Below are 57,671 nucleotides of genomic sequence, written 5' to 3' on the forward strand. Positions count from 1 at the left end.
ATCCACCGCACCGGCATCCAGCGCATCGAGGGTGACACGGGCGCCCTCGTGGGTCAGCGACGAGAACATCAACACCGGCGTCGGGCAGCGCTGCATGATGTGCCGCACCGCGGTGATGCCGTCCATCATGGGCATTTCGTAGTCCATGGTGATGACATCGGGCTTCAATGCCAGCGCCTGGTCGATTGCTTCCTTGCCGTTGGTCGCGGTACCTACTACCTGGATCGTCGGGTCCGCCGAGAGGATTTCCGAGACGCGGCGGCGGAAGAAACCGGAATCATCCACCACCAGGACCTTGACTGCCATAAACACTCCATTAGGCGGCGCAACCCGCCAGGGTGCGCCACCGAAATCAAATACGCCGCGCGGCGTAACGCTTGAGCATGCTCGGGACGTCGAGAATCAACGCAATGCGACCGTCGCCAGTGATGGTGGCCCCGGACATGCCCGGTGTGCCCTGCAGCATCTTGCCCAGCGGCTTGATTACCACTTCTTCCTGGCCAACCAGTTGATCGACGACAAAGCCGATGCGCTGGGTGCCAACCGACAGGATCACCACGTGGCCCTCGTGCTGCTCTTCGTGCACCTGGCCCTGGACCAGCCAGCGCTTGAGGTAGAACAGCGGCAGCGCCTTGTCGCGCACGATCACCACTTCCTGGCCGTCGACCACGTTTGTGCGCGACAGGTCGAGGTGGAAGATCTCGTTGACGTTGACCAGCGGGAAGGCGAACGCCTGGTTGCCCAGCATCACCATCAGGGTGGGCATGATCGCCAGGGTCAGCGGCACCTTGATGACGATCTTCGAGCCCTGGCCCTTGGCCGAGAAGATATTGATCGAGCCATTGAGCTGGGAGATCTTGGTCTTCACCACGTCCATGCCCACACCGCGGCCGGACACGTCGGAAATCTCGGTCTTGGTCGAGAAGCCGGGGGCGAAGATCAGGTTGTAGCAGTCCGACTCGCTCAGGCGCTCGGCAGCGTCCTTGTCCATCAGGCCCTTTTCCACGGCCTTGGCGCGCAGGATGTTGGGGTCCATGCCCTTGCCGTCATCAGAGATCGACAGCAGGATGTGGTCGCCTTCCTGCTCGGCAGACAGCACCACGCGGCCGGTGCGCGCCTTGCCGGCGGCTTCACGCTCCTCGGGCATTTCCACGCCATGGTCGACTGCGTTGCGCACCAGGTGCACCAATGGGTCGGCCAGGGCTTCGACCAGGTTCTTGTCGAGGTCGGTCTCTTCGCCGACCAGCTCCAGGTTGATTTCTTTCTTGAGCTGGCGGGCCAGGTCGCGCACCAGGCGCGGGAAGCGGCCGAAGACTTTCTTGATCGGCTGCATGCGGGTTTTCATCACCGCGGTCTGCAGGTCTGCGGTGACCACGTCGAGGTTGGACACGGCCTTGGACATGGCCTCGTCGCCACTGTTCAGGCCCAGGCGCACCAGGCGGTTACGCACCAGTACCAGCTCGCCGACCATGTTCATGATCTCGTCCAGGCGCGCGGTATCGACCCGCACGGTGGTCTCCGCTTCGCTGGCGCCATGCTTTTCAGCGGTCGGGGCCGGGGCGCGGGGTGCTGCGGCAGGTTTGCTGGCAGGGGCCGGTGCCGGCGCCGGAGCAGCTGCTGGCTTGGCCACGGGCTGGCTGTCGGCCTTGGCCGCGACCGGCGCTTGCACCTTGGCTGCAGCCGGGGCTTCGACGGCGGCAACGTCGCCACCGAACTTGCCCTTGCCGTGCAACTGATCCAGCAGCGCCTCGAACTCGTGCTCGCTGATTTCGTCGCCGGCTGCGCTGCTATCGGTTGCGGCAGGCGTCGGCGCCTTGGCGCCGGGCAAGGCATCGGCCTGGAAGGTACCCTTGCCATGCAACTGGTCCAGCAGCGATTCGAATTCGGCGTCGGTAATTTCGTCGCTGGCCGCTTCCGGCGCACTGGCAACCGGCTGCGCGGCAACCTCGGCGCTGAACTGGCCTTTGCCGTGCAACTGGTCGAGCAGCGACTCGAACTCGGCGTCGGTGATTTCGTCACCTTCAGCGCTGACGGTCTCGCCCTGCATCTGCTCGTCGACCGCAGCTTGTGCCTTGACCGCATCGAGCGAATCGAGCAGCTGTTCGAACTCGCTGTCGGTGATGTCCTGCTCCTCGGCCGGAGCTTCGGCAACCGGCACCGGTGCCGCAGGGGCCGGCGCGGCAACGGCTTCGGCGCCCCCCGGCTCGGCCAGGCGCGACAGTGCCGCCAGCAGCTCGGGAGTAGCCGGGGTCACTTCGCTGCGCTCACGCACCTGGCCAAACATGCTGTTGACCGTATCCAGTGCCTCGAGCACCACATCCATCAGTTCCGCGTCGACCCGGCGCTCACCTTTGCGCAGGATGTCGAACACGTTCTCGGCGATATGGCAGCACTCCACCAGCTCGTTCAGCTGAAGGAAGCCGGCGCCCCCTTTTACAGTGTGGAAACCGCGAAAGATCGCATTGAGCAGGTCGGCATCGTCGGGCCGGCTTTCCAGCTCGACCAGTTGCTCGGACAGTTGCTCAAGAATTTCGCCGGCTTCTACCAGGAAATCCTGGAGGATTTCTTCATCGGCGCCGAAGCTCATCAAAGGTGCTCCTTAAAAACCCAGGCTGGACAGCAGATCATCGACATCGTCCTGACCGGACACGACGTCTTCACGCTTATCGGCATGAATCTGCGGACCTTCACCCCGAGTCGGATGTTTTTCTAGATCTTTTTCTGCGCGCAATTGATCGTGGTCATGCTGGATGCCCGCAAAGCGGTCCACCTGGCTGGCCATGAGCACCAGTTTGAGCAGGTTGCTTTCCACCTCGGTGACCAAGGTGGTGACGCGCTTGATCACCTGGCCGGTCAGGTCCTGATAGTCCTGGGCCAGCAGAATGTCGTTGAGGTGGCCGGCGACCTTGCGGTTACCTTCGGCGCTGTGCGTCAGGAAACTGTCGACGCGCTTGACCAGGTCGCGGAACTCCGGCGCAGCCACTTCGCGGCGCATGAAGCGCTGCCAGTCGGTGCTCAGGGCCGCGGCCTCGCTGGCCAGCTCGTTGAGCACCGGGGTGCTTTCCTCGACCAGGTCCATGGTGCGGTTGGCCGCGCCCTCGGTAAGCCTGACCACATACGACAGGCGCTCGGTGGCGTCGGTTATCTGCGAGACCTCCTCGGCCTGCGGCATGGTCGGGTCGATCTGGAAACTGACGATGGCACTGTGCAGCTCGCGGGTCAGCTTGCCGACTTCCTGGTACAGGCCGCGGTCGCGGGTCTGGTTCAGCTCGTGAATCAGCTGCACCGCCTCGCCGAAACGGCCCCGCTCCAGGCTTTCGACCAGCTCCTGGGCATGCTTCTTCAGGGTCGATTCGAACTCGCCCAAAGACGTTTGTGATGAATCCATGGCGCGCCCCCTGACGTGACTCAGCCGTTGACGCGTTCGAAGATCTTCTCGATCTTTTCTTTGAGCACCTGGGCGGTGAACGGCTTGACCACGTAGCCATTGACGCCGGCCTGGGCCGCTTCGATGATCTGGTCGCGCTTGGCTTCGGCGGTCACCATCAGCACCGGCATGGCTTTCAGGCGATCGTGGGCACGCACCTTGCGCAGCAGGTCGATACCGGACATGCCCGGCATGTTCCAGTCGGTCACCAGGAAGTCGAAGTGGCCGTTCTCCAGCATCGGCAGCGCCGTGGTGCCGTCATCGGCTTCTTCGGTGTTGGTGAAGCCCAGGTCACGCAACAGGTTCTTGATGATCCGCCGCATCGTCGAAAAGTCGTCAACGATGAGGATTTTCATGTCTTTGTTCAAGTAGACCTCCAAGCAGTCTCAAACGCGCTCGGCCCCGAGCGCGCATTTACAATTCGGTACAACGTAGAAAACGACTGCAACGACAGCGGGCTCAACGCGCCCGCCATTCCCCCAGGCGGCTGCGCAGGCGCGCGGCACACTGGCTGTGCAACTGGCTGACCCGCGACTCGCTGACCCCTAGCACCTCACCGATTTCCTTGAGGTTCAGCTCTTCGTCGTAGTACAGCGCCAGCACCAGGCGCTCACGCTCCGGCAGGTTGGCGATGGCCTCGGTCAGGGCAACCTGGAAGCGCTCGTCTTCCAGGCCACGCGCAGGTTCTACCTGGCCACTGGCGCCATCCTCATGCAGCCCTTCGTGCTCGCCGTCCTGCAACAGGTCGTCGAAGCTGAACAGGCGGCTGCCCAGGGTGTCGTTCAAGATCCCGTAGTAATCATCGAGACTCAATTGGAGTTCGGCAGCAACTTCATGATCTTTAGCGTCACGGCCGGTTCTGGCTTCAACCGCACGCATCGCGTCGCTGACCATGCGGGTGTTGCGGTGCACCGAACGCGGCGCCCAGTCGCCCTTGCGCACTTCATCGAGCATGGCCCCGCGAATGCGGATGCCGGCGTAGGTTTCAAAGCTCGCGCCCTTGCTGGCGTCATACTTGTTGGCCACTTCCAGCAGGCCGATCATGCCGGCCTGGATCAGGTCCTCGACCTGCACGTTGGCTGGCAGCCGCGCCAGCAGGTGGTAGGCGATGCGCTTGACCAGCGGGGCGTAGCGCTCGATCAGCTCGCACTGGGCGTCTTTCGACGCCCGGCTGTACATCTTGAAACCACTGGCGTTCATAACACAGGTCCCGCGCTGGTAGGTTGCACCAGACGCTCGACAAAGAACTCCAGGTGGCCGCGCGGGTTGGCCGGCAGCGGCCAGCTGTCGACCTTCTGGGCAATCGCCTTGAAGGCCAGCGCGCACTTGGAGCGTGGGAAGGCTTCGTACACGGCACGCTGCTTCTGTACCGCCTTGCGCACGCACTCGTCATACGGCACGGCGCCCACGTACTGCAAGGCAACGTCGAGGAAGCGGTCGGTGACCTTGGTCAGCTTGGCGAACAGGTTGCGGCCTTCCTGTGGGCTCTGCGCCATGTTGGCCAGCACGCGGAAACGGTTCATGCCGTAGTCGCGGTTGAGCAGCTTGATCAGGGCGTAGGCGTCGGTGATCGAGGTGGGTTCGTCGCATACCACCAGCAGCACTTCCTGGGCAGCGCGGACAAAGCTGACCACCGAATCACCGATACCGGCCGCAGTGTCGATCACCAGCACGTCGAGGTTGTCGCCGACTTCGCTGAACGCCTGGATCAGCCCGGCATGCTGGGCCGGGGCCAGGTGCACCATGCTCTGCGTGCCCGAGGCAGCCGGCACGATGCGCACACCACCGGGGCCCTGCAGCATCACGTCGCGCAGCTCGCAGCGCCCCTCGATGACATCGGCCAGGGTCCGCTTGGGGGTAAGGCCCAGCAGCACGTCGACATTGGCCAGGCCCAGGTCGGCGTCCAGCAGCATGACCCTGCGGCCAAGCTCGGCCAGCGCCAGGGACAGGTTCACTGAAACGTTAGTCTTGCCGACGCCACCTTTGCCACCGGTCACGGCGATCACCTGTACGGGATGCATGCTACCCATGTCTGTTCTTTACCTTGTCTCGCTGGGACTCAGGCCACACGTAGGGCAATTCTGCGTACCCCTTGGCATAGCTACCTTGCACACGCTTCATCATCAACCCGCTCGCCGTGGGTTGTGATAGAGATCAGCGAACATGTCGGCCATGGCCTCTTCGCTGGGCTCGTCCTGCTGCTGCACATTGACCGCGCGGGAGACCAACTGGTGCCCCCGAGGCAGGTGCAGGTCGTCAGGAATGCGCGGCCCATCGGTCAGGTAGGCCACCGGCAGTTCATGACTGATGGCAAGGCTCAGCACGTCGCCAAGGCTTGCCGTTTCATCGAGTTTGGTCAGGATGCAACCGGCCAGGCCGCAGCGCTTGTAGCTGTGGTAGGCGGCAGTCAGCACCTGCTTCTGGCTGGTAGTGGCCAGCACCAGGTAGTTCTTCGCGGCAATGCCACGCCCGGCCAGGGTGTCCAGCTGCATGCGCAGGGCCGGGTCGCTGGCCTGCAGGCCGGCGGTATCGATCAGCACCACGCGCTTGCGCAGCAGCGGCTCCAGCGCCGCAGCCAGCGACTGGCCCGGGTCGACGTAGGTCACCGGCACGTTGAGGATGCGGCCCAGGGTCTTGAGCTGCTCCTGGGCGCCGATGCGGAAGCTGTCCATGCTCACCAGTGCCAGGTTCTGCGCGCCGTACTTGAGCACGTAGCGGGCGGCCAGCTTGGCCAGGGTGGTGGTCTTGCCCATGCCGGCCGGGCCGACCATGGCGATCACACCCCCCTCTTCGATTGGCTCGACCTCAGGGATTTCGATCATCCGCGCCAGGTGCGCCAGCAACATGCGCCAGGCCTGGCGTGGCTCGTCGATCTCGGCAGTCAGGTCCAGCAGCTCACGGGCGATCGGCCCGGACAGGCCGATGCGCTGCAGCCGGCGCCAGACGGTGGCCTGCTGCGGCTTGCTGCCCTGCAGCTGATTCCAGGCCAGCGAGCCGAGCTGCACTTCCAGCAGCTCGCGCAGGCCCGACAGCTCGGAGCGCATGGCATCGAACAGACGCGGGTCGACCGGTGCCGATGCGGGGGCTGCAGCGGCGGCCTCGGGCGCATCGACGTGCGGTTCGATCAACGGCTCGGCGGCGGTCAGCGACTGCCCGGCGAACAATTGGCGGTTGTTGTCGCTGCTGTCCGGGCGGGGATCCAGCTCGGCGCGGGCAGTGGCGATGCGCGTATGGGTCTTGCGCAGCTCTTCTTCCAGCTCGGCGTTAGGCACACGCGGGGCCAGGGCGGACAGTTTGTAGTCCAGCGCAGCCGTCAGCTCGACACCGCCGGCGATGCGGCGGTTGCCGATGATGGCGGCATCGGCGCCCAGCTCATCACGGACCAGCTTCATGGCCTGACGCATATCGGCGGCGAAAAATCGCTTAACTTGCATTATCCCCTACCTCAGCCGTTAGGGCCCACGGTGGCAACGATGGTGACTTGCTTGTTGTCAGGTATTTCCTGATACGCCAGAACATGCAAATTCGGTACAGCCAGGCGACCGAAACGCGACAGCATGGCGCGGATCGGGCCGGCGACCAGAAGGATGGCCGGCTGGCCCTGCATTTCCTGGCGCTGGGCCGCCTCGATCAACGAACGCTGCAGCTTCTCGGCCATGCTCGGCTCCAGAAGAACACCGTCTTCCTGACCTTGCCCGGCCCTCTGCAGACTATTGAGCAAAATCTGTTCCAATCTTGGCTCCAGGGTAATCACTGGCAGCTCCGACTCAATGCCGACAATGCTTTGCACGATGGCGCGACACAATCCGACGCGCACCGCCGCCACCAGCGCGGCGGTATCTTGACTCTTGCCGGCGTTGTTCGCGATCGCCTCGGCGATACTGCGAATATCGCGCACCGGCACCTGCTCCGACAACAGCGCTTGCAGCACCTTGAGCAGACCCGACAATGAAATGACACCTGGCACAAGCTCTTCTGCAAGTTTAGGCGATGCCTTGGCTAGCACCTGCAGTAGTTGCTGGACCTCTTCATGGCCAATCAGCTCGTGGCAGTGCTTCTGCAGAATCTGGTTCAGGTGGGTGGCCACCACGGTGCTGGCGTCGACCACGGTGTAGCCCAGCGACTGTGCCTGGGAACGCTGGCCAACATCAATCCACACGGCCTCCAGGCCGAACGCCGGGTCGCGCGCGGCAATGCCGTTGAGGGTGCCAAACACCTGGCCCGGGTTGATTGCCAGTTCGCGGTCCGGATAGATCTCGGCCTCCGCCAGGATCACCCCCATCAAGGTCAGGCGATAGGCGCTGGGCTGCAGGTCGAGGTTGTCGCGGATGTGCACGGTGGGCATGAGGAAGCCCAGATCTTGCGACAGTTTCTTGCGCACGCCCTTGATCCGCGCCAGCAACTGGCCGCCCTGGTTGCGATCGACCAGCGGGATCAGCCGGTAGCCGACCTCCAGGCCAATCATGTCGATCGGCGTGACGTCGTCCCAGCCCAGTTCCTTGGTTTCCAGCGCGCGCTGTGGCGAGGGCAGCAGGTCCTGCTGGCGCTGCGCCTCCTGCAGCGCTTGCGCCTTGGCCTTCTGCTGCTTTTTCCATACCAGGTAGGCGCCACCACCGGCCAGCAGGCCAAGGCTGAGGAAGGCCACGTGCGGCATGCCCGGCACCAGGCCCATGACGATCATGAGCGCGCCGGACACCGCCAGGGCCTTGGGCGAATCGAACATCTGCCGGTTGATCAGCTTGCCCATGTCCTCGGAGCCCGAGGCGCGGGTAACCATGATTGCGGCAGCGGTGGACAGCAGCAGTGATGGCAATTGCGCCACCAAACCGTCACCGATGGTCAGCAAAGCGTACACCTTGCCGGCATCGCCAAAGCTCATGCCGTGCTGCAGCATGCCGATCAGCATGCCGCCGATCAGGTTGATGAACAGGATCAGCAGGCCGGCGATGGCGTCACCGCGGACGAACTTGCTGGCACCGTCCATCGAACCGTAGAACTCGGCTTCCTGCGCCACTTCGGCGCGGCGGTGCTTGGCCTGGGCCTGGTCGATCAGGCCGGCGTTGAGGTCGGCGTCGATCGCCATCTGCTTGCCGGGCATGGCGTCGAGGGTGAAACGCGCGCTCACTTCCGAGATACGCCCGGCGCCCTTGGTCACTACCACGAAGTTGATGATCATGAGGATGGCGAACACCACGGCACCGACCACGTAGTTACCGCCGATCACCACCTCGCCGAAGGCCTGGATCACCTTGCCGGCTGCGCCGTGGCCCTCCTGGCCATGCAGCATCACAACCCGGGTGGAGGCAACGTTCAGGGCCAGGCGCAACAGCGTGGCCACCAGCAGGATGGTGGGAAACGCGGCGAAGTCGAGCGGGCGCAGCGCATAGACGCAGACCAGCAGGACCACGATCGACAGGGCAATGTTGAAGGTGAAGAACACGTCGAGCAGGAACGGCGGTATCGGCAACATCATCATTGCCAACATCACCAGCAGCAACAGCGGCACACCCAGGTTGCCCCGACCGAGCCCGGCCAGGTTGTTACGGGCGTTGCTGATTAACTGAGTGCGATCCACCGCGAGTCCTCTTGATGCAAAACTTTGACGCACAGGGGGCGCCTGGCGCTGGCTTTGCAAGAAGCCTTCCAACTTTGCTCGACGGGGGATTTATCTTGCCTGTTCCGGCCTCTTCGCGGGTGAACCCGCTCCCACAGGGACCGCACAGTTTTCAAGCCCGCAGAGGACCTGTGGGAGCGGGTTCACCCGCGAAAGGGCCAGAAGCCCTGACACAAGGTCAACTGTCGCGACGCAGGTCCGGCGGAATCGGCAGGTCGTCTTTCAGCGGCTCTGGCCGCTTGCCCTTGCCGGCCCGGTACTGACGGATCTGGAACACATAGGCCAGCACCTGCGCCACCGCCAGGTACAAGCCGGCGGGGATTTCCTGCTCAAGCTCGGTGGAGTAATAGATCGCCCGCGCCAACGCCGGCGACTCGAGGATCTGGACCTTGTGCTCCACACCGATCTCGCGAATCTTCAAGGCAATGAAATCCGTGCCCTTGGCCAGCAGCAATGGCGCCGCCCCGCCCTTCTCCGGGTCGTATTGCAAGGCAACCGCGTAGTGCGTCGGGTTGGTGATGATCACGTCGGCTTCGGGCACGGCCGCCATCATGCGCCGCTGCGAAGCCTCACGCTGCAGCTGGCGAATACGCTGCTTGACCTCGGGCTTGCCTTCACTGTCCTTGTACTCGTCCTTGACTTCCTGCTTGGTCATCTTCAGCTTGTTGTGCGCCTGCCACAGCTGGAACGGCACGTCCGCCGCCGCAATCAACAGCAGCCCCGCCGACATCCACAACGCACTCCAGCCCACCACCTGCAGGCTATGGATGATCGCCTGCTCCAACGGCTCGTTGGCAATGGCCAGCAGCGCCTGACGGTCATTGACCAGCACCACTACCGCCACGACCAGAATCACGAGAAACTTGGCGAACGCTTTCAAGAGTTCGGTCAGGGCATTCATCGAGAACATGCGCTTGACCCCTGACAAGGGATTCATACGGCTGAATTTCGGCTGCAACAGGCTGCCGGAAAACAGGAAACCGCCCAGGGCGATCGGCGCGACGAAGGAAATCACGAACAACAGGATCAATATCGGCTGCACCGCCCAGATGGCCATCTTGCCCGAGGCCAGCAGGAAGGCACCCATGGCCCGCTCATCGGTGATGAAGTCGCGGGTCAGGCTGAAGTTCATGCGCATGATCGCCAGCAGCGTCTCGGCCAGGTGGCCGCCAAACGCCAACAGGCCACCGGCGCCGGCCAGGGTCACCGCCACCGTATTCAGTTCCTTGGAACGCGCGATCTCGCCTTTCTCGCGAGCATCGCGCTTGCGCTTGTCGGTGGGTTCTTCTGTCTTGTCCTGACCGCTTTCGCTTTCCGCCATGCTCAGCGCGCCCTCGCCAGTTCACGCAGCCATTGCAGCGCTTCGCTGGCCAATGCCTGGTAATGGGAAAGTATATCGGCCAGGCCAACCCAGAAAATGAACATGCCCATGACCAGGGTAAGCGGAAAACCGATGGAGAAAATGTTCAACTGCGGCGCGGCACGCGTCATTACGCCAAAGGCGATGTTCACCACCAGCAGCGCGGCGATAGCCGGCAGAATCAGCAGAAGGCCGGCACCGAACACCCAGCCCAGGCGCCCTGCCAGCTCCCAGAACTGATTGACCACCAGCGCATTGCCCACCGGCAAGGTGGTGAAACTTTCGGTCAGCACCTCGAACGCCACCAGATGGCCGTTCATCAGCAGGAACAGCACGCTCACCAGCATGGTCATGAACTGGCTGATCACCGCGACGTTGACGCCGTTCGCCGGGTCGACCATCGATGCGAAGGCCATGCCCATCTGCACCGCGACGACCTGGCCAGCGATCACGAACGCCTGGAACAACAACTGCAATGACAACCCGAACAGCGCCCCGACGATGACCTGCTCGGCACACAGCAGCAGGCCGCGCAGGCTCAACGGGTCGAACTCGGGCAAGGGCGGCAGGGCCGGGACGATCACCACGGTGATAGCCACGGCCACATACAGGCGCACCCGCGCCGGCAGCATGCGGGTGCCGAATATAGGCATGGTCATCAGCACTGCCGTCACCCGGAACAACGGCAGGATGAAGGTGGCAACCCAGGTGCCGATCTGCGTGTCGGTCAGCTCCAGCATCGGCGCGTCAACCGATCAAATGCGGGATGTTGGTGTAGAGGCTGATGAAGTACTCCATGAACTTCTGCACCAGCCACGGCCCGGCGACGATCAGCGTGACCAGCATCACCAGCAGGCGCGGCAGGAAACTCAGGGTCTGTTCGTTGATCTGCGTGGCGGCCTGGAACATCGCCACCACCAGGCCCACCAGCAGGCTCGGCACCACCAGTATGGCGACCATCAGGGTGGTCAGCCACAGGGCATCACGGAACAGGTCGACAGCGACTTCAGGTGTCATCGGCGGCTCTCCTTGACGGCGTCAGACGCCGCCGAAACTGCTGGCCAGGGTACCCATGATCAGCGCCCAGCCATCCACCAGCACGAACAGCATGATCTTGAACGGCAGCGAGATGATCAGCGGCGACAGCATCATCATGCCCATGGCCATCAGCACGCTGGCCACCACCATGTCGATGATCAGGAACGGGATGAAGATCATGAAACCGATCTGGAACGCGGTCTTCAGCTCTGAGGTGACGAACGCCGGTACCAGGATCGTCAGCGGCACCTGGTCCGGGCCGGCGATGTCGGTACGCTTGGACAGGCGCATGAACAGGTCGAGGTCGCTTTGCCGGGTTTGTGCCAGCATGAAGTCCTTGAGCGGCCCCTGGGCCTTGTCTATGGCCTGCTGGGCGGTCATCTGCTCCTTCAGGTACGGCTGCAGCGCGTCCTGGTTCACCCGGTCGAACACCGGCGCCATGATGAACATGGTCAGGAACAGCGCCATGCCAGTCAGCAACTGGTTCGACGGCGTCTGCTGCAGGCCCAGGGCCTGACGCAGGATCGAGAACACGATGATGATGCGGGTGAAGCTGGTCATCAGGATGACGAACGCCGGGATGAAGCTGAGCGCCGTCATGATCAGCAGGATCTGCAGGCTGACCGAGTATTCCTGCTGCCCGTCCGGGGTATTGGACAGGGTAATGGCCGGGATCGACAGCGGGTCGGCACCCAAGGCCAGCGGCGCAGCCAGCAGCAGCGCCAGAGTCAACAACACACGCAGCGCGCCACTCATCACTTCTTGTCCTTAGGGTCCTTGCCCATCAGCTCCATCAGCCGCTGGGCAAACTCCGGCGTCGCCTGACGGGCACTTTCCGGCACTTCCACGGGTTCGGCCAGCACATGCAGGGCCTCGATGCTGCCAGGGGTATGGCCGATCAGGATCTGCTGCTTGCCCACCTGCACCAGCAGCAGCCGATCACGCGGGCCGATGGCCCGGCTGCCGACGATCTCGATCACCTGCCCGCCCTTCACCGCCGTGCTTTGCATGCGCCGCAGCAACCAGGCCAGGAAGAAGATCAGGCCGACCACCAGCAACAGGCCGAAGACCATCTGCGCCAACTGCCCACCAAGGCTGCCAGGCGCGGTTGCCGGGGTTGCCGCCGGTGTGGCCGCGGCCAGGCAAGCCTGGCTGGCGAGCAGCGCGGCGAGCGCCGCGAAGGCGCGCATCGTACCCTTCACTCAGCGCAGCTTCTTGATACGTTCGCTGGGGCTGATCACGTCGGTCAGGCGGATGCCGAACTTTTCGTTGACCACCACCACTTCGCCATGGGCGATCAGCGTGCCGTTGACCAGCACGTCGAGCGGTTCGCCAGCCAGGCGGTCGAGCTCGATCACCGAGCCCTGGTTGAGCTGCAGCAGGTTGCGGATGTTGATCTCGGTGCTGCCCACTTCCATGGAGATGTTCACCGGGATATCCAGGATCACGTCCAGGTTCGGGCCTTCGAGGCTGACGTTTTCGTTCGGCTTCGGCGAGCTGGCGAACTCCTCCATCGGCAGGCGGCCCGGGCCGCCGGCGCTGCTGCCGGTGTCACCACCCAGCAGTGCATCGATGTCGGCCTGGCCGGCTGCACCGGTTTCTTCCAGGGCCGCAGCCCACTCATCGGCCAGCGCCTGGTCCTCTGCAGAGGTGATCTCGTTTTCGTTAGCCATGGTTTCCTCGACAGGCATTCAATTCGTTAGGAGTGACCGGCACGCCGTCAGCGGCGTTCGATCGGGTCGATGATCTGCAGCGCCAGGTTGCCCTTGTGCGAACCCAGGCGCGCCTTGAACGACGGCACGCCGTTGGCGCGCAGCACCAGGTGCTCGGGAAGCTCCACCGGGATCACGTCGCCAGGCTGCATGTGCAGGATGTCGCGCAGCTTCAGCTGGCGCCGGGCTACGGTGGCGGTCAGCGGCACGGCCACGTCCAGCACGTCCTCGCGCAGGGCCTTGACCCAGCGCTCGTCCTGGTCGTCCAGGTCGGACTGGAAACCGGCATCGAGCATTTCCCGCACCGGCTCGATCATCGAGTACGGCATGGTCACGTGCAGGTCACCGCCACCGCCATCCAGTTCGATGTGGAAGGTGGACACCACCACCGCCTCGCTGGGGCCGACGATGTTGGCCATGGCCGGGTTTACTTCGGAGTTCATGTATTCGAAGGTGACCGGCATGATTGCCTGCCAGGCTTCCTTGAGGTCGACGAAGCACTGGTCCAGCACCATGCGCACCACGCGCAGTTCGGTGGGGGTGAATTCGCGGCCTTCGATCTTGGCGTGGCGGCCGTCGCCGCCGAAGAAGTTGTCCACCAGCTTGAACACCAGCTTGGCATCGAGGATGAACAGCGAGGTGCCGCGCAACGGCTTGATCTTGACCAGGTTGAGGCTGGTCGGCACGTACAGCGAGTGCACGTACTCGCCGAACTTCATCACTTGCACGCCCCCCACCGCCACGTCGGCGGAACGGCGCAGCAGGTTGAACATGCTGATACGGGTGTAACGGGCGAAACGCTCGTTGATCATTTCCAGGGTCGGCATGCGGCCCCGCACGATACGGTCCTGGCTGGTCAGGTCGTAGCTTTTGATGCTGCCAGGCTCGGATGCACTCTCGGTCTGCACCAGCCCGTCGTCGACGCCATGCAACAGGGCATCGATTTCATCCTGGGACAGCAGGTCCTGTACGGCCATTGCGGACTCCTACTGCAATACGAAATTGGTGAACAGCAACTGGTCGACGACCGGCTTGCCGACTTCCTTCTGCGCCACTTCCTGGACCACTGCGGTGGCCTTCTGGCGCAGCATTTCCTGCCCTACCGGGCTGCCGGCCAGGGTGTCGAAGCCTTGCCCGGAGAACATCATCACCAGGTTGTTGCGGATCACCGGCATGTGCACCTTGAGCGCATCCAGGTCAGCCTGGCTGCGCGCTTGCAGGGTGATGCTCACCTGCATGTAGCGCTGGCGGCCGTTCTGGTTGAAGTTGACCACGAAGGCCGGGGCCAGCGCTTCGTAGATAGCCGCTGGCTTGACGTTGCTGGCTGCAGGATCGGCGGCCGGGGCCGGCTCGCTCTTGTGCATGATGAACCAGGTAGCGCCCACCGAAAGGCCGATCGCCAGCAACAGGCCCACTACTGCCAGCAGGATCAGCTTGAGTTTGCCTTTAGTGGCGGGGTCTTTGACTGCTTCGCTCTTCGCCATGCCAATAATCCGTCGTCCATCGGGGGTTCAAGGGAGAATGGCTTGGCTTGAGCAAGTGTTATGCCAGATTTTGCAGAAGGGCATTTTTCAGCAGGGACGACTGTGCTGGCTTCTTCGCAGGTGAACCCGCTCCCACAGGACCTGCACAGGTTGCGAATCCTGCATTGTACTTGTGGGAGCGGGTTTACCCGCGAAGAGGCCAGTACAGGCAATCGAGATCTACGCGTAATAATCGACCGCGCTGTCGCCAACAACCACCTGTTGCTCCACAGGCCGGGCGCTATCGACTGCCTCGCCGCCATCCTGCTCGGCCCGGCGCGCCGCCACCCCGGACAGGTTGCTGCCCTGCGCCTGCCCCTGCTGCTGCTGTTGCCCGCGCGACTGGTCGGCCACGTTGACATCCGGCTGTGCCAGCCCCTGCTGGGCGAACAGCTCGCGCAGGCGGTGCACCTGGCTGTCGAGGGCGTCACGCACACCGGCGTGGCCGCTGATGAAGGTGATCTGGGTCGACTGGTCCGTCGCAACATTGACGCGAATGTCCAGGCGCCCCAGCTCCGCCGGCTCCAACTGGATATCCGCCGACTTGAGGTTCTGGCTGGACAGGTACATGACCCGGTTGACCAGGCCCTCGGCCCAGGCGTTCTGGTTCATCGGCAGCGGTTGGTGCAATGGGCTGGCATTGGCCGGCACGGCATTGGCGGTCTTGGCCGTGGCGGCCTGGGTCAGGTTGGCCAGGCGGTTGGCGAAATCGTCGACGCGCGTATCGCTGCCAGCGCTCTTGGTGTCCTTCAGGCCATCTTCGAGCAAGCCAGCAAAGGCCTTGTCGCCAGGCTCGCCGGTTTCACCCTCGGCATTCTCGACCAGATTCGCCAAGGTATTGACGGCCATCTGCCCCTCCTCGCCCTGGGCCTGTGAAGGGTCCAGGGCATGCGCCGAAGTCGCCCCTTTGGCCTGGGCGCTTTGTTCCAGTGCCAGGCGCAAGGTCGGCAGGTTGGCCAAAGGGTCGGCGTCAGGGTCGAAGGCTTCCTCGGCGACTGGCTCCTCGGGCAGTGCGGCGGTGACCTGAGCCTGCGCCGTGGCGGCTTGCAACACAGGTGCCACCGCCTCGGCCTGGGCCTGAATCAGCTGTGCGCCAGGCTGAGCGTCGGTTACCTGGCCGGCCACAAGGCTGGCATCGCGCACGCCAGTGTCCGCCTGAGCCTGATCGTCGGCTGGCAATTGTTTGCCGTCATCGGCAACGGCGGGTTTTTCCGCAGCGTCTTTCTTGCCGCCTTGTGCCGCCTCGGATTTGTCCTTGGGCTTGGCCTGGTCGGCCTTGTCGTCCTGCGCGGCGGCCTTGTCGCGGCCCCGCCTGGCCATCACCTGGCCAAAGCTGTCACCCTTGTCGCCCGGCGCCTGCAGAGGTTTTTCAACCTGCGTGGTGGCCGACCGCGAGGTGGTGGCAATGGCGTTGCCTTGCAACAATGGGTTGGGTGCGACAGGCATCGAGCAGTCTCCGCGCCAGAAACAAAAAAATAATCCGGCCAGAGACACGCAAGACTCGCGCCAAGTTGTGGGTTAACCTGCCGAAATGCGTTGCTGCTCACCTCGGTAGAAGCGCTGCACCTCGACGAACTCCAAGTCGATGCGGCTGATCAGGTCCTCGATGCCATACAGTGGGGGCCGCTGCGCGCGCTCCTCCAGCTGCTGGCACAGACTGGCCAACACAACTGCGCCCATGTTGCTGCTGCTGCCCTTGAAACTGTGGGCTGCAGAACTGAGCTCTTCGGCACTTTTGGCCGCGTGCAGCTGATCAAGGCGCTGTTCGGAGTCGTCGAGAAAGGTTTGCACCAATTGCAGGTAGCCATCTTCCATGATCTCACGCAGGTCGCTGAGTACCTTGTGGTCAATATGCATGTCAGTCACTTGTTCACTCCTTGATCAAGCCAGATTATGCCCGAGCCAACCCGTGGCTCACCAGACGAACTCCACATGCGCGCAGCGCCCGCCATCACTCCAGTGCGCACTGCTGGCCAACCGCCGCACCAGGTTCAGGCCTCGCCCGCTCAGCTCCTGCGCCAGCGAGGGCCGCGACAGCACGCGCTGCACATCGAACCCGGCACCGCTGTCACGGACCTCGATCATCAGACGCCCGCCATCGGCCTGCGGTTCAACCTGGAAGTCGATGCGTACGTAACCGTCGGTCAGCACCCCAAGGCGCCGAGCGCGTTCCTGATAGTAGTCGGCAAAGCCCTGTACATCGCGTTTGAGCTGCGAGTCCAGGCCCAGCACGCCATGCTCCAGGGCGTTGGAATACAGCTCGCTGAGCACACTGTGCAGGTTGCCGGTACGTGCGCGCAGGCCGTGAATCTCCTGCAACAATTGCACCAGGTACGGCACCGGGTTGAAGCGTTTCAGGCTCTGGCCACGCACCTCGAACCCCAGCGACCAGTCCAGCGGGCTGGAGCGGCCGCTATCAGAGTAGATCATAGGCGCCGGCACCCGCTCCTCGGCGCTGAACATGCGAATGTCGCACAAGCTGATGTCATCGCGCGGGCGCCCGCCAAAGCGCTCCAGGGCCTGCATCACTTCGTCGAACAGCCGCACCGGGTCACGGTTGTCGGCCAGCACCCTGCGCAGGCGCTGCACGCCGAACAGGCGTTCCTGGTCGTCGGCAGTGTCCAGCACGCCGTCCGACAGCAGCAGCAGGCGCTCGCCTGGTGCCAACGGCAACACTTCGGTACTGTCATCGAAACGCTCGGCATCCAGGATGCCCAGTGGCAGGTGTCGCGAACTCAGCACCGACAGCACCTGGCCATCCACTGCCAGGCGATAGCCATCAGGCATGCCACCGTTCCACACCTCCACCGAACCGCGCTGCATGCTGAGGTTGAGCAACAGCGCACAACAGAACATGTCCACCGGCAGGATGCGTTTGAGCTTGGCGTTCATCTCGCGCAGGACCTGGGCCATGCCGTAGCCCTTGGCAGTCATGCCGTAGAACACTTCAGCCAGCGGCATGGCCCCCACCGCCGCTGGCAGGCCGTGGCCGGTGAAATCGCCAAGCAGCACGCGCATGTCGCCGGACGGGGTGAACGCGGCCAGCATCAGATCGCCATTGAACAGCGCATAGGGCGACTGCAGGTAGCGGATGTTGGGCGCGGCCAGGCAGCCGGAGTGGGCCACCTTGTCGAATACTGCCTTGGCCACCCGCTGCTCGTTGAGCAGGTGGTGGTGGTGCCGGGTAATCTGGTCACGCTGCTCCAGCACGGTGGCCTGCAGCCGGCGCAGGCGGTCCATGGCGCGGATCTTGGCGCCGAGGATAACCGCACTGTAGGGCTTGGCCATGAAGTCGTCGCCCCCGGCCTCCAGGCAGCGCACCAGGCCTTCCTCCTCGTTCAATGACGTCAGGAAAATGATCGGCACCAGCGCTTCGCCGGCCAGGGCCTTGATCTGCCGTGCCGCCTCGAAGCCGTCCATCACCGGCATCAGTGCATCCAGCAGCACCAGTTGCGGGCGCCGCTCGATGAACAGTGCCACCGCCTGCTCGCCGTTTTCCGCGGTGAATACCTGATGACCCTGCCGGCGCACGATCTGCGCCAGCAGCAGACGGTCGGCGGCACCGTCTTCGGCGACCAGCACGGTCAACGCCTGTTCGGCGGGCATGTCGGCGCTCAACTGATATCGAAGAGTTTTTCGAAATTGGAGATGGCGAGGATCTTGCGCACATCGGAGCTGGCATGCACCACCCGCACATCAGAATCATCGCCGCCCGCATGGTCACGCAGCAACAGCAGCATGCCGAGTGCAGAACTGTCGAGGTAGGTGGTGTCCTTCAGGTCGACGACCACCGAATCGGGCCGGCGGGGCTGGCGTTCGTAGGCGTCACGAAATTCCTGGTGCTTGCCGAAATCGAAGCGCCCCTTGATCTTTATCGTCAGCTTTTTCCCATCCTGCGAAAAATCAGTCTCGACTGCCATGCTAGCGATTCCTTCGATGATGGCGGATGCAACTCCTTAAAGGTTTAGCAGGCGATGCCGGGGGTGGCAAGCACACGATTCTGCGTGCAGCGCGACATATATGTGCTGCCTGTACTGGCCTCTTCGCGGGTAAACCCGCTCCCACAGGATCTCCACCACTTCGAATCCTGCGTCGTACTTGTGGGAGCGGGTTTACCCGCGAAGAGGCCATTGCAGGCTATAGATGATTCTGCCGCGGCAGGCGCTGGGACAGCTCGTCGAGCAAGCGCTGCTCGCGCTTGTCTTCGGCGCGCCTGGCTTCGTCCAGGTAGCGCTGCACCAGCTTGCGCAAGCCTTCCACCCGGGCATAGGCCTGCTGCCAGGTGCCGCGGGCGTTGTTGAGGTTGTTCTGGTGCCAGGCCAGGCTCTGGCGCTGCTGGGTCATGGCCGTTTCCAGCTGCCCGAGAAAACGCTGGTAATTGACCAGCCAGCTACCATTTACCCCCTGCCCGCCACGGTTGATCCACTGCAGCTGGTAATCCTCGCGAAACCGCTCGAGCTCGGCCAGCTTGGCCTGGGCGGTGGCCACCTGCTGCTGGAAATGCCCAAGGCGCTGGGCCGCCTGGCGCTCGGCCTCTTCGGCCATGTCCACCACCGGCGCCAGGCGCGCGGCACGTCCGGGCAACGCCATGGCCTATCAACCGCCCGCCGGGGGCGCAAAGATCGCCCCCAACTGTTCACGGCTCTGCGCCATGCCCACGCTCTCGCGCAGGCCCTGGCGCAGAAACTCCAGCAGCTTCGATTGCAAGGCAATGGCCAGGTCGGTTTCCGGGTCGCCACCCGCCACGTATGCGCCCACGCTGATCAGGTCGCGGCTTTGCGACAGGCGCGACCACAACTGCTTGAACTTTTGCGCCTGGCGCAAATGATCGGCATCGACCACCTGGGGCATGACCCGGCTGATCGAGGCTTCGATATCGATGGCCGGATAATGGCCTTCCTCGGCCAACCGCCGCGACAGCACAAAGTGGCCATCGAGCACACCGCGCGCCGCGTCGGCAATCGGATCCTGCTGGTCGTCACCTTCGGACAACACGGTATAGAACGCGGTGATCGAACCACCGCCTGGCTCGCCGTTGCCGGCCCGCTCCACCAGCTTGGGCAGCTTGGCGAACACCGACGGCGGGTAACCCCGGGTAGCCGGCGGCTCGCCGATGGCCAGGGCGATTTCCCGCTGAGCCTGGGCAAAACGGGTCAGCGAGTCCATCAGCAACAGCACGTTCTTGCCCTTGTCGCGGAAGTACTCGGCAATACGCGTGCAGTACATGGCCGCACGCAGGCGCATCAGCGGCGCATCGTCGGCGGGCGAAGCGACCACCACAGAGCGCTTGAGGCCTTCTTCACCAAGAATATGTTCGATGAACTCCTTGACCTCGCGCCCCCGCTCACCGATCAGGCCGACGACGATGATTTCGGCTTCGGTGAAGCGGGTCATCATGCCCAGCAACACCGACTTGCCCACGCCGGTACCGGCAAACAGGCCCAGGCGCTGGCCGCGACCGACGGTGAGCAGGCCATTGATGCTGCGAATACCCACATCCAGCGGCTTGCTGATGGGGTCGCGGTTCAACGGGTTGATCACCGGGCCATCCATCGGCACCCAGTCCTCGGCCTTCATCCCACCTTTGCCATCCAGTGCGCGGCCGGCGCCGTCGAGCACCCTGCCGAGCATGCTCATGCCCATGGGCAGGCGGCCGCTATCATCCAGCGGCACCACCCGGGCGCCGGGGGCGATGCCGACAATGCTGCCGACCGGCATGAGAAATACCTTGGACCCGGCAAAGCCCATGACTTCGGCTTCCACCTGCACCGGGTGGTAGCTGTCATCGTTGATTACCAGGCAGCGGCTGCCGACTGCAGCGCGCAGGCCTTCGGCTTCCAGGGTGAGGCCGACCATGCGCAACAGGCGGCCTTCGACGATGGGTTGGGCCGGCAGCTCGATGGCCTCGGCATAGCTGCCCAGGCGCTTGCCGAAACTGGTGCGCTCAAGATGCATCCGGGTTACCCACGGCGCGCTCTGGCAGGCTGTCCAGGTCTACCGACATGTCCGGCGCCGCCGGGTGCAGCGAATGGTCGTGCAACTGGTCGAACAGTTGGGCCACGGCTTTCTCGATGCGGGTTTCCATGGTCGCGTCGATGCGGCTGTGCGCGGTCTCGATACGGCAGCCGCCGGGTAGCAGTGCGCTGTCCTCGAGCAGCCGCCAGCTTTCCTCATGGCGTTCGCGCAGGGCCTTGGCCAGCTCGAAATCCTGCGGGTTGAGGTGGATGCGGATATTGTCCGCGCCCATGGGCAGCAGCTTGAGCGCTTCGCGCAGTACCTGGGTGATCTGACTGGAATCGCCCCGCAGTTCGCGACCGATCACCTGGCGGGTCATGTGTGCCACCAGATGGACCAAGGTTTTCTCGATCTGGGTGTCTTGCTCGGCGATCGGCTCCATCAGGTTGGTCATCAGCCGGTCGAGGCTTTCCAGCTTGGCCTTCAGGGCCTCTTCGGCTTCCTGGCGGACCTTGAGCTGGGTGCTATGGAAGCCCTCGCGCTCACCGGTGGCGAAGCCTTCGTTGTAGGCTTCCTGGCGGATGGCCTCGAGTTCTTCCAGGGTCAGTGGCTGGACTTCTTCCAGCGGCACTTCCTCGACTTCTTCCTCGATTACCGTGGGTTCTGGCGCAGGCTGGGGCTCAGGCTCCGGTTCCGGGTCGAAGCTGGGCAGCGCCCAGACATCCACGCCCTCGAGGTCGCGGGCGCGGATCAGGTCGCTGGGGTGATGTTCTTTGGTGGGCATGCTGTCATGTTCTCAAACCATGTTCAGCCGACACGGTCCCTGTGGGAGCGGGTTTACCCGCGAATGCGTCGGCAGCGACAAGCTCTATCGCCAGGCCCGACGCCTTCGCGGGTAAACCCGCTCCCACAAGGGGCGGCGTCGGCCTTCAGATCGCGAATACCTTAGATCATTTCCTCGGCGCCCTTGCCGCCGAGCACGATCTCGCCGGCCTCGGCCATGCGGCGGGCGATGGTGAGGATTTCCTTCTGCGCCGTTTCCACGTCGCTGACCCGTACCGGCCCCTTGGCCTCCAGGTCGTCGCGCAACAGCTCCGAGGCACGTTTGGACATGTTCTTGAAGATCTTGTCCTTGACCCGCTCGTCGGCGCCCTTGAGCGACACCACCAGCACGTCGGACGAGACTTCGCGCAGCAGTGCCTGGATACCACGGTCGTCGACGTCGGCCAGGTTGTTGAAGACGAACATCAGGTCTTCGATCTGCTCGGACAGGTCGCTGTCGATTTCGCGGATCGCGTCCATCAGTGCACCTTCCACCGAGCTGTCGAGGAAGTTCATGATGTCGGCGGCGCGCTTGATGCCACCCAGGGTGGTACGCGCCGCGTTGGAGTTGCCCGAGAACTGCTTCTCGAGGATCTGGTTCAGCTCCTTCAGCGCCGCCGGTTGCACAGTGTTCAGCGACGACACGCGCAGGACGATGTCCAGGCGCACCTTGTGGTCGAAGTTGCTCAGCACTTCGCCGGCCTGGTCGGGGTCGAGGTAGGCGACCACGATGGCCTGGATCTGCGGGTGCTCGTAACGGATCACGTCGGCAACGGCGCGCGGCTCCATCCACTTGAGGCTGTCCAGGCCGCTGGTGTTGCCACCAAGCAGGATGCGGTCGACCAGGCCGTTGGCCTTGTCCTCGCCCAGGGCCTGGTTGAGCATCTTGCGGATATAGGCATCAGAGCCCACGCCCAGGCTGGTCTGGTCGCCGACGATTTCGACGAACTCGCTCATCACCTGCTCAACCTGTTCACGGTGCACATTGCCCATCTGCGCCATGGCCACACCCACCCGCTGCACTTCCTTGGGCCCCATGTGCCGCAGCACCTGGGCGGCGTCGGTTTCACCCAGCGAAAGCAGGAGGATCGCCGCCTTGTCGACGCGGCTCAGCTTGGCGGTAACGGCTCGGTTATCACTCATCGGCGTTGATCCACTCTTTCACGACCTGGGCAACGCGGCCCGGATCTTCGGCCACCAGGCCTTTGATTGCGTTGAGCTGTGCCTCGTAACCCTCGTTCGGGCTAGGCAGCAGAATGCTTGTCGGGCCACCCAGGCTGACGCGGTCGTTGGCCAGTTCGCCATCCAGACCCATCATGCCGCCCAGCTCCATGTCGCTATCCGAGGCAGCCTGCTTGCCGCCCCCTGTAATGTTGTTCAGCACCGGACGCAGCACGCCGAACACCAGCACCAGGATGAATACCACGCCCAGCACTTGCTTGACGATGTCCCAGAACCAAGGTTGCTGGTAGAAGGCAATGTCGGCGATTTCTTCGCCACGATCGGCGGCGAACGGCACGTTGATCACTGTCACGCTGTCGCCACGGCTGGCATCGAAGCCGACCGCGTCCTGCACCAGGCGAGTGAAGCGTGCCAGGTCTTCGGCGCCCCACGGCGCACGGGTGGTGTCGCCGGTGGCCGGGTCGATCTTGACCTGGTCGTCCACCACCACCGCCACCGACAGGCGGGTCATGCGCCCCTGCTGCTGGCGGGTGTGGCTGATGGAGCGGTCCAGCTCGAAGTTCTTGGTGCTTTGCTGGCGCTTGTCCGACGGGTACGGCGCGAGCATTGGCTGGCCGGTGGCCGGGTCCATGATCTGCTGGCCGTTGGCATCCACCAGCGGCTGGCCAGGCTGGATGGCCGCGGCCGGGGTGGCGGCACCACCGGTGGTCTGCGGCGCCGATGCAGGGCCTGGAGGCTGGTTGCTCAGCGCGCCGGGCACACCTTGCGGGCCCTGGCTGCTGGCACGTTGTTCGTCGACCGACTGTTCGCTGCGCAGCGCCGGCTGGTCGGGGTTGAACTGCTCGGAGGTGGACTCGACGGCACTGAAGTCGAGGTCAGCGGACACTTCGGCCTTGTAGCGGTCATTGCCCAGCACCGGCTGCAGGATGTTGTGCACCCGCTGGGTGAGTAGGCTTTCCACCCGGCGGCTGTAGTCGAACTGCTTGCCTGCCTGGGTCAGGGCGGTGTCCTGGATCTGCTCGGACAGCAGGTTGCCCTTCTGGTCGACCACGGTGACCTGGGACTTGTCCAGTTCCGGCACGCTGGTAGCGACCAGGTTGACGATGGCCATCACCTGCCCGGCTTCCAGGGCACGGCCCGGGTACAGCTCGACCAGTACCGAGGCGCTGGGCTTGCGTTCGTCACGCACGAACACCGAGCTTTTCGGGATGGCCAGGTGCACGCGCGCGCCCTTGACGTTGTTCAGGCTGGACACGGTACGCGCCAGTTCACCTTCCAGGCTGCGACGGTAACGGGTGGCTTCCATGAACTGGCTGGTGCCCAGGCCCTGCTCCTTGTCGAGCAGCTCGAAACCGACATTGCCATCGCTGGGTGCCACACCGGCGGCCGCCAGTTTCAGGCGCGCACGGGAGAGGTCGTCGGCCTTTACCAGCAGAGCGCCGGAATTGGGCTCCACGTTGTAGGGGATGTCAGCAGCGGCCAGGGTATCCATGACCTGCTTGGTGTCCATGCCCGCCAGGCTGCCATACAGCGGACGGTAATCGGGTTGTTGCGACCAGAGCACCACGGCAAAGCCGATCGCCACGCTGGCGGCCAGGCCGACCAGAAGGCCGACCTGACGCAGCATGGGCATCTGCGCGATGTTTTCCAGAAACGCCATGCCGAACAGCGGCGGTTTGGCCGCGGGCGGGCCGCTTTTGGCGGGGGGGTTGTCGACGACTGCTTCAGCCATGGTTTACGTCCGTCCTCAAACCGGCATCTGCATGATGTCCTGATACGCCTGGACCAGCTTGTTGCGTACCTGGGTCAGGGCCTGCATCGACACGCTGGCCTTTTGCGAAGCGATCATCACGTCGGTCAGGTCGACGCCACTCTTGCCGATCTCGAAGGCATTGGCCAGCTGGGTCGAAGCCTGCTGCGTCTCATGCACCTTGCCGATGGCCTGGCCGAGCATATCGGCAAAGGTACTCTGCCCGGGCGCCAGCTCGGGGGCTGCGGCCACCTTGGGCAGCGACATGGCATCGGCCTGCATGGCCCGCATGTCCAACATCAGACGATTGAATTCAACACCTTGGCTCATGACCCTTCTCTCTCCTGCGGCCGCATTTTTTTGACAGTGATGCGGCGGATAGCCAACCTAAAGCAACAAAGGTGCCAGCCTCCAGGACTCAGGCAACATGACACCTGTGGGAGCGGGTTCACCCGCGAAGAATGCGACACGGTACATGGCACCGGCTTTGCCGGTGTTCGCGGGTAAACCCGCTCCCACAGGAGTCGCACGCGCTGCAAGATGCGCTGTCAATCAACCGAACAGGCTGGCCTCGACGTCAAACCCGGCATCACGCATCTGCGCCAGCTTGTAGCGCAGGGTACGCGGGCTTATCCCCAGGCGTTCGGCCGCCTCTTTGCGGCGACCGCGCTCGGCGCGCAGGGTGTCGATGATCATCTGGTACTCATGACGACGCATGTCATCACCCAGCCCGCCGACCTCGGCTGCCACCTCAGGTGATGGCTCCGTGCCAGCCGACAATGGAATGGCGCCTGCCAGACAAAAATCCGCCGCCTCGATCACCCCGCCCTGCTGCAGGATCAGCGCCCGCTGCAGGGCATTGTCCAGCTCACGCACATTGCCCGGCCAGGCATACGCCTGCAGGCATGCGCGCGCCTGGGGCGACAGGCGGACCGGGGCGTGCTTCATCTTCGCCACATGTCGCGCCAACAGGCGCTCGGCCAATTGCAGGATGTCACCCGGGCGTTCGCGCAGGGGGCGCCAGGCCAGGGGGAACACCGACAGGCGATAGTACAGGTCTTCACGGAAGCGCCCGGCCGCTACCTCGCCAGCCAGGTCACGGTTGGTGGTGGCCAGCACACGAATATCCAGGCTGATCGGCTTGCGCCCGCCTACCCGCTCCACCTCGCGCTCCTGCAGCACGCGCAGCAGCTTGGCCTGCAAGGCCATTGGCATTTCCGAGATCTCATCAAGCAGCAAGGTGCCACCTTCGGCCTGCTCGAACTTGCCCGCCTGCGCAGCGATGGCGCCGGTGAAGGCCCCCTTCTCGTGGCCGAACAGGGTGGCCTCGAGCATGTTGTCGGGGATGGCAGCACAATTGATCGCCACGAAGGGCTGCGCTGCCCGCGGCGACTGCTGGTGAATGTAGCGCGCCAGCACTTCCTTGCCGGTGCCGGATTCGCCGGAGATCAGCACGGTCGAGTCACTGCGCGCCACCCGCGCGGCCAGCTCCAGCAACTGTCGGCTGGCCGGCTCGCAGGCCACCGGACCTTCTTCGTCAGCCACGCGCCCGGCGGCATGCCGCTCGACCAGGCTGAGCAACGCCTTGGGTTCGAACGGCTTGACCAGATAGTCGGCGGCGCCTTGACGCATCGCCTCGACGGCGCGCTCCACCGCGGCATGCGCGGTCATCAGCAACACGGGCAATTGCGGATGCTGGCGGCGCAGCTGAGCCAGCAGTTGGTGGCCATCCATGCCAGGCATGTTCACATCGCTGACCACTAGGCTGAAGGCCTCACCCAGCACCGCATCCAGTGCCTCTTCGGCACTGCCCACCGCCTGGTAGGCGAAACCGCCGATTTCCAGGGTATCGCCCAGCGCCTGGCGCAATACGCGGTCATCCTCGACCAGCAGCACCTTGATCGCCATTACACGCCCTCCGCCGGTTGCCCGTCGATCAACGGCAGCTCCACCCGCACGCAGGTACCACGACCGACCTTCGAGCGCAGGCGCAGCGTACCCTGGTGCGCGCGCACCACGGCCTTGACCACCGCCAGGCCCAGGCCGGTGCCTGTGGCCTTGGTAGTCAGGAACGGCTCGCCCAGGCGGCCGAGCAGGTCTGCATCGATGCCACTGCCGGCATCGCTTACAGACAGGTGCAGGCTGCGCTCGCGACGGAACAGGTGCACCTTCAGGCGCGCCGGGCCATCGCTGGCTTGCAGCGCATTTTCGATGAGGTTGAGCAATGCACCAACCAGGGTGTCCCGGTTGCACAGCAGCTCACCCAGATGGCTGTCGCACTGCCAGCGCACGGCGTGCCCCTGCACATGCGCCTGGGCAGCCTGCTGCAGGGCCTGGAACAAGGCTTTTGGCGTGACTCGATCACTCAACGGCAGCTCGCCACGGGCGAATACCAGCATGTCGCGCACCTGGTGCTCCAGCTCGTGCAGGCGCTCTTTCAGGGTGCCGGCAAAGCGCTGGCGGGTTTCCACGCTCAGATCTTGCTCGGGGTCAGCCAAGTGGCTGGCGTAGAGCATCGCCGCAGACAATGGCGTACGGATCTGGTGCGCCAGCGAGGCGACCATGCGCCCCAGCGAAGACAGGCGCTCGTGGCGGGCCAGCTGGTCTTGCAGGCGACGGGTTTCAGTCAGGTCGTTGAGCAATACCAACTGGCCAGGCTCGGCATCCAGCGAGCGGGTGGCAATGGACAGACGGCGGCCGTCGCGCAGCGAGACTTCGTGACCGTCATCCTTGCGCGGAGCAAAGCTGCGCGCGATCACCTGGCGCCACAGCTGGCCGACCAGCGGCTCGCCGAGCAGTTCGCAGGCGGCCGGGTTGGCTTCGCGCACCAGGCCCTGACCATCGATCACGATGACCCCGCCGGGCAGCAGGTCCAGCAAATTTTGCAGGCGGTTGGCCAGGCGTTCCTTTTCGCTCAGTTCATCGATGCGCTGGGCGCTGACCACCGCCAGCTCGCCCTTGAGTTCGCTGACTCGGGCTTCCAGCAGGCTGTAGGACTGGCTCAGTTGGCTGGACACCTGATTGAACAGGGCGAAGGCCTGTTCGACACCCTGGCGGCTTTCCTGCTCGACCAGGGTTTGCCCCTGCGGATCGGGGGCTCGGGATACGTGGGCGGCCTGGGGCATCTTGCTCTCTCGCGTGGCTGACCGTCATAAAAACGGTGTGTTGCCAGCGGTGTAGCAATAGCCGTGCCGGAGATAGGGTTTAATGCAGGGCTTGAGATTTGTGGTGGGGCGCAAATCGAGCGCCGCCCGCGCGGCGCTTCGCGGGTGTTTGCCGTTACACTTTCTGCGCCTGTTAGACCGAGCGCCGCCCGCGCGGCGCTTCGCGGGACAAGCCCGCTCCCACATTTGTTGCAACGTGGCCATGCCTGTGAGGCCATGGTTGTCAGCCTTGTTGGCATGACTGGATTTCGAGGTGGGCATTGATGCCGCCCCGCCCGTCTCACGACATGCACCAAGGCAGGCAACCATGGCCTGACAAGTTCGGCACGTTGCAACAAATGTGGGAGCGGGCTTGTCCCGCGAAGCGCCGCGCGGGCGGCGCTCAATCTAACAGGCGCAGAAAGTGTATCGGCAAACACCCGCGAAACGCCACACGGACGGCGCTCACGGCTTTCAGATGACTCAGATCCATACGGCGTCCCAATGCGGATAATCACCGACCTTATTGGCCAATCCCGCCCGTAATGGGTTGCAAATTACATACCTCGCCACCCTGCGAATGTCTTCCTCCCGCCGAATGGCATGGTCCTGATAGCCCGCTTGCCACACTCTTTCGCGCCTCACTCCTCGGCGATACAACGCATGACTGCTGCGCGACTTAAATCGCCGCATCAAACTGCATAATGTCGAATCGTTCAGTTGAATCAACCAATGGAGATGGTCCGGCATCACAACCCAGGCCAATGACTGACACGCCCCCTCGCACTCAGCCTGCCGAAGCTGCTGAATCACCGCTCGGGCTAGCCAGAAATCCGTGAAAATTCGCTTTCGATTATTCGTTACGGTTGTTAACAGAAACAGGCCACCGGGCATAGAGAAGCGGCCACGGCGCAAGAGATGGGATTGAGCACGCTCCATATGGTCTCCTCGCACAAAGGTTCAGGAAACATAGGCGCATGCGAAGGGCTGGAGCGCTGAAAAGTATTGCGGAATGTGGGTGGATGGGGCGCGACCGAGCGCCGCCCGCGCGGCGCTTCGCGGGTGTTTGCCGTTACACTTTCTGCGCCTGTTAGACCGAGCGCCGCCCGCGCGGCGCTTCGCGGGACAAGCCCGCTCCCACATTTGCTGCAACGTGGCCATGCCTGTGAGGCCATGGTTTTCAGCCTTGTCGGCATGACTGGATTTCTAGATGGGTATTGATGCCGCCCCGCCCGTCTCACGACATGCACCAAGGCAGGCAACCATGGCCTGACAGGTTCGGCACGTTGCAACAAATGTGGGAGCGGGCTTGTCCCGCGAAGCGCCGCGCGGGCGGCGCTCGATCTAACAGGCGCCGGAAAGGTCGAGGCGAACACCCCCGACCCAGCCATCAATCCTCTGCCTGCTCCTCGCCCCCCTGGCGGCTCATGCCGTACTTGCGCATCTTCTCGACCAGGGTGGTACGACGAATACGCAAACGTTCAGCCGCGCGTGCAACGATACCGTTGGCATCGTCCAGCGCCTGCTGGATCAGGCCCTGCTCCAGGCTACCCAGGTAGTCCTTCAGGTCCAGGCCTTCAGGCGGTAGCATGGCGTGGTTGTTGAAGTTCGGCGTATGGCCGTTGATCGCCACGCGCTCCTCCAGGTCACTGCGCAGGCTGTCGACCATCTGCTCGTCTTCGTCATCGACGTAACGGAATTTCTTCGGCAGCTCGGACACGCCAATCACCCCGTACGGGTGCATGATCGCCATGCGCTCCACCAGGTTGGCCAGCTCGCGCACGTTGCCCGGCCAGCCGTGGCGACACAGCGACATGATCGACGCAGAGTTGAAACGGATGGAACCGCGCTTCTCGTGCTCCATGCGCGAGATCAGCTCGTTCATCAGCAGCGGGATGTCTTCCACCCGCTCACGCAGCGGCGCCATCTCGATGGGGAACACGTTCAGGCGGTAGTACAGGTCTTCGCGGAACGTGCCCTCCTCGATCATGGTCTCGAGGTTCTTGTGGGTCGCGGCAATGATGCGCACATCGATGCTCTGGGTCTTGTTGCTGCCCACGCGCTCGAAGGTACGCTCCTGCAGCACGCGCAACAGCTTGACCTGCATCGGCAACGGCATGTCGCCGATTTCGTCGAGGAACAAGGTACCGCCGTTGGCCAGCTCGAAACGCCCGGCACGGCTGGTGATCGCCCCGGTGAAGGCGCCCTTCTCGTGGCCGAACAGTTCGCTTTCCAGCAACTCGGCCGGGATCGCACCGCAGTTGACCGGCACGAACGGCGCTTCGCGGCGCTTGGAATGGTAGTGCAGGTTGCGCGCGACCACTTCCTTGCCGGTGCCGGACTCACCCAGGATCAACACGCTGGCATCGGTATCGGCCACCTGCTGCATCATCTGGCGCACGTGCTGGATGGCACGGCTGGTGCCGACCAGGCTGCGGAACAGGTTGGGTTCGCGCTGGCGACCACGCTCGCGCGCCTGGTCGTACATCTCGCGATAGACCTGGGCACGATGCAGCGAATCCAGCAGCTGGCTGTAGCTTGGCGGCATTTCCAGGTTGGAAAGTACCCGGCGGCGAAGGTCTTCCGGGAACTCCGCAGAAGAAATTTCACCCAAAAGCAGAACCGGAAGGAACTCATCCCACCCAGCCACTGTCTTAACGAGCCCAAGCACATTGCCCGGGGCGTTTACAGTGCCGATGAGCACGCACAGCACTTCGCGACTCGAAGACAAAGGCTCGACCACTTGCTGCCAGTCCTGGCTGGAGCAAGCGAGGTTTTCTTCGCCGAGGAAGTTAAGCACCACCGCCAGGTCGCGGCGGCGTGCGCTGTCGTCGTCGATCAGCAGAATCTTGGTTTCACGCCACATGCAATAGCAACTTCCCTAGTCATATCGGCGCCCGAGGGCGTGCTCGACATCATTCCGACTGAATGGTCAGTGTTCGGACGTCTGAAATTCGAAAACAGCCACTAGTAAAGTCAAAAAACACCAGCCAGTCAAATTAATGGCGCTTGGCTTTTTGCAGATCTGTGGTCAGGTGAACAAATGGTATACCTTTGCCGCGTTCTTCGCCTGACGGATTTTCGTCATTTCTTCCACCAAGGATTGACGTTCACCACTTGCAACATCGATTAGTTGACGGTATACGGCCAACAACTGCTCAAGGCTGGCACTGACATCAGCCTCGTTGCCTTTCGCCTCGCTCACCATGTCGCCGATGCGCAAGCGGCACTCCAGGTCCAGCTCACCCACCGCTTCCCAGTTGCGCTCGGCCAGCGCCGCCAGCAGCATTTCCCGAGTCTGCTCGATCCGGGTGATTACTTCGCTCATGCCATCCTCCTTTATCAGGAAGCCGACGACTGATCGCCGATTGCGTCCCAACCTTCCTTAACAGTGATCAGCAGGCGCGCGACCTCATCGATGATGGCCGGGTCGGCTTTGACGTTGGCCTCGATCAGGCGACGGCTCATGTACATGTACAAACTGTCCAGCTCGGCCAGGCTTTCAGCATGGTTTTCCAGGTCCAGGCCTTCACGCAGGCCGCCGATGATGTCGATGGCCTTGCCGATGAGAATGCCCCTTTGCGCGACGTCGTTGCGGGCAATGGCGCCCTTGGCCTGTGCCATGCGATCAAGACCGCCCTGCATGAGCATCTGCACCAGGCGGTGCGGGCTGGCTTCGGATGTCTGCGCTGCGCCGTTGACTTTCTGGTACTGCCGAAGGGCCAACATCGGGTTCATGGATCTGCCTCGTTGCTGCGGTAAAAAGTTGCTTGTACCTGCTGTATCGCCTGTACGTCAAAGAACTTTAGGGGAAAAGCAAAAAGCCCGGGGCGTCTCGCGGACGCCGCCGGGCTTTTGGCATGTTCAGCCGATCAGGACTTCTTGGCCTGGGCGTTGATCGCTTCGAAGATCGAGGTGATCTGGTCGGCCTGGGCTTTCATCTTGCCCAGGGCGGTGTCCAGGGCCACGTACTTCTTGGTCAGGGACTCGGTCAGGGACTCTGTGCGGCGGTCCAGGGCCGCTTGTTGAGCAGTGAGATTCTTGGCCATTTCATTGAGGTTGTTGTTTCGACTAGCCAGACTGCCATCTGTCCCATTATAAGGATCAATGGCTTTGTTCATTCGCTCGAAAATACCATTGGTACCCGTGAATAATTCCTGCACCTCAGTACCCAGCTTCTTGTCATTCATCGCTGCGGTGAACTTAGTGCTGTTGAACTCCAGCGTGCCATCTTTCTGAGTGTTGATGCCAAGCTGCCCCAGCGTCGTGAGCTGATCACCCGAACCAATTTCGGCAAGCACCTTGCGAAGATCACCCAACAACGAGCGGGTAGTCGGATCGTTGGTCAAAGGCCCCAAGACCAGATTGTCATCTTCATCACGACTGGTCGAGGTCAGCGAGGTAATGGTTTTCTGTAGCGTGTTGTAAGCATCCACAAATGCCTGAACCGAGGTTTTCAGACCATCATTGTTAGGCGCTACAGTAACCTTGGCAGTGGAGCTTTCACTCAGCAACTCCAGGCTCATGCCGCTGATCGCATCCTCGAGCTTGTTGGAAGCACTGGTAACCTTCAAGCCATCAATGGTCAATTCCGCATCTTGAGCCAGCCCAGAAATGTAACCGGCCCCATTGGCGTTTTCAGCCATCGACTTACCGCCATTGATTTCCAGCTCCGTAACGCCTGATAGCACCAGGTCCGACCCCGCCCCCGTGACAGACGACGACAACACCAGACGCGCACCGCCTTCGCCATTGACGATGTTGGCACTGAGACCGCTTGCACCCAACTCTTTGTTGATCTGGTCACGCACACTCTGCAACGTGGCACCGGCCCCTATATCGAGAGTATAGGCCTTGCCCCCGCTGCTGGGATTTCCTTGCTGGATGCTCAGAGTGCCTTCACTGATCGGCTTGGTGGCACCTTCGGCAAACAGCTGGCTAGCCACTTTCGAGCCAGTCGCCAGCTTGGTTACTGCGATATCATAACTGCCGGCCACCGCAGCATTGCTTGAGGTCACCTTCACCGCTTTATCATTGGAGGAAGTTGCCGCATAAGCATTGAAAGACGGTGCAGTCGTGTCATTCAGCTTCTTCATGGCATTCTGGAACGCCGTAAGAGCACTACGCAGCGCACCGATGCCCGAAATCATCGCACTATTGTTGCTGGTCTGCCGCGTGATCTGCGCCTGCTTGGCAGCGGTGTCGGATTGCACCAACACCTTGACGATCGCAGAAATATCGAGGCCAGAACCCAGGCCAGTGGAGGGAGTAATCGGGCTTGCCATGCTAGTTTCCTCTCGTCAACGCCTCAGCCCTGCTCCTGCAAGACTGGCATGAACAACATCTTTGGTGTTCGCCGCCGGTCAAGCCTTGGCGTCGAACAGAACACTTTTGACATCGCTAAGACTCTGGGCGATCCGCAAGGCCTCCTCGGAGGGGATCTGGCGAATCAGCTCACCACTGTCACTGGCGATGACCTTGACCACGATCTTGCCGGACTCCTCATCGGTGGAGAACTGCAGATTGCGTCGGGTTTCACTTAAGAACTTTTCGATCTCGGCAACGGCGCTTTTTACGTCGTCAACACCGTGCACTTTGGCCAGGGCGTCTTGCTTGCTGTCCGCCGAAACCTCTACCGAACGGTCAAGCGGCTTTTCGGCTACCTGCTCAGGTGATCGCGCGGCCTGATAAGACAGGTTCAGTTTGAGGCTCATGTCCATCGTTGCCACCTCGTAATGAAAAAGCGGGGAAGCGCTGCGTTCGCGCCCCCCCGCTAACGACTGTCAGGCAGATTAGCCCAGCAGCTTCAGAACTGCCGACGGCAGCTGGTTGGCCTGGGCCAGAACCGAGGTAGAAGCCTGCTGCAGGGTCTGCTGCTTGGTCAGCTGGGCAGTTTCAGCAGCGAAGTCGGTGTCCTGCACACGACCACGGGCGGCTTCGGCGTTCTCGTTGACGTTTTGCAGGTTGTTGATGGTGCTGGTCAGACGGTTCTGGGCAGCACCCAGGTCAGCACGGGTGGTGTTGATGCCCTGCAGCGCATCATCGATGGCGGTAATTACGTTCTGGAACTGTGTGTCATAAGAAGAAGCAGCCGCAGCATCATCAGCCGACATGGCGATGGTCGAGGCCCCGCTAGTGCCCAGAGCCGACAGAACACCGCCGGTGGAGCTATCCATAGCCGCGCTCAGGGTAATGTTAATCTGGTTATCGGAGCCGCCGTTGGAACCGACCTGGAAGGTCATGGTGCCGGCAGCGCCACTCAGCAGCTTTTTACCGTTCAACTCGGTGCTAGCGGAAACACGGTTGATCTCTTTCAGCATCGCCTGGAACTCGCCGTTCAGCGCGTCGCGATCCTTAAAGCTGTTGGAGTCGTTTCGAGCTTGCAGCGCGAGTTCACGCATACGCTGCAGCATGTTGGTCTGCTCTTGCATCGCACCTTCAGCGGTCTGGGCGATGGAGATACCGTCGTTGGCGTTCTTGATCGCCATGGTCTGACCACGAATCTGCGAGGTCATACGGGTAGCGATCTGCAAGCCAGCAGCGTCGTCTTTGGCGCTGTTGATTTTCAGACCAGAGGACAGACGGGTCATCGAAGTGGCCAGTGCATCGGAAGCACGGTTCAGGTTCTTCTGAACGCCCAGAGAGGTGGTGTTGGTGTTAACAGTCAAAGCCATGACGAATTCCTCGTTGGATTGTGTACTACGGCTTCCGGCCTTGGCATTCGCCGGGTGCGGCACAGAGAACCTTCGTATTAGTTATCGTCGTCAGGGCAGTTTGCTTTAGCGGATTTTAGAAAAAAATTACTGGCATCGTGCCAGCCCAATAAAATCAAGGAGTTGACGCCATAAGACTGACGTATCTCCCATGCTGGGCTTAGCGGGCAGTTCTATAGACGCACTAAAATCAAACGCCGCCAAGCGGCGGCGTTTCCTACAGCTGTGAATGTCAGTCGCCACGCTCGATAATGGCAGAACCCCACGACAGACCGACACCAAAGCCACTCAGCGCGACGCGCTTATGCTGCGAGCCGAGCACGTGCTTTTCCAGCAGCAAAGGGATGCTCGACGACACGGTATTGCCGGTCTCGACCATGTCCTTGACAAATTTCCGCTTGTGCGCCCCCTCGTCGAAACGCGCTGAAACAGCATCGACGATCGCTGCACTGCCCTGATGCAGGCAATACAAATCGATGTCCTCAGCCTTGAGATCACTGGCTTCTAGCAGTTGCTGCAGGTGAGCAGGCACCTTGACCAATGCAAAGTTGTAAACCTGGCGACCATTCATGAAGAACTTGCCGTCAGTGGTGCGCAGGTGCTCAGCACCCGCACCGTCGCTGCCAAACAGCGATTTACCCAACTGCCAGGCAGCGCCTTCGCCCAACCAGGTAGCCGTGGCCGCATCACCGAACAACATGGTGGTATTACGGTCTTCGGGGTCGACGATCTTGGAGTAAGGGTCGGCAGTGATCAGCAGGCCGTTCTTCAGGCCCGCCGCTTCCATGAATCCTTTCATCGCATACAAGCCATAGACATAGCCCGAGCAACCCAGCGAAACATCGAAAGCAGCAACGGCGGTCGACAGGCCCAGCTTGTGCTGAACGATAGCGGCAGTGTGCGGAAGCCCTTCGGCATCACCGTTTTGGGTCACGACGATCACGGCATCGATAGCTGCAGGGTCGAGCGATGGATTGGCAGAGAAAAGGTTCTTTGCGGCTTGCACGCACAGGTCGGAGGTTTCCTGAGCGTCATCTTTACGCGGCAGGAAGGTCGAGCCGATCTTGCCAAAGATGAAATCCTGGTCTTTGCCGAATTTTGCGCCTTGGGCGTAGTTGTCTACCCCTTCAGCCGGCACGTAACTGGCGATACTTTTAATGCCAATCATATGGCTTCCCAATTCTGAAAAAGCAAAATGCCTGCTGAGCACCACGAGCGTCTGCCGGGGAAGGCACAGCTTCTGGCAACGCGGTTCATTGGCTCAGCCGTTCCCGGTTGTGGCAATCATAACAGTGAAGATGCTTGCCGTGACTTGGAAGTCACGTGCTTTTGTCGAATAGGGGGAAGAAGGCTCACGAGACTCAAGATGTCTCTGCAGGCGAGTCGCACCCGGCCCGTGCCAGCGGTGGTTGCTTGGTCACAGACTGGCAAATAGGACCAAGGAGATGAACAGGGTATCTGGTTAATACAGACCTGCTGGATGTTATGCAGGCCCTACAGCTAGTCACCGACCTGCCTAGCAAGCCGCTACTCAGTAGCGGCTATCCGACGCGTCCAGCCCATTTTCAAGGAAGGCCGCTTGAATCAGCTAGGGTCACATACCATCAGTGGGGGACTGCTGTGCAGTGGTAAAGGCCAGCAGCTTTTCAAGGACATCGTTGACTACCGCCTCTCGCCCCTCTTTTTCTGCCAACTGGCGAATGGCATCGTGCAACCGACGGATATCCTCGGGCATCTGCGCGAAGCCGAAGATTTCTTCGCTGCCAAATACCTTGCCGTTTTCGAACGATCCAGCAGCCTCGATCATTCGATTCGGATGGCGATCAACATGTTGTTGATCTTTCACGAAGACCGCCAGGAAGTCATTCCAGATGTCGGCATCCTGCGCAGTGACGAAGGATTCAAGCATCGCAGGGTTCATGCCTTGACGCTTAGCCCAAGTGACCAACGCGCTCCCTGCATCCGGATAAAATCGCCAGCAGTCGACCGGATAGCGATGGAAGGCGCCGTTTGATGGCACATTGATGAACAGTAATCCATCAGGCTTGAGCACGCGCAAGCATTCATTGAAAGAGAGCCAGAACATTTCCGAATGCTCGAGGCACGACGAGGTGACAACGACATCGACCGACTCGCTGTCAAAGGGAAGGCTGTAAGGGTCGGTCAATACGACATCCACGCCTTTTCCGACAACGAAATCCACACCTATATAGCGCGCCCTTTGTGGCGCTACCTGTCTGAGCGAACCGTTGACATCTTGAGCCCCAATCTCAACGATCACCGCCGCATCGGACGCTGATGCGTCACCCAGGTAGGTATCGAAAAACAATTTTCCATTTTGCATCGCTGTAGGGTGCATGTATCACCGATTTCCAATACACGTAAAATTAATGCGTGAAGCCGGCATCAACCGACAATCGCTCTAAATACATACTGCAACGGCAGTGCGTCCTGAACCGCTACCTCTGGGTCTTTTCCTGCGGCTGCCGCCATGGCATGGATCACCGGAAGGAACCGTTCGCGCTGAGGCTCGTTGAACACCCGCGGCACCCCGGCCTCAACCGTCAAACCTGCCTGAGTGAACAGTTCAAGCATCGTGGTCAGCGTGAACCAGCGGATATGTGTCCTATCGAACAGACCGGAGTCCTCATAGCGGAAATCCCCAATACTCAGACGAGCCTGAACACTCCAATGCTGAGCGTTCGGAATACACGCAACGATACTGGTGCCTGGCGCACTCGCTTCGCGGATCTTGCTCAACAGTTGCCATGGGTCGTACAAATGCTCCAGCACATCGCCAAATACCCAGCAATCGGCAGCAAGGTCCGTGGCCAGCAGGTCCGTAGTCACTGCTTCGATATTCATATCCAGAACACGGTCACAGTGCTCCCTGGCCAGCTCCGCGTAACTGGGCTCGATCTCGATCCCCGTGTAATGCACGCTCGGGTTCAGCTTCTTGTACTCACGGGCAAGCGCACCAGAGCTGCAACCAATTTCCACCACACGCCTTGCATTCGCTGGCATCAATTTCAGAAGATCGGGATTGTGATGCTGATGGACTGGCGTTTGGCTCTGCACGCTTTTCTCCTGAGTGTATTGATCACGCTGTTCGTCGTACTTGTTCAAATAGCGGCGATAACTGTCTCGCCAAGTGGGTGTGCCGAATGCGCCCCCGCTTTCATGCACGACGCTAAGTGGCCATGTCCCCATGCGCAGTCCTTTCGCCTCTGCCTGACGGCAGAAATCCATGTCATAGAAATGGAACTGGAACTGCTCATCGAAACGCACACCGGCCTGCACCAGCCGCTCGCTATCAGCAGCCAGCAGCAGCCCGTCCAGCAGCTTGCAAGACTGCGGAGCCGGCCCAAAATTCGAGACCGCGCAAGGGAAACTGCTGCCATGCCCTACAGCGCCGCTCAGAAATCGTTTCTCATCCCAGGTAAACCTATCGTCGACAAAGGCCCACGCTGGCTGACCTTCGATACGGCGCGTGTTGCCTGCCAGCCCGATGATATCGAAGGCTTCAACCCCTTCCCTTAAACGATCCCCCCACCAGTAGTCGCACAGGTGGACGTCATCATGCACAAACACCAGGATTGCCGGGGCCTCCTTGGCCTGCTCGATGGCCAGATTGTAGAGGGTCGACAACCCTTCCTTGTTTTCTGCATGAAGCACCAACTCCACAGGGTTGGATGCTTGATGGATCTGCAAGGACCGCCCCAATGCAGTCTTGGTGGGGAAATCCTCTCGAGACTCACGAGTCCCACAAATAATTCGAATAGGTTTCATGTGGCTATCTGTCAGGGAGTGGTTGATAGGACATCACGGCAATGGATCACAACGCAGCCAACCAGGCCAGCCCTGCACCGGGCACCACCCCTTCATCGAAAGCGCGCCCAGTGAAAGCCTGCGGCCAACGTTCGCTCAACGCCTGGGCGACTTGCCTGTCACAAGCCGACTCACGCTTGACGAGCACCTGAGCCTGTGGCGTCCAGACCACCATCAAGCCTGCCTCCTGCACACGCAGGGCAAGGTCAATATCCCCCCCCATCACAGCCTGCAAGCCACCCACTTGCTCGAACAGTTCCTTGCCCACCATCAGACAGTCGCCCGAGACGGCAGAGCAACTACGAACCGATTGCTGCCACAACTGATCAGCACTCAACCATGGCTCGTGCACCCTTGGGCCCACGAGCAGTTGATAGCCTGCATGGGCCAGCGCCGCACCCGAGGCGTACAAGGCTGCCCCGACGACACCCACCTCAGGGCGCTGGACTTCATTGAGCAGGCCTTCAAGCCAAGCAGGGCTCATCACCTCGCCCGCTTCGGAAAACAACACCAGGTATTCGCCTCGAGCCTGGCTCGCGGCCAGGTTCAGCAAGTCGTCACGCGAAGCGTCGGACTTGCCCATAAACAACCGCACACGACTACCTGCTCCCTCGAGCGCTTCGCCTTCAGAGCGCTCAGCATCACCCGCGCAAGCCACCAACACCTCATAACGCGGATAACGGGTGCGTTGCACAATACTGGTCAAGCAAGGCTGAATCGAGGCAAGTCCGTCTGTACTGGCGATAAGGATGCTGACCAAGGGCGTAGTACCATGACGGTAATCCATACCCAGGCCCGCCGCACCTCGCTCACTGACAAGGGCACCGTAACCTAGCTGCCTGAGGTGCCGCTCCAAAACCGTAACCGCCTCTTTGGCCATGGCCTCTGGTGACTGCTCGCCCAATACCAGGTAGTCATCCAGATGGGCCAAGCTGGCCACACCCTGCGCCTCCACAAGGCGCAACAACAGATCAAACTCCAGGGTTTGCTGCTGGCTCTCGCTGTATCCACCTAGTTCAAGCACTGCCTGACGCCGCATGAGCCAATGTCGAGACATTAATCCGGGCTGGCTGCGTAACAGGTCTAGGTCGGCACCTGGGCGCGCCACATTGTGCAGCCGCCCCTGCTCATCGCGCTGTACCTCATGGGCACAAATGGCCTGGCAAGCAGGCGACTGACCCAGCTCCAGCAGCAAGTGCAGGAGTCCGCCGGCAAGCAATTGCTCGCCAGCATGCAATAGCATCAACCACTCGCTTGGCAGTTGGCGAACAATCTGGTTCAGGTGGGCAACCCAGTTATCGGGCGTGACCTGAACGAAATGCAACGTGTCTTGAGGTGTCGTGATCACCGGTGGTTTACCAGCCTTGAGCACCCACAGCTTGAAGTTGCGTGCGCCACTGGCCAGCAGGCTGTCGAAAGTAGCTTGCAGCCCCGTATTATCATTGGCCAAGTCCAACACCACGAAAGCGATCTGTGGCGGCGGCGATTGCTCCAGTTGTTCCAGTACTCGCCGACGAGCGCCATCGTCCGGGGTCATGGTATCGAGCAACTCGATCAACTGGCCTGACGGAGTAGCGGCCAGCCCCTGCTCAGGGGAAAGCGCCGGAACCTTGGCCAAGCGCTGACGCCAGTCTTGAAGGTCACGTACAGGACGCGCATCGCTGTTTGCGACCAATGTATCGGCCAAGCGCAGGCAAACTTCGCGGTTGAACAGGCCCAACGCCATTGCTTGCCAATAACGCTGCTGCAAACTCCCGGGCGTATCGTTGGCGTGGATCTGCAATAGTTCGCGCTGACGCACCCAGGCACCTTCCAGGCTGCTATATTGCTGCGCGCCAGCCGGCCAGGCATGACACAGAAATTCCAGCTCGACCAAGCTATCGAACAAGGCAATGTTGTAATACGGCAACGCTACATACTGTTGTGGTGCGAACACTCGCTCGGGCTCAGCCGTGACACTTTTCCAAGCAGACGTGAATAACAATGGCTGTTCGGATGCGCCATACGTATCGCGCACGAAGCGGTTGAGCAAGTCGAAGTCGTCGCTGCAAATGCCAGCCCCACCCAAATCCCATTCGCGCAGCGTGCGTAGCGCCACTGTCAGGCGCTCCTCCAACTGGGCGGCAGACAATGGGCATACCGCGTACTCACTCACTACGTCGGTTTGATCGAGGCGCTCGATCTCTCCATGCGCCAGCAGCGCATAGGACAACGCCACACGCCAGGTCGGGAAATCCACGGCCGCCGGCAAAAGGGGCAAAACAGCCTTCAGAGTCGATACCCGCAATACGGCACGCCAAGCTTGCTGGGCCGCTTCAGCATATCGTTGCAAACGGCCATGGGCGCCCTGCTCGACCGAAGGTAATAGCGCCGAACCGACCTTGTGATAAGTCAACTCGCAATTGCCTGCGGTATAACCCAATGAATACCCTTGCGCACCGATTGCCTGAGTAGCCGTTTGCAGGTGGGCGGCTGTACTATCCAAAGCCGTCGGCAGAATGAAGTCAGCGTCCAAGCTCAACACCACAAAGGGCGTAGTCACTTGATGCATTGCCTGTAATAGTCGCTCTCGACACACCTCACCGGTACTGCCGGCTTGCAATGGCCCCAGCGCCACGCAAGGCACGCCTGCCTGACTGTAGTAATAATGCGCGCGTGCACGGGCGTCGGCTTGTTCGTGACCAAGCAGGAGGACGGTTACATCACTGCGTGTCCCAGTAGTGATTACGCTCATAAAGCACCTGTATCGAAGGATGGATCAGCACCTGGGTCCGCCAGGCGCCAGAGTTCAATCGGCAAGCCAGGCATTGGCCCAATGCTGCAGATGGCGTGGCGCTAGTACGTAGTCGCGCAATACCGCTTCGCGAAGCTCATCTCCCTGACGGAAGCTGGCGCCGGGGTCAGCAAGGTGCATACGAATGGCATCCAGCCACAACTCGGTTGTGTTGGCACGGACCCGAGTGCATGGCAGATAGCCATCGTAGGCTTTGGTGTCAGTACAGATCACCGGATAACCACAAACGCCGTATTCCAGAAGCCGTAGATTGCTCTTGCAGTCGTTGAACAGGTTTTGCTCAAGGGGTGCCAGTGCGAGATCGAGGTTGAGGCTGGCAAGCTTGCGCGGGTACTGAGCCAGGGGGACTCCCTTATGGAATTCCTTGACATAGGGGCGCAGTATTTCCGGGCACATGCCGAAAAATACCCAGTCGACCTCGTCCGCAAGCGCCCGGACAACACCCAGCATCAGCTCCAAATCACCCCGATGGCTCGTGCCACCCGCCCAGCCCACCCGCGGCCTTGCGCTTGTCTGGCGCTGGCTGGACAGACCTGTCCACAACGAAGCAGCCAACATGTTCGGAACGACGCGAATGTCGTGGTGCAGATGCGACAAGGCGTCTGCCAAAGGCTCAGTGGACACGACAAGCCGATCGCACAACCCGATCGCCCGCCCTAACAGTTCACCGACATTTTTTGGCCAGTTACGAACATGGTCATTTTTTTCAGAAGGTTCGATCACGTAATCGTCAATTTCGAATATTCGCCGTGCGTTGGAATATCTCTTGATTTCAGCGATTTCCTCAATGTTTTCAGCGGAATAGCGCAATTGCAGGATCATTGCGTCCGGACTTTCCCGCTCGGCCGCAATGGGTTCGGCTATCTGATAACTGATCCGCCCCTGAATCCAGCCGGCTCGCTCCAACTCCGAGAACGGCTGAATGACCCGGTAGTGCCCGATCGCGGACGTATTGAATGGCAGTGCCAGAACCGACGGCACCGCGCGCGCAATAAAAGGGTCCCAGCCAGTGCGCAGCCCCGGCTCCAGCCTGAAGCCCCCCTGCTTGAGGCTCAGGTTCTTGTTATAGGCCGGGTCATTGGCGACACTGGCCAGCCAGCGCCGGTAAAAAGCCTGTTGGTCAGCAGCTTCCTTGCCTGATACGCTCGAATGCATCCGGGCCACTCTTGAAAAAGGTGTCCAAACCACAAGATAGCCTGCTTCACGCACCCTCAAGCAAAGATCTGCATCGAACCAGCTTCGTTGTAGTGCTTGCGTATCAAGGCCTTGAAGCTCATTGAAAAGCTCACGCCGAACCAACAGACAATCCAGGCTCAACGCACTCCAGTTCTGCACCAGATGCGACCGGCCGAGGTAGCTTTCGGCATCCGCCGCATTGCCCGCAAACGGGTTACCTGCAGGTCCGCATAACCCCAGGACCAATGCGCTGGGCGCAGCGGTACCATCGCGGGCGTACAGTTTTGGCCCGACTACCCCTACCTCAGGGCGCTGGGCCTGGCTCATCAACTCATGCAACCATTGCGCGTCAAACAGCGCGCACCCAACATCAAGCAACAATAGGTAGTCGCCGCGAGCCCGTTCACTGCCCAGGTTCAGGCTTGCTGCCCTCCCTTGCACCTCGACCTCAATTACACGCAACTGGTCACTGCCCACACCCTTCATAGCCGTCAACCAGTCACGCACCTCGGCAGGCTCATCACCATTTGCGATCAACAACACTTCATAGTTGCTGTAATGGGTGTACTCAAACAGCGATTCAACGCAACGGCGCAAAGTGAGCAGATCGCTGCCGACTGGAATCAGAATAGAAACGCTAGCGGCAAGCGCGTGCTGATAGCGCACACGGGTTGCCATGCTGTCGGCAACAGCTTCTACTTCAGCGACCACCCCCAAGCGTTTCAAGTGTGCACGCACCACACGGGCGGCATGGGCTTGCACTTCCGGGTCATTCATCCAGTCGGCATAGGCATTCTGACTCTGCACCAGCAATTCGGGGATATGCCCGATGGCCTGCAAACCGTGGATTTCGACCAGACGCCAGAGCGCATCATGTGGCGCCAGGCTGCCGAACTGCGTGTCAAAACCGCCAATGGTACGCACCGCCTCACAGTTGAATGCCAATTGGCGGCCCACGTAAGGCAAGCTACGCATCAGATCCAGATTGAAATCGGGCTTGAGAATCGGATGACTCGATTCACGCCCATTGAAAGCACCTTCATCGCTATACAGACACACGCTGCCAGCATTCAATGCCATGCGCTCGGCCATGATCACCAGTGCGTGGGGATGCAGGCGATCCCCCGCGCGCAACAGAACGATCCAGTCAGCCGAAGCATCGGCCAACCGAGCATTCACATCATCGAACCCATCGCCATGGCGAACCTGATGCTGCACCCCTGCAACTTTCGTCAAGGGTTCGCAACCCCCTAGCACTTGAATACCGCTGGCAGCATAGGACTGTGCAGCCAGGCTATCGAGCGTGGCACGCAAGGCAAGTTCTTCGCCGTCGTCACAGAACACCACTGGCATGATACGGGGTCGACTTGGCCATTGCTCGATACGCTTGGGTAACAGGCGCTGCTGCCCCTCAGACAAGGAACAAGATTCCAGCCACTCAGCGTACAACTCTGCAAAGCTGAGGCTTTGAGTGCCCACCTGCTGATGGAAGGAAGCAATCTGCCGGTTGGTGAAGTTGCGCATGTCGAGCTCTCGCCAAACGTCATCGACACCGCCGCTGTAGGATGCCATCGGCAAGTAACGCACCCACCCTACGGCAGGCTCCTGCTCACCGGTTCGCGCGGCCAACATCTGCTGCAACCACTCAGACTCGACCTTGGCCGCCTCAGTCATCGCCACGCGATGGCTGAGTCTTCCGGCATGAATCCGCTCAACGCTCAGCACCTGCTCGAGGCTGGCCAGATGCCCACGACGCAGCATGCAAATGTACAAAGCCATGTCCAGGCGCGCACAGAACCCCTGCCCATCCTGCACCAGCGTCTCCAGGTACTCCCCTACCTGGGCGCGACGGAAAAGCGCATGACTGATACCACCAAACAGGTTGGAGGTACTTTCGGCAATGCATGCCAACAGGTCTGTACCGTAGAGCACCGCAGTGGTTGGGGCGACAACCGCATTGAGCGCCCGGGAGGGCAATAGAATGTCATCGGCATCGCAGACCAGCCGCTGGCTGATCACCATGCTCACCTGCTCATGATCACACAGCACCTTCACTTGATGGCTGATGCACTGGGTCATCAAGAGGTCATCATCGCAGAGGAACTTGACCAGCTCTCCCGAGGCGTGCCCGAGGCATGCCAGCATATTGCGGGCGAACCCGAGACGCACTGGATTACGCACGTAACGCAGCAGCGCTGACGAGGTCTTGCTCAGCTCGCAACAAATCGCCTCGATCTCTTGGCCAGGGCTGTCGTCGCAAACAACGACTTCCAGATTCGGGTAGTCCTGGTTAAGCACGCTGCTCAGCGTGCGACGAAAAAATGCTGGATTGAACGCTGGGATGGCGATGGAGACGAGGGGCTGTGCGTTCACGCGTTGCTCACTTAGCGATAAAACATTCAATGCCACGAGGGACGTCAAGGCGGCACACTGCGTGCAGGCCGCCCAGCACAATCAAATCTCGATCAGATGTAGTTGACCAACGACAGCCCCGCGATTTTCGCGTAGGCCTGCAATGAAGCCTGCAGCATGTTGGATTGCATGTTCAGGCGTAGCATCACCTCAGCCGGGTCGCTTTCGCGGATCGAACTTTGGGTCTTGGTGTTTTCAGCGCTTAGCGCTTCGTTGGTTTCGGCCTGCACATCCAGCGACTGGCCACGACCACCGATCGCGCTGATCGACGAGGACACCTGGTTGATGCCGCTTGCGACGTTGCCGATGGCCGAATCCAGCGAAGCCAGGAAGTTCTGCCTTGCGACCGGATCGCTGTCAACCGGCGTGCTCAAGGCAGTACGCAGTTTGCTGATGGTATCGAGTACATTCTGGGTCTGGTGGGTATTCACCTTCACCCCAAAAGAATCCCCCGCGCTCGGCGCCCCCGACAGCTCAAAGCTCACACCCGCAGCCGTTGCAGTCGTACCGCTAGGCCCGCCCAGCGAACCTTGTGCCACCGGACGGCTGTCGTCAGTGACAGGTGACGCGTACAACTCGAACGTCGAGCTGCTGGTGAACTTGAGCACAGCACCGCCTGCCGGGAAGGCAGCCTTGTAGGCGTTCTGGTCGGTGATAGTCGCACCCGTCACCTGCTCGGAGGAGGTATTACCCGGGCTGCGGGAACCAGAAACCTCGTCGGCCTTGGAGCTCAGGTTGAATTTATGCCCCGCAATAGCGGCATCTTCATTGCCCTTGTCGCCGTCCTTGAAGGTGATGTCCAGACGCAGATCGACACCGCGGAAGCTGATGCCGGCGTTTTCGCCATTGGGGTCGAACTTACCGCCCTGGCTTGCCTCCAGCGTGACGTCATTACCGTCAGCGTCTGTGATCTTGTATTCGGTGCTGCTGACGAACTCGATCGTGTACGGTTCACCGCTACGGAACCGGTCGTTGTAGGTCGAGCTACCGGAAACCTGGCCATTGGACAAGTTGATACGGCCATCGTCGGTTGGCGGCGCAGTCAACTGGGTCTGGGTGCGACTGGTATTGAGCGCCTGCTCAAAAGCGTCATAACCGGTCTCGTTGGCCGCCAGGCTGAGCATGTCGCCCACCTGCAGGTTGAGCTTTCCTTGGTCACCCTGATAGCTGTAAGTGCCGTCGGCATTACGCACGTAAGGCGGCGTATCCCCCCTGGAACCCGAGAAGATGTACTTGCCGCTCTCGTCCCGGCTGTTCATCAAGTTGAACAGTTGATCCTCCAGCGAAGCCAGCTCATCCGCATTGGCCTTGCGATCAGCGTCGGTAAACGCGCCGTTACCAGAACTGATGGCCAGTTCATTGACCCGCTGCAAAACATTGCCAATCGAGGTCAGCGTACTTTCGGCCGTACCCAACGCATTACGCACATTGACAGTATTAGTGGCGTACTGTTTAAGCATGTTCTGCTGCTGCTCAAGTTGCAACAGGCGTGCCGCCCCCACCGGGTCGTCCTTGCCGGAGCGCACACGAATGCCATCGCTGGCCTCCTGCTGACTCTTGACGGTATTGGCAAAGGTGCGCTGATAGTTGGCACTGCTGGTGTTGTAGAACTGCGAAGTGGAGATGCGTACGCTCACGATCTACGGCTCCTTAAAGACTGTTGATCAGGGTGGCGAAGGTTTCCTGGGCCGCCTTGATGATCTGCGACGACGCAGTGTAGTACTGCTGGAACTTGACCAGGTTGCCGACCTCTTCGTCGACCGACACGCCCGACAGACCATTGCGGCTGTCCAGTGCAGAGGTATGCAGTGCCGTGGTGGCATCACTGTCCATCTGTGCCTGTCCAGCCTTGCCGCCAACGTTGGAGACCAGCTTGGCATAGGCATCGTTGAAGCTGATGCCCTTGCCATCGGCACCCACCTCGACCGTGGACTTGGTTTGCAGATCAATGACCGACTGTGCATTGCGGTTGTCCGACGAGCCTGCGCCAGTCAGCGCCACGGTGTAACTGTCGCCGTTCTGCGGCGCGCCGGAAACGCTCATCTCGAAGGTGAAATTGCTGCCCAGCGAGTTGCCGCTACCATCGACCATCGGCACCGACAACTGCAATTTGTTCTCTTGGCCCGGCACAATGGTGCCGCTACCGATCTCGGTACCCTTGGCGTCGTACATCTTGTAGGCCTGGGGTGAACTGGTGTTATCGCCGAATACCAGCTTGACCGGGGTCGAGTACTTCAGGCCGGTCTGTAGCTGCGAGCGCTGGGTGGCATCGTAAATGTCCATCTCTGACGTCAGCGTCGGCTGGGTAATTACGCCAGTACCCTTGTTGCCAGAGCCGCTGGTGGCGGTCAATGGCGAGGACAGCGCCAGACGCTTGGGGTCTGTCAGCACGGTGTCGATGTTCGCTGCTGCATTGCGCGTCGGGGTGATCTTGAAACTGTCACCGGCGCTCAAGGCGCCACCGTTGAGCGCAAGGCTGAAACCGTCGATCACCGGAGCCGGGTCGTCGTCGAGGCTGTAGGTACCCATATCGGTACCATCGGGCAACTTGCGCACGGTGTACTGCTTGTCGCTGGTGAAGGTCACCTGATAGTCGCTGGTGCTCAGCTTGCCGGTGTCCTTGATGGTCACATCGAGGTTGCCAGAGCCGGCGCTGTTGCCGGTCTTGGCGATACTGCGCTGGCTGATGGCCGCGGCGCTATTGATGTCACCGAACAGGGTGGCACCGAACTCACCGTTCTTGTCGATGCCTTGGGCCAGCTGGCTGTTGATCGCATCCGCCACCACCAGGGCCACGCGGCCGAGCTCGTTGAGCGCGGGGTCGAGGGTTTCCTTGCGGTAACGGATCAAGCCGCCCAGCTCGCCACCGCTGGCGCTGCTGGTGATATCCATCTTGGTCGAGCCGCGATTGAGGATCAGGCTCATGCGGGTCGGGTCGGTAGCGCTCGGCTCCACCCCCAGGGTCTGGGTGGTCTTGCCCAGCACCAGGGCCTGGCCGTTCTTCAGGTAGATGTCGTAGTTGCCTTCACGCTCCACCACATCGGTGCCGATCAGCTTGCTCAGCTCACGCACTGCACCATCGCGCTGGTCGAGCAGGTCATTGGGCTGGCCGGAGATGGAGCTGACGCGGGAAATCTGGTCGTTGAGCTCAGCGATGGTCTTGGTCAGGTTGTTCACCTGATCAGCCATCGACACCATGTTGGCGTTGATGTCGCTGTTCTGCTGGTTGAGCTGCGATGACAGGGTATTGAAACGCTTGGCCAGGGATTGCGCGCTGGACAGCAGCAACTGACGCGATGAATCATCAGCAGGCTTGGCCGCAGCATCCTGCATGGCGCTGAAGAAGCTTTTCAGTGCAGCAGTGATACCGGTGTCGCTGCTCGACAGGGCGGTATCCAGCGGCGTGATCTGGTTCAGGTACGAGCTGGCATCGCTGCTCAGCGAGGTAGTGCTGCGCAGCTGGTTCTCGAGGAACGCGTTGTACACCCGGCGCACGTCGGCCAGGGTGGTACCGCTGCCGATGAACACCTGGCCGACTTGCTGCCCGCCCTTGGTCTTCTGCACGTTCTGCTGGCGCGAGTAGCTTTCGACATCAGCGTTGGCGATGTTGTTGCCGAGGGTGTACATCCCCGATTGCGCGGCGCCAAGCCCCGACATACCAATGTTGATCAGACTCGCCATGGTTCCATGCCCTTAAAGTTTCGTTGCGGTATCGAGCATTGCGTAGTGCTCGTACGACTTCATCTGTCTTGCGATCTGCGAGATCTTGCTGGCGTAATTCGGGTCGGTGGCGTACCCGGCCTTTTGCAACTCTTGCACGAACTGTTCCGGTTTATCGGCGGCCTTCACCGCATCTTGATAGCGCGAATTGTTCTGTAACAGGCTGACCAGGTCGTGGAAGCTGTCCTGGTAGGAATCGTAGGAGCGGAACGCCGCCGTCTCCTTGACGAACTGGCCGTCACGGAACTCGCTGGTGATCGCCCGCGCCTCGCCGCCTTCCCAGTTACCGGTCGCCTTGATGCCGAACAGGTTGTGGCTGCTGCTGCCATCGGTGTTGCGCATGACCGACTTGCCCCAACCGGTTTCCAGGGCGGCCTGCGCCACCAGGTAGCGTGGGTCGATACCAATGCGCTTCGCCGCCTGCTCGGCCATCGGCAACATGGTGGCGACGAACTCGTCGCTGTCGGCAAAGGCTTTTTTCGGTGCCAACGGTGGCTGGGCCACGGCGCGCCCGAGGATGCGCAGACCGTTGTCCGGCACGGCGAAGGCCTTGGCCACTTGCTGGCCGTCACGGGCTGGCACGGCTGCGGTATTGGTGCTGGTCGCCGACGGCACGATACCGGCCACCAGGCGGTCGGTGAGCTTGCTTGGCAGCGCCAGGCGGCGCGAATTGAGCGCGGCGACGTCGTTGCGGGCGGTGGTCGACTGCGCGGCATGCACTGGCTCGGCCACCTTGTTGCCCCACAGCGTCGGGGCATGGCCCTCGGTACGCGGAAACGGGCTGGTGTTGGCCGGCGCGCTCTTGTGCTTCGACAGCTGGCGAACCAGCACATCCTGCAGGCCGATACCACCGCCCTCGCGGGACATGCTCACGGCCAGCTGCTGGTCGTACATGTCGCGGTACTGTTTCACCGTTTCGGTGTTCATCGGGTTGTCGGCGGCCAGCACGTCACTGGCCTTGCGCGAGGCCTTGAGCATTTCGCTGATGAACAGCGATTCGAACTCCTGGGCTACCTTGCGTACGTTGGCGTCGCTGTCGCGGTCGCCATGCTTGAGCGAGCTCAGGCGATTGAGGTCGGTGTAGGCACCGCTGTCGGCGCTGCCAGTAACCAGGCTCTTGCTGTTCATCCGCGCCGTCCTCAGATCACGATCAGGTCGGCTTGCAAGGCGCCGGCCTGTTTCAGGGCTTCGAGGATGGCCATCAGGTCGCTGGGCGCTGCGCCCACCTGGTTCACCGCGCGGACGATTTCATCCAGCGTGGTGCCCGGGCCGAACTTGAACATCGGCTTGGCTTCCTGCTCGGCATTTACCCGCGAGCGTGGCACCACGGCGGTCTCGCCATTGGAGAACGGCCCCGGCTGGCTGACGATCGGGTCTTCGGTAATGGTCACGGTCAGGCTGCCGTGGGTCACCGCGGCCGGCGACACCTTGACGTTCTGGCCGATGACGATGGTGCCGGTACGCGAGTTGATGATGACCTTGGCAACCGCCTGGCCCGGGTCGATCTCGAGGTTCTCGAGGATCGACAGGTAGTCCACGCGCTGGCTCGGGTCCATCGGCGCGGTGACCCGTACCGAACCGCCGTCCACGGCCTGGGCCACGCCCGGGCCGAGCAGGTCGTTGACCTTGTCGACGATGCGCTTGGCGGTGGTGAAGTCGGGGCGGTTGAGGTTCAGGGTCAGGCTGTTGCCCTGGTTGAAGCCGCTCGGCACTGCACGCTCGACGGTAGCACCACCAGGGATACGACCGGCCGACGGAACGTTGACGGTGATCTTCGAACCGTCACGGCCCTCGGCATCGAAACCGCCTACCACCAGGTTGCCCTGGGCCACTGCATAGACATTGCCATCGATACCCTTGAGCGGGGTCATCAGCAGGCTGCCGCCACGCAGGCTCTTGGAGTTACCGATCGAGGACACGGTAATGTCCACCACCTGGCCTGGCTTGGCGAACGCCGGCAGGTCGGCATGCACCGACACTGCTGCAACGTTTTTCAGCTGCACGTTGCCGGAGCCGGCCGGCACCTTGATGCCGAACTGCGACAGCATGTTGTTGAAGGTCTGCAGGGTGAATGGCGTCTGGGTGGTCTGGTCACCCGTGCCATTGAGCCCCACCACCAGGCCGTAACCGATCAGCTGGTTGGAGCGCACGCCAGAAATGCTGGCGATATCCTTCAGGCGCTCGGCCTGGGCGCCGAAGGCACAGGACAGGAGCAGGGTTGCGGCAATCAGCTGCCTCACGTTGAACATGGTCATCCGTACTCAGAAAGGCCAAAGCGGGCTGATGAAGAAGCGGTCCAGCCACCCGGGCTGGCTGGCATCGGCAAACGAGCCGGTACCGGAATAGGTGATGCGCGCGTCGGCCACACGGGTGGACGGCACGGTGTTGTCGGTGGCGATGTCGTCGGCACGGATCATGCCGGCGATGCGCACCAGCTCTTCGCCGGTGTTCAGGGTCAGCCACTTCTCGCCACGTACGGCGATAATGCCGTTGGGCAGCACTTCGGCCACGGTCACGGTGATGGAACCGGTCAGGGTGTTGCCCTGGGTTGCCTTGCTGTCACCCTTGGTGGCGCGCTCGCCGCTGTAGCCGGCCTCCAGCGACAGGTCACCGCCGCCGAACGGGTTGTTGGTGTTCGGCGTGGTGCCGAACAATGACGTCAGGCCGATGTTGGCGTTGCTGTTCTTCTGGATCTGCGAGCCGGCGTTCTTGCTGGCCGAGGTGCGCTCGTTGAGGGTGATGGTGATGATGTCACCCACCCGGAACGCCTTGCGGTCGCTGTACAGGTTCTGCTCGAAACCGGCCTGGTAGATCGAACCGTTGTTGGCCGCCGCCGGCAACGGGGTGCGCGGCAGTACCGGCGCGTAGTACGGGTCGTTGGGCTTGGGCGTCGGCGCGACGCAACCTGCCAGCAACACCGCCCCCCCCAGGGCGAAAACGGACAACAGACGATTCATGACGCTTACCTCACGGGTGCAACAGGGTGACTGGGCTTGGAGCTGTCGGCCTTAGAGCTGTTGAGTAACGAACGACAGCATCTGGTCGGCGGTAGAGATGACCTTGGAGTTCATCTCGTAGGCACGCTGGGTGGTGATCATGTTCACCAGTTCTTCCACGGTGCTGACGTTGGAGTTTTCCAGGGTCTGCTGCAGGGTGGTGCCGAAACCGTTCAGGCCTGGGGTGCCGACTTGCGGCGCGCCACTGGCGGCGGTCTCGAGGAACAGGTTGTCGCCGATCGCCTGCAGGCCGGCCGGGTTGATGAAGTCGGCGGTCTGGATGTTGCCGATCACCTGCGCTGCCGGGTTGCCGGCGGTGGTGATCGACACGGTGCCGTCCTGTCCGACGGTGAAGGTCTGCGCGTCGTTAGGCACGACGATGGCAGGCTCCAGGGCGAAGCCGTTGGCGGTGACGATCTGGCCGTCGGAGTTCAGGTGGAAGGTACCGTCACGGGTGTACGAGACGGTGCCATCCGGCTGCAGCACCTGGAAGAAGCCACGCCCGTTGACCGCCATGTCCAGCGGGTTTTCCGTGGTTTGCAGGCTGCCGGTCTGGAAGTTCTTCTGCGTGCCGACAATGCGCACACCGGTACCGACCTGCAGGCCGGAAGGCAGCTCGCTGTCCTGGGTGGACTGCGCGCCTGGCTGGCGTTTGATCTGGTACAGCAAGTCCTGGAACTCGGCGCGATCACGCTTGAAGCCGGTGGTCGAGACGTTGGCCAGGTTGTTGGAGATGACCGTCAGGTTGGTGTCCTGGGCGGACAGGCCGGTTTTAGCGACCCAAAGAGCCGGAAGCATTTAATGTTCTCCTCGTGCGCCTGAATTACGGCACGCGTTCAAATGTGGTTAGCCGATTTGCAAAACACGCGCCATGGCTTCGTCGCCTTCCTTGGCCGCGTTCATCATCTTCACGTGCAGTTCGAATTGACGGGACAGCGCCAGCACCGAGGTCATTTCTTCCACGGCGTTGACATTGCTGCCTTCCAGGAAGCCCGACACCACCCGCACGTTGACGTCGGCGTCGGCCGGCTGGCCGTCGCGGGTATGGATCAGGCCATCCAGGCCCTTGGTCAGGCCTTTGGTATCAGGGTTGACCAGCTTGATGCGGTCGACCTCGGCCATCACCCGTGGGTCTTCGCCCATGGAGCGGATGCTGATGGTGCCGTCGGCGCCGACCTCGACCTTCTGCTCTGGCGGAATCGCAATGGGGCCACCGTTGCCGAGCACCGGCATGCCGTTGCCGGCACGCAGCACACCGAGGGCGTCGATATTCAGGCTGCCGGTACGTACATAGGCTTCACTGCCATCAGGAGCCTGCACGGCGATGAAGCCTTTGCCGGTCACCGTCACGTCCAGATCACGACCGGTTTCCACCATCGGACCTTCGCTGAAGTCGGTGGCCGGGCGCTCGGTCATGGCAAAGGCGCGCGACGGAAAGCTGTCGCCGAACACCGGCATCGAGCGGGCCTGCTCCAGGTCTCGCTGAAAACCGTTGGTGGAAATGTTCGCCAGGTTGTTGGCGTGCGCCTTCTGCGCCAGCGCATTCTGGCTGGCACCGGTCATGGCCACGTAAAGCATCTTGTCCACAGTCATCCTCCGCTGCACTGGCGATCGTTTGCCGCTCGCCGTTGCTGTAATGGCTCTGAAGCAAGTTCCGAACCAACTTTCCGAAATCGTGAAAAAGCCCGTGGATACGGGCTTTCGAAGGTGCCGCCGGTGTGTTGAACGCCGGTTATCCGGCGCTGGGTTGCCGATGGCGGCAAACCTGGGCCGGCCTCTTCGCGGGTTAACCCGCTCCCACAAGGGCATCGCGCCAGCTTTTAGAAATTGGGCAAGACAGTTGCCCCAAAAGGGCAATGCCGAACTCAAGACCTGTGCAATTCCTGTGGGAGCGGGTTTACCCGCGAAAGGGCCGGCACCGGCCTTATCAAGGCTCGCGACAAGCACCATTGCTGTAGGGGCCGGCGAATTTCTTCCAGCCATCCCCCGGCGGCCATTGCGAGCAGACCAGGCGCCCATCCACCTGGCTTTCCCAACGCCACCAGGGCGCGGTACCGGCCTGGGCCTGGTACAGGCAAAAAGCAGCGATCAATGTGACAACCAGCCGTTTCATGACGCCTCCTGCAAACACGACGAACCCCTTCACGACAAAGGGGTTCGTCCAAACACGCTCAACCAGCAACCATCAGGTCATCTGGATGATGGTCTGCATGATGGTGCTTTCGGTGGAGATGGTCTTGGCGTTCGCCTGGTAGTTGCTCTGCGCCTTGATCAACTCGACCAACTCTTGCGTCAGGTTCACGTTCGAGCCTTCCAGTGCGTTGGACTCGACGCTGCCCAGGGTACCCGTCTTCGGCGCATCGATGCCCGGAATGCCGGAGGTATAGGTTTCCGTCCAGCGGGTACCACCGATCTGCTGCAGGCCCTGCTCGTTGGCGAAGCTGGCCAGGGCCACCTGACCAATGGCGCGGGATTGCTGGTTGCTGAAGCTGGCGAACAGCACGCCCGTCGAGTCGATGCTCAGGCTCGACAGAATACCGGTCGCGTAACCATCCTGGGACTGCGACATGCGCGCGGTCTCGGTGTTGTAGGAGGTGGTGCTGTTCATCGCCAGGCGCATGCCATCGGCGTTGCCGGCGGCGCCATTCGAACCCCAGTTACCTGCGGAATCTTCCACCGCCGGCACCCAGCCGGTCATGGTGAAGGTGTTGTTATTCACCGTGAACGAAGCACCCGCCGGGTGCCCGGTGTTATCGGCCGTCATGCTGCTGACCGAACCATCGCTGTTGAAACTGATGGTGCCGGTCAGCGGCGCAGTAGAGGCCGGGTTGAACGGGTTGCGCCCGTCCACCAGGGTGTACATGGTCCACTCATTGGTGCCGGTCTTGCGATAGAACTGCTCCATGGTGTGCTCGTTGCCCTGACTGTCGTAGACCTTGGTCGGGAACGACTTGGTGTACGTCGTCTGGTCGGAAGGATCGAACGGCAGGTTCGGCACCATCGCGCCACTGCCATCGTCGACTTCCAGCGGGATGTCGGCGGCCGAAGAATTCAGGTTGATGCCCTGGTCGATCAGCGATGTTGCCTTTGGCTGCAGCGAAGACGTATCGATCTGCAGATCGGTCAGCACACCCTTCTGGATCTTGCCAGTCGAGTCGGCGGCATAGCCCTGCAGGCGCAGGCCGTCCGAGGTCACCACGAAGTTGTCCTTGCTGGCCTGGAAAGCACCCGCACGGGTGTACACGCGCGAGCCGTTATCGGACAGCACGAAGAAGCCCTGGCCCTGGATGCCCATGTCCAGCACGTTGCCGGTGGTGTTGACGTCACCCTGGGTGAACTGCTGGGAAACGGCCGCCAGGCGCACACCGTTACCCACCTGGTTCTTGCCCACGCCCAGGCGGTTGGAGCCGGCGTAGACATCGGCGAACTCGGCACGCGACGACTTGAAGCCGTTGGTGTTGACGTTGGCGATGTTGTTGCCGGTGACATCCAGCTGTTTGTTTGCTGCGTACAGACCGCTAAGGCCGATATTGAAAGACATGAATTCGCTCCTTTTGCCGCACTAGCGGGCCTTAGATACCGATGGTTTGCACGTCGGAGAGGGACACTTTGCCGACACCGGCAAGGTTGAGCACCATTTCGCCGGCGGCGCTGAAGCTGACGCTGGTCACTTTGGCTGGCAGCAGCGTGTTCATCTGCACCGACTTGCCATCTACCGTGGTGCTGGCGGTGAAGGTGTAGGTGCCAGGGTCGACTTTCTCGCCGCTGTTGTTGGTACCGTCCCAGATGAAATCGGCGTAACCGGCTTTCTGTTCGCCCAGTTCGATGGTCTTGACGGTATTGCCGTCCTTGTCCTTGATGGTGATCTTCGCTTCGCCGATGGCTTGCGGCACCACGAACTGCGCATTGAAGCTTTCGGCGGTATCGACCACCGCCTTGTCGTTCTGCACCACCACCGAGCGCCCGACCAGCGACGACGCCTGCAAGGCCTGGGACGAGGCCATGGAGCCGGTAATGGCATTGACCGATTCGTTCAGCGAGGTAATGCCTTCCAGGCTGCTGAACTGTGCCAACTGGGCAACGAACTCACCATTGTCCTGCGGGTCCAGCGGGTTCTGGTGCTGCATCTGGGTGACCAGCAACTGCAGGAAAGCGTCCTTGCCGAGCGAGTCGTTGCCGGTCTTGGATGCAGTGTCGACGGTCTTTTTCGTGGGTGCACCCACACCGGAAGCCGTGAGCACTTCATTGAGGTTCACGCCGGTAGTATCGATTGCCATGGTCTGGTTTCCTTATCACTGACCGAGGGTCAGGACTTTCTGCATCATGGCCTTGGCCGTGTTCATCAGCTCGGCGTTGGTCTGGAACGCGCGGCTGGCGGAGATCATGTCTGCCATCTCCTCGACCACGTTGACGTTGGGGTAGTAGACGTAACCGTCCTTGTTCGCCGCCGGGTGGTTGGGCTCGTAGCGAGCTTCCAGGTTACTCTGGTCCTCGACGATGCCTTTTACCTGCACGCCCTGCCCTGCCTCGCCCTGGTCTTCGAACAGCGACTGGCTGCCGCCGGCCTGCGCGTCCTGGAAGGTGGTGGCGAACACCGGGTGGCGGGCGCGGTAGGTCTGGTCGATGCTCGAGGACACGGTCTCGGCGTTGGCGATGTTGGAAGCAACGGTGTTCAGGCGCGTGTTCTGCGCACTCATGCCGCTACCGGCAATGTTGAAGACACTGGAAAGGGACATGATCATTCTCCCCGCAGGGCCGACACCAGCCCTTTGAATTTACTGTTGAGCAAGGTGAAGCTGGCCTGGAAGCCGACGGCGTTTTCGGTGTAGTTCGATTGCTCGATCTGCGCGTCCACGGTGTTCTGGTCGATCGACGGCTGCGTTGGCGTGCGGTACTTGAGGGTATCGTCGGCCATGGCCAGGCCCTCGGCCTCGATATGGCGGCTGTTGGTACGATCGAGGCTGAAACGGCCGCCACTCTGCTGCTTGTCGCTTTCGGCAGCGAGCACCGAGGCGAAGTCCATGTCGCGCGCCTTGTAGTTGGGCGTGTCGGCGTTGGCGATGTTGTTGGCCAGCACTTCGGCACGCTGGGCGCGGAAGCCCAGGGCCTTTTCGTGAATACCAAGCGCCTTGTCGAAGCTGATGCTCATGTCGGGGAAACCTTCGGAGGTTGACCGGAATATCGTTGGGCAAGGTATAGCAAGGGCTGTGCCAACCAACAGAAAGCCAGGAAATACGGGCTTGCAGGGCGAGGTGCTGTCAGAGTGATGCCAGAAAAGCGGCAAAGGCCTTCCGCCTTGAGCGACGAAAGCGGCAATTGCCAGGCGGCAAAAGCGGCAAAACAAAAAATTGACGTCAGTGTCTGTTGTCTGTTGGGACCTCTTCGCGGGTAAACCCGCTCCCACAGGGTTGTGCACAGCTCTCGAAGGCGACGCCGTACCTGTGGGAGCGGGTTTACCCGCGAAGAGGCCGGCACAGGCAAACAAAAAGGCCGGCAACTTGCGTTGCCGGCCTTTGTGCTTACTTCGCCTGGTAGATGATCCCCGGGCTGCACTGCACCATCTGGTAATGGTCCGGCAACCCGTTCAGCGCTTCGGAAGCCCCGAGGAACAGATACCCGCCCGGCTTCAAGGTACTGTGGATACGCAACAGGATGTCCTTCTTCACCTGCGCCGAGAAGTAGATCAGCACGTTACGGCAGAACACCACATCGAACTTGCCCAGGCTGGCATAGCTGTCGAGCAGGTTGAACGAGCGGAACTCGACGCGGCTGCGAATCGCCGGCTTGACCGCCCAGCGCCCCGGCCCCTTGGTGTCGAAGTAGCGCTGCAGGCGCTCCTGCGACAAGCCACGGGCAATCGCCAGGCTGTCGTACTCGCCGGTCTTGCAGTTGGTCAGCATGGTGCCGGACAGGTCGGTGGCAACGATCTGCGCGCCCATCTTCAACTGGCCGAGGTTGCTGCGCTCGAACTCGTCGATGGCCATCGAGATGGAGTACGGCTCCTGCCCCGACGAACAGGCCGCCGACCACATGCGCAGGCGCTGGCCGGGGTTGTTGCGGATGAACTCGGGGATGACCTTGTTCTTCAACACCTCGAACGGGTAGGTATCGCGAAACCACAGGGTCTCGTTAGTGGTCATGGCATCGACCACCTGCTCGCGCAAGCCGCCGCGCGGCTGGGCCTGGATGCGCTGCACCAGCTCGCCCAGGCTCTTGATGCCCTGTTGCTCCATCAGCTTGTTGAGACGGCTGGAAACCAGGTACTGCTTATTCTCGCCCAGAAGGATGCCACAGGCTTTCTCCAGGAACACCCGGAACTGTTCGAAATCCAAATTACCCGTAGACACTACTGCCGCCTCTTTTCAATCACTGGTGCCGGGGGGCCAGCCCCCGGCGGCTTCAATGCGTTGCCTTGATCCGGTCGACCACGCGCTGGGCGAGGTCGTCCGGCTTGAACTTGGCCAGGAAGTCATCGGCACCGACCTTCTTGACCATTGCCTGGTTGA

54 protein-coding genes (2 of these 54 cut by a window edge) are annotated in these 57,671 nt (G+C 61.5%); all 54 read right to left on the minus strand.

Annotated elements, in window-relative coordinates; translation table 11 throughout:
* Positions 1-306 carry the start of a protein-glutamate methylesterase/protein-glutamine glutaminase gene (locus tag R9B85_RS04815; RefSeq protein ID WP_112253072.1) on the minus strand. The gene continues 834 nt to the left of window position 1, outside the view, so the window shows 306 of its 1,140 coding nt (coding positions 1-306); its start codon is at positions 304-306; the stop codon falls past the left edge of the window.
* A gap of 46 nt (positions 307-352) precedes the next feature.
* A complete protein-coding gene (locus R9B85_RS04820; protein ID WP_112253073.1) occupies positions 353-2,587 on the minus strand; it encodes a chemotaxis protein CheA in 2,235 nt (744 codons plus the stop codon).
* A 12-nt stretch (positions 2,588-2,599) separates the two neighbouring features.
* Positions 2,600-3,388 carry a protein phosphatase CheZ gene (locus tag R9B85_RS04825; protein WP_112253074.1) on the minus strand — a complete coding sequence of 263 codons (789 nt, stop codon included), beginning with the start codon at positions 3,386-3,388 and terminating at the stop codon, positions 2,600-2,602.
* A gap of 20 nt (positions 3,389-3,408) precedes the next feature.
* Positions 3,409-3,783 carry a chemotaxis response regulator CheY gene (locus tag R9B85_RS04830; RefSeq protein ID WP_112253075.1) on the minus strand — a complete coding sequence of 125 codons (375 nt, stop codon included), beginning with the start codon at positions 3,781-3,783 and terminating at the stop codon, positions 3,409-3,411.
* Between the two features lie 103 nt (positions 3,784-3,886).
* The gene (fliA, locus tag R9B85_RS04835) at positions 3,887-4,627 is read right to left on the minus strand and encodes an RNA polymerase sigma factor FliA (RefSeq protein WP_133974377.1); all 741 of its coding nucleotides are present in this window, start codon (positions 4,625-4,627) and stop codon (positions 3,887-3,889) included.
* The gene (gene fleN, locus R9B85_RS04840) at positions 4,624-5,457 is read right to left on the minus strand and encodes a flagellar synthesis regulator FleN (RefSeq protein WP_039612698.1); all 834 of its coding nucleotides are present in this window, start codon (positions 5,455-5,457) and stop codon (positions 4,624-4,626) included. The genes fliA and fleN overlap by 4 nt, the downstream gene beginning before the upstream one ends.
* Positions 5,458-5,550: 93 nt before the next feature.
* Positions 5,551-6,861, minus strand: coding sequence for a flagellar biosynthesis protein FlhF (gene flhF, locus R9B85_RS04845; RefSeq protein WP_112253076.1), 1,311 nt, complete (start codon positions 6,859-6,861; stop codon positions 5,551-5,553).
* An 11-nt stretch (positions 6,862-6,872) separates the two neighbouring features.
* Positions 6,873-9,002: a flagellar biosynthesis protein FlhA gene (gene flhA, locus R9B85_RS04850; protein WP_112253077.1), complete on the minus strand. Its 2,130-nt coding sequence runs from the start codon at positions 9,000-9,002 to the stop codon at positions 6,873-6,875.
* Between the two features lie 217 nt (positions 9,003-9,219).
* Positions 9,220-10,362: a flagellar biosynthesis protein FlhB gene (gene flhB / locus R9B85_RS04855; RefSeq protein WP_112253078.1), complete on the minus strand. Its 1,143-nt coding sequence runs from the start codon at positions 10,360-10,362 to the stop codon at positions 9,220-9,222.
* Positions 10,363-10,364: 2 nt separating this feature from the next.
* On the minus strand, positions 10,365-11,141 hold the full coding sequence (gene fliR, locus R9B85_RS04860; protein WP_021785189.1) for a flagellar biosynthetic protein FliR: 777 nt from the start codon (positions 11,139-11,141) through the stop codon (positions 10,365-10,367).
* Between the two features lie 7 nt (positions 11,142-11,148).
* Complete coding sequence (gene fliQ / locus R9B85_RS04865; RefSeq protein WP_112253079.1) at positions 11,149-11,418, minus strand: flagellar biosynthesis protein FliQ; 270 nt, start codon at positions 11,416-11,418, stop codon at positions 11,149-11,151.
* Between the two features lie 21 nt (positions 11,419-11,439).
* Entirely contained in the window at positions 11,440-12,195 is a 756-nt protein-coding gene (gene fliP / locus R9B85_RS04870) for a flagellar type III secretion system pore protein FliP (protein ID WP_038410037.1), read from the minus strand.
* Positions 12,195-12,629 (minus strand): flagellar biosynthetic protein FliO, encoded by a 435-nt coding sequence (gene fliO / locus R9B85_RS04875; RefSeq protein ID WP_112253252.1) that lies wholly within the window; start codon positions 12,627-12,629, stop codon positions 12,195-12,197. Before fliO ends, fliP begins: the two co-directional genes overlap by 1 nt.
* Positions 12,630-12,641: 12 nt before the next feature.
* A complete protein-coding gene (fliN, locus tag R9B85_RS04880; RefSeq protein WP_112253253.1) occupies positions 12,642-13,112 on the minus strand; it encodes a flagellar motor switch protein FliN in 471 nt (156 codons plus the stop codon).
* A gap of 47 nt (positions 13,113-13,159) precedes the next feature.
* Positions 13,160-14,128: a flagellar motor switch protein FliM gene (fliM, locus tag R9B85_RS04885; protein ID WP_013973595.1), complete on the minus strand. Its 969-nt coding sequence runs from the start codon at positions 14,126-14,128 to the stop codon at positions 13,160-13,162.
* A 9-nt stretch (positions 14,129-14,137) separates the two neighbouring features.
* Positions 14,138-14,635 (minus strand): flagellar basal body-associated protein FliL, encoded by a 498-nt coding sequence (gene fliL, locus R9B85_RS04890; protein WP_025340078.1) that lies wholly within the window; start codon positions 14,633-14,635, stop codon positions 14,138-14,140.
* Between the two features lie 219 nt (positions 14,636-14,854).
* Complete coding sequence (locus tag R9B85_RS04895; RefSeq protein WP_423770872.1) at positions 14,855-16,120, minus strand: flagellar hook-length control protein FliK; 1,266 nt, start codon at positions 16,118-16,120, stop codon at positions 14,855-14,857.
* A gap of 72 nt (positions 16,121-16,192) precedes the next feature.
* Positions 16,193-16,540, minus strand: coding sequence for an Hpt domain-containing protein (locus R9B85_RS04900; RefSeq protein WP_207878144.1), 348 nt, complete (start codon positions 16,538-16,540; stop codon positions 16,193-16,195).
* A gap of 48 nt (positions 16,541-16,588) precedes the next feature.
* The gene (locus R9B85_RS04905; protein WP_207878145.1) at positions 16,589-18,280 is read right to left on the minus strand and encodes a fused response regulator/phosphatase; all 1,692 of its coding nucleotides are present in this window, start codon (positions 18,278-18,280) and stop codon (positions 16,589-16,591) included.
* A gap of 8 nt (positions 18,281-18,288) precedes the next feature.
* Positions 18,289-18,594 (minus strand): STAS domain-containing protein, encoded by a 306-nt coding sequence (locus tag R9B85_RS04910; RefSeq protein ID WP_112253083.1) that lies wholly within the window; start codon positions 18,592-18,594, stop codon positions 18,289-18,291.
* Between the two features lie 217 nt (positions 18,595-18,811).
* Complete coding sequence (gene fliJ / locus R9B85_RS04915) at positions 18,812-19,264, minus strand: flagellar export protein FliJ (RefSeq protein WP_112253084.1); 453 nt, start codon at positions 19,262-19,264, stop codon at positions 18,812-18,814.
* A gap of 6 nt (positions 19,265-19,270) precedes the next feature.
* Positions 19,271-20,629 (minus strand): flagellar protein export ATPase FliI, encoded by a 1,359-nt coding sequence (gene fliI / locus R9B85_RS04920; RefSeq protein WP_112253085.1) that lies wholly within the window; start codon positions 20,627-20,629, stop codon positions 19,271-19,273.
* Entirely contained in the window at positions 20,619-21,413 is a 795-nt protein-coding gene (fliH, locus tag R9B85_RS04925) for a flagellar assembly protein FliH (RefSeq protein ID WP_423770873.1), read from the minus strand. The genes fliI and fliH overlap by 11 nt, the downstream gene beginning before the upstream one ends.
* Positions 21,414-21,574: 161 nt before the next feature.
* Entirely contained in the window at positions 21,575-22,594 is a 1,020-nt protein-coding gene (gene fliG, locus R9B85_RS04930; RefSeq protein WP_003257289.1) for a flagellar motor switch protein FliG, read from the minus strand.
* Entirely contained in the window at positions 22,587-24,365 is a 1,779-nt protein-coding gene (gene fliF / locus R9B85_RS04935; RefSeq protein ID WP_207878148.1) for a flagellar basal-body MS-ring/collar protein FliF, read from the minus strand. The genes fliG and fliF overlap by 8 nt, the downstream gene beginning before the upstream one ends.
* 15 nt (positions 24,366-24,380) lie before the next feature.
* A complete protein-coding gene (gene fliE / locus R9B85_RS04940) occupies positions 24,381-24,713 on the minus strand; it encodes a flagellar hook-basal body complex protein FliE (protein WP_013973606.1) in 333 nt (110 codons plus the stop codon).
* Positions 24,714-24,935: 222 nt separating this feature from the next.
* Positions 24,936-26,291 (minus strand): sigma-54-dependent transcriptional regulator, encoded by a 1,356-nt coding sequence (locus tag R9B85_RS04945; protein ID WP_112253089.1) that lies wholly within the window; start codon positions 26,289-26,291, stop codon positions 24,936-24,938.
* Positions 26,291-27,508 carry a sensor histidine kinase gene (locus R9B85_RS04950; protein WP_112253090.1) on the minus strand — a complete coding sequence of 406 codons (1,218 nt, stop codon included), beginning with the start codon at positions 27,506-27,508 and terminating at the stop codon, positions 26,291-26,293. The genes R9B85_RS04945 and R9B85_RS04950 overlap by 1 nt, the downstream gene beginning before the upstream one ends.
* A 501-nt stretch (positions 27,509-28,009) precedes the next feature.
* Positions 28,010-28,465, minus strand: coding sequence for an REP-associated tyrosine transposase (locus R9B85_RS04955; RefSeq protein WP_207880131.1), 456 nt, complete (start codon positions 28,463-28,465; stop codon positions 28,010-28,012).
* 451 nt (positions 28,466-28,916) lie between these two features.
* Positions 28,917-30,392: a transcriptional regulator FleQ gene (gene fleQ / locus R9B85_RS04960; protein ID WP_112253092.1), complete on the minus strand. Its 1,476-nt coding sequence runs from the start codon at positions 30,390-30,392 to the stop codon at positions 28,917-28,919.
* A gap of 165 nt (positions 30,393-30,557) precedes the next feature.
* Positions 30,558-30,854 (minus strand): flagellar protein FliT, encoded by a 297-nt coding sequence (locus R9B85_RS04965; protein WP_112253093.1) that lies wholly within the window; start codon positions 30,852-30,854, stop codon positions 30,558-30,560.
* Between the two features lie 14 nt (positions 30,855-30,868).
* Positions 30,869-31,264: a flagellar export chaperone FliS gene (fliS, locus tag R9B85_RS04970; RefSeq protein WP_112253094.1), complete on the minus strand. Its 396-nt coding sequence runs from the start codon at positions 31,262-31,264 to the stop codon at positions 30,869-30,871.
* Positions 31,265-31,398: 134 nt separating this feature from the next.
* Entirely contained in the window at positions 31,399-32,811 is a 1,413-nt protein-coding gene (gene fliD, locus R9B85_RS04975; RefSeq protein WP_423770874.1) for a flagellar filament capping protein FliD, read from the minus strand.
* Positions 32,812-32,889: 78 nt separating this feature from the next.
* Positions 32,890-33,246: a flagellar protein FlaG gene (locus R9B85_RS04980; RefSeq protein ID WP_423770875.1), complete on the minus strand. Its 357-nt coding sequence runs from the start codon at positions 33,244-33,246 to the stop codon at positions 32,890-32,892.
* 72 nt (positions 33,247-33,318) lie between these two features.
* Positions 33,319-34,200 carry a flagellin domain-containing protein gene (locus tag R9B85_RS04985; RefSeq protein WP_423770876.1) on the minus strand — a complete coding sequence of 294 codons (882 nt, stop codon included), beginning with the start codon at positions 34,198-34,200 and terminating at the stop codon, positions 33,319-33,321.
* A gap of 271 nt (positions 34,201-34,471) precedes the next feature.
* A complete protein-coding gene (locus tag R9B85_RS04990; protein ID WP_423770877.1) occupies positions 34,472-35,407 on the minus strand; it encodes a ketoacyl-ACP synthase III in 936 nt (311 codons plus the stop codon).
* A 426-nt stretch (positions 35,408-35,833) separates the two neighbouring features.
* On the minus strand, positions 35,834-36,598 hold the full coding sequence (locus tag R9B85_RS04995) for a methyltransferase domain-containing protein (RefSeq protein WP_423770878.1): 765 nt from the start codon (positions 36,596-36,598) through the stop codon (positions 35,834-35,836).
* A gap of 47 nt (positions 36,599-36,645) precedes the next feature.
* Positions 36,646-38,028, minus strand: coding sequence for a methyltransferase domain-containing protein (locus tag R9B85_RS05000; RefSeq protein WP_423770879.1), 1,383 nt, complete (start codon positions 38,026-38,028; stop codon positions 36,646-36,648).
* A 46-nt stretch (positions 38,029-38,074) separates the two neighbouring features.
* The gene (locus tag R9B85_RS05005; protein ID WP_423770880.1) at positions 38,075-40,801 is read right to left on the minus strand and encodes a glycosyltransferase family 2 protein; all 2,727 of its coding nucleotides are present in this window, start codon (positions 40,799-40,801) and stop codon (positions 38,075-38,077) included.
* 54 nt (positions 40,802-40,855) lie between these two features.
* A complete protein-coding gene (locus R9B85_RS05010) occupies positions 40,856-44,410 on the minus strand; it encodes a glycosyltransferase (protein WP_423770881.1) in 3,555 nt (1,184 codons plus the stop codon).
* A gap of 92 nt (positions 44,411-44,502) precedes the next feature.
* Positions 44,503-46,086, minus strand: a complete 1,584-nt coding sequence (locus tag R9B85_RS05015) for a flagellar hook-associated protein 3 (RefSeq protein WP_423770882.1) — start codon at positions 46,084-46,086, stop codon at positions 44,503-44,505.
* 13 nt (positions 46,087-46,099) lie between these two features.
* Positions 46,100-48,130 (minus strand): flagellar hook-associated protein FlgK, encoded by a 2,031-nt coding sequence (gene flgK / locus R9B85_RS05020; protein ID WP_423770883.1) that lies wholly within the window; start codon positions 48,128-48,130, stop codon positions 46,100-46,102.
* A gap of 12 nt (positions 48,131-48,142) precedes the next feature.
* Positions 48,143-49,297 carry a flagellar assembly peptidoglycan hydrolase FlgJ gene (flgJ, locus tag R9B85_RS05025; RefSeq protein WP_112253109.1) on the minus strand — a complete coding sequence of 385 codons (1,155 nt, stop codon included), beginning with the start codon at positions 49,295-49,297 and terminating at the stop codon, positions 48,143-48,145.
* An 11-nt stretch (positions 49,298-49,308) separates the two neighbouring features.
* Positions 49,309-50,418 carry a flagellar basal body P-ring protein FlgI gene (locus tag R9B85_RS05030; RefSeq protein WP_112253110.1) on the minus strand — a complete coding sequence of 370 codons (1,110 nt, stop codon included), beginning with the start codon at positions 50,416-50,418 and terminating at the stop codon, positions 49,309-49,311.
* 12 nt (positions 50,419-50,430) lie between these two features.
* Positions 50,431-51,126, minus strand: a complete 696-nt coding sequence (flgH, locus tag R9B85_RS05035) for a flagellar basal body L-ring protein FlgH (RefSeq protein WP_085589051.1) — start codon at positions 51,124-51,126, stop codon at positions 50,431-50,433.
* Positions 51,127-51,177: 51 nt separating this feature from the next.
* Positions 51,178-51,963: a flagellar basal-body rod protein FlgG gene (gene flgG, locus R9B85_RS05040; protein WP_015271239.1), complete on the minus strand. Its 786-nt coding sequence runs from the start codon at positions 51,961-51,963 to the stop codon at positions 51,178-51,180.
* A gap of 48 nt (positions 51,964-52,011) precedes the next feature.
* Complete coding sequence (gene flgF / locus R9B85_RS05045) at positions 52,012-52,752, minus strand: flagellar basal-body rod protein FlgF (RefSeq protein WP_112253255.1); 741 nt, start codon at positions 52,750-52,752, stop codon at positions 52,012-52,014.
* A gap of 340 nt (positions 52,753-53,092) precedes the next feature.
* A complete protein-coding gene (locus R9B85_RS05050) occupies positions 53,093-53,278 on the minus strand; it encodes a hypothetical protein (protein ID WP_112253111.1) in 186 nt (61 codons plus the stop codon).
* 72 nt (positions 53,279-53,350) lie between these two features.
* Positions 53,351-54,706 carry a flagellar hook protein FlgE gene (gene flgE, locus R9B85_RS05055; protein WP_112253112.1) on the minus strand — a complete coding sequence of 452 codons (1,356 nt, stop codon included), beginning with the start codon at positions 54,704-54,706 and terminating at the stop codon, positions 53,351-53,353.
* 31 nt (positions 54,707-54,737) lie between these two features.
* A complete protein-coding gene (gene flgD, locus R9B85_RS05060; RefSeq protein ID WP_215521081.1) occupies positions 54,738-55,442 on the minus strand; it encodes a flagellar hook assembly protein FlgD in 705 nt (234 codons plus the stop codon).
* A gap of 15 nt (positions 55,443-55,457) precedes the next feature.
* Positions 55,458-55,901 carry a flagellar basal body rod protein FlgC gene (gene flgC, locus R9B85_RS05065; protein ID WP_003257260.1) on the minus strand — a complete coding sequence of 148 codons (444 nt, stop codon included), beginning with the start codon at positions 55,899-55,901 and terminating at the stop codon, positions 55,458-55,460.
* A 2-nt stretch (positions 55,902-55,903) separates the two neighbouring features.
* Positions 55,904-56,314 (minus strand): flagellar basal body rod protein FlgB, encoded by a 411-nt coding sequence (flgB, locus tag R9B85_RS05070; protein ID WP_015271243.1) that lies wholly within the window; start codon positions 56,312-56,314, stop codon positions 55,904-55,906.
* A gap of 370 nt (positions 56,315-56,684) precedes the next feature.
* Entirely contained in the window at positions 56,685-57,512 is an 828-nt protein-coding gene (gene cheR / locus R9B85_RS05075; RefSeq protein WP_015271244.1) for a protein-glutamate O-methyltransferase CheR, read from the minus strand.
* Between the two features lie 52 nt (positions 57,513-57,564).
* Positions 57,565-57,671, minus strand: partial view of a chemotaxis protein CheV gene (locus tag R9B85_RS05080; RefSeq protein ID WP_112253115.1) — the 3' end only. Its footprint extends 823 nt past the window's final position; the window shows 107 of its 930 coding nt (coding positions 824-930); the start codon falls outside the window, past its right edge — the gene reads right to left on this strand; the stop codon is at positions 57,565-57,567.

It is taken from the genome of Pseudomonas sp. NLJ1, assembly GCF_049486705.1.
Taxonomy (GTDB): Bacteria; Pseudomonadota; Gammaproteobacteria; order Pseudomonadales; family Pseudomonadaceae; genus Aquipseudomonas; species Aquipseudomonas inefficax.

Excerpts from the sequence above, each read along its gene's own strand:
- fliO (WP_112253252.1), bottom strand. The coding sequence starts at position 12,629 with ATGCGCGCCTTCGCGGCGCTCGCCGCGCTGCTCGCCAGCCAGGCTTGC.
- fliH (WP_423770873.1), bottom strand. The coding sequence starts at position 21,413 with ATGCCCACCAAAGAACATCACCCCAGCGACCTGATCCGCGCCCGCGAC.
- fliS (WP_112253094.1), bottom strand. The coding sequence starts at position 31,264 with ATGAACCCGATGTTGGCCCTTCGGCAGTACCAGAAAGTCAACGGCGCA.
- flgD (WP_215521081.1), bottom strand. The coding sequence starts at position 55,442 with ATGGCAATCGATACTACCGGCGTGAACCTCAATGAAGTGCTCACGGCT.
- R9B85_RS04980 (WP_423770875.1), bottom strand. The coding sequence starts at position 33,246 with ATGGACATGAGCCTCAAACTGAACCTGTCTTATCAGGCCGCGCGATCA.
- fliP (WP_038410037.1), bottom strand. The coding sequence starts at position 12,195 with ATGAGTGGCGCGCTGCGTGTGTTGTTGACTCTGGCGCTGCTGCTGGCT.
- R9B85_RS05005 (WP_423770880.1), bottom strand. The coding sequence starts at position 40,801 with ATGAGCGTAATCACTACTGGGACACGCAGTGATGTAACCGTCCTCCTG.
- R9B85_RS04950 (WP_112253090.1), bottom strand. The coding sequence starts at position 27,508 with ATGCCCCAGGCCGCCCACGTATCCCGAGCCCCCGATCCGCAGGGGCAA.
- flgJ (WP_112253109.1), bottom strand. The coding sequence starts at position 49,297 with ATGAACAGCAAGAGCCTGGTTACTGGCAGCGCCGACAGCGGTGCCTAC.
- R9B85_RS05000 (WP_423770879.1), bottom strand. The coding sequence starts at position 38,028 with ATGAAACCTATTCGAATTATTTGTGGGACTCGTGAGTCTCGAGAGGAT.
- fliN (WP_112253253.1), bottom strand. The coding sequence starts at position 13,112 with ATGGCTAACGAAAACGAGATCACCTCTGCAGAGGACCAGGCGCTGGCC.
- flgH (WP_085589051.1), bottom strand. The coding sequence starts at position 51,126 with ATGAATCGTCTGTTGTCCGTTTTCGCCCTGGGGGGGGCGGTGTTGCTG.
- R9B85_RS04945 (WP_112253089.1), bottom strand. The coding sequence starts at position 26,291 with ATGGCGATCAAGGTGCTGCTGGTCGAGGATGACCGCGTATTGCGCCAG.
- fliR (WP_021785189.1), bottom strand. The coding sequence starts at position 11,141 with ATGCTGGAGCTGACCGACACGCAGATCGGCACCTGGGTTGCCACCTTC.
- R9B85_RS05030 (WP_112253110.1), bottom strand. The coding sequence starts at position 50,418 with ATGTTCAACGTGAGGCAGCTGATTGCCGCAACCCTGCTCCTGTCCTGT.
- R9B85_RS04985 (WP_423770876.1), bottom strand. The coding sequence starts at position 34,200 with ATGGCTTTGACTGTTAACACCAACACCACCTCTCTGGGCGTTCAGAAG.
- flgC (WP_003257260.1), bottom strand. The coding sequence starts at position 55,901 with ATGTCCCTTTCCAGTGTCTTCAACATTGCCGGTAGCGGCATGAGTGCG.
- R9B85_RS04905 (WP_207878145.1), bottom strand. The coding sequence starts at position 18,280 with ATGCCCGCCGAACAGGCGTTGACCGTGCTGGTCGCCGAAGACGGTGCC.
- fleQ (WP_112253092.1), bottom strand. The coding sequence starts at position 30,392 with ATGTGGCGTGAAACCAAGATTCTGCTGATCGACGACGACAGCGCACGC.
- flgE (WP_112253112.1), bottom strand. The coding sequence starts at position 54,706 with ATGTCTTTCAATATCGGCCTTAGCGGTCTGTACGCAGCAAACAAACAG.
- fliM (WP_013973595.1), bottom strand. The coding sequence starts at position 14,128 with ATGGCCGTACAGGACCTGCTGTCCCAGGATGAAATCGATGCCCTGTTG.
- flgG (WP_015271239.1), bottom strand. The coding sequence starts at position 51,963 with ATGCTTCCGGCTCTTTGGGTCGCTAAAACCGGCCTGTCCGCCCAGGAC.
- R9B85_RS04955 (WP_207880131.1), bottom strand. The coding sequence starts at position 28,465 with ATGGAGCGTGCTCAATCCCATCTCTTGCGCCGTGGCCGCTTCTCTATG.
- fliE (WP_013973606.1), bottom strand. The coding sequence starts at position 24,713 with ATGAGCCAAGGTGTTGAATTCAATCGTCTGATGTTGGACATGCGGGCC.
- fleN (WP_039612698.1), bottom strand. The coding sequence starts at position 5,457 with ATGGGTAGCATGCATCCCGTACAGGTGATCGCCGTGACCGGTGGCAAA.
- fliJ (WP_112253084.1), bottom strand. The coding sequence starts at position 19,264 with ATGGCGTTGCCCGGACGTGCCGCGCGCCTGGCGCCGGTGGTGGACATG.
- flgB (WP_015271243.1), bottom strand. The coding sequence starts at position 56,314 with ATGAGCATCAGCTTCGACAAGGCGCTTGGTATTCACGAAAAGGCCCTG.
- R9B85_RS04820 (WP_112253073.1), bottom strand. The coding sequence starts at position 2,587 with ATGAGCTTCGGCGCCGATGAAGAAATCCTCCAGGATTTCCTGGTAGAA.
- R9B85_RS04895 (WP_423770872.1), bottom strand. The coding sequence starts at position 16,120 with ATGCCTGTCGCACCCAACCCATTGTTGCAAGGCAACGCCATTGCCACC.
- fliF (WP_207878148.1), bottom strand. The coding sequence starts at position 24,365 with ATGGCTGAAGCAGTCGTCGACAACCCCCCCGCCAAAAGCGGCCCGCCC.
- R9B85_RS05050 (WP_112253111.1), bottom strand. The coding sequence starts at position 53,278 with ATGAAACGGCTGGTTGTCACATTGATCGCTGCTTTTTGCCTGTACCAG.
- R9B85_RS04910 (WP_112253083.1), bottom strand. The coding sequence starts at position 18,594 with ATGGCAGTCGAGACTGATTTTTCGCAGGATGGGAAAAAGCTGACGATA.
- R9B85_RS04995 (WP_423770878.1), bottom strand. The coding sequence starts at position 36,598 with ATGCACCCTACAGCGATGCAAAATGGAAAATTGTTTTTCGATACCTAC.
- fliI (WP_112253085.1), bottom strand. The coding sequence starts at position 20,629 with ATGCATCTTGAGCGCACCAGTTTCGGCAAGCGCCTGGGCAGCTATGCC.
- flhB (WP_112253078.1), bottom strand. The coding sequence starts at position 10,362 with ATGGCGGAAAGCGAAAGCGGTCAGGACAAGACAGAAGAACCCACCGAC.
- fliG (WP_003257289.1), bottom strand. The coding sequence starts at position 22,594 with ATGAGTGATAACCGAGCCGTTACCGCCAAGCTGAGCCGCGTCGACAAG.
- flgK (WP_423770883.1), bottom strand. The coding sequence starts at position 48,130 with ATGGCGAGTCTGATCAACATTGGTATGTCGGGGCTTGGCGCCGCGCAA.
- fliL (WP_025340078.1), bottom strand. The coding sequence starts at position 14,635 with ATGGCGAAGAGCGAAGCAGTCAAAGACCCCGCCACTAAAGGCAAACTC.
- flhF (WP_112253076.1), bottom strand. The coding sequence starts at position 6,861 with ATGCAAGTTAAGCGATTTTTCGCCGCCGATATGCGTCAGGCCATGAAG.
- fliD (WP_423770874.1), bottom strand. The coding sequence starts at position 32,811 with ATGGCAAGCCCGATTACTCCCTCCACTGGCCTGGGTTCTGGCCTCGAT.
- fliA (WP_133974377.1), bottom strand. The coding sequence starts at position 4,627 with ATGAACGCCAGTGGTTTCAAGATGTACAGCCGGGCGTCGAAAGACGCC.
- fliQ (WP_112253079.1), bottom strand. The coding sequence starts at position 11,418 with ATGACACCTGAAGTCGCTGTCGACCTGTTCCGTGATGCCCTGTGGCTG.
- R9B85_RS04965 (WP_112253093.1), bottom strand. The coding sequence starts at position 30,854 with ATGAGCGAAGTAATCACCCGGATCGAGCAGACTCGGGAAATGCTGCTG.
- R9B85_RS04990 (WP_423770877.1), bottom strand. The coding sequence starts at position 35,407 with ATGATTGGCATTAAAAGTATCGCCAGTTACGTGCCGGCTGAAGGGGTA.
- R9B85_RS04830 (WP_112253075.1), bottom strand. The coding sequence starts at position 3,783 with ATGAAAATCCTCATCGTTGACGACTTTTCGACGATGCGGCGGATCATC.
- R9B85_RS04825 (WP_112253074.1), bottom strand. The coding sequence starts at position 3,388 with ATGGATTCATCACAAACGTCTTTGGGCGAGTTCGAATCGACCCTGAAG.